Raw genomic sequence first — 57,671 nt, forward strand, 5'->3', positions numbered from 1 at the left:
CCGTCTCCATCATGCTGCCAATAACCTGTTTGTTGTGAAATCCCATGTATTCGCAATGCAGCTCCAGGTTTTCCCTTGCGGAAAGCTTGTCGTAGAAAACAGGATATTCGATGATGCTGCCCATACGTTTGAGAACTTCATACGAAGATGGGGTCAACTTTTCCCCGAACAGTTCGATTTCGCCGCCCGTCGGTTTCACGAGATTGGTCAACATTTTCATCAGTGTTGTTTTGCCTGCCCCGTTCGGACCCAGCAGCCCGTAAATTTCGCCCTGTTTGATATTCAGGCTGACATTGGTTACGGCCTCTGATCCTTCATAAGCTTTGGTCACGCTAATCGTGCGCGCAATATATGTCATCGTTCTCGCATTCTCCTTTGGTACAGTCCCCGGCGGGTCGTTATATCTGTATTATAAAGAGAGAAACCGTCATTTCTATTACTCGAAACTTACAAAAATCTTAAGCTCGGCATCATATCTCCCTAACAAAAACCCCGCGGGGCATCTAACCGCCCTGCAAGCAAACGGAAAATACGGTTTCCTCATACGGAACGCTGTGCAAACCGATGCTTCCGCCCATGCGCTCCACAAGCCGTTTGGTGATGGTCAAGCCGAGACCGCTTCCCTGATAGAGCCGGTTTCGGGAATCTTCCAGCGTGTACATTCGCTCAAATACGTGATCGTGCTCCCGTTCGGGAATGCCTCTTCCCTGATCGCGGACGCTGATAACGACCGTTCCGTTTTCCTGCTTATCGACCGACAGACCGAGCACTTTGCCGTCTGCCCCGTATTTCATGGCATTGGTCACGAGATTATCGAGCACACGTTCAAGGGCCTCTTCGTTGGCTCTGACGAACACGTCCTCATCGGGAATGGACAGCTCGACCTGTATTTCCAAGTTCGTCAACAACTCGTAAAACGAAAGCACCTTCAATCGGCACAGCTCGCTGGCATTGACCCGGTCCATAGTCAACTCCACATCCCCCGACTCCAGCTTGGCCAGGTTAAAAAAGGAAAGAATCAGGCGCAGCACCTCTTGCGTTTTGTCATGCAGCTTGGCGGTCATCGCCGCCCGTTCGGCTTCGGTAAGCTCCGTACGGTGAAGCAGCGTTTCGCTGTAACCGAGCACAACGGTAAGAGGCGTTTTCAAATCATGCGAAATGTTGGAGAGCATATGGCGTATTTCCTTTTCCTGATTGGCATAACGCGCGCCTGTCCGGTGTGCGTGGTCCAGCAGCAAGTTGACGTCGGTCAGAATTTGCCTGATCTGAGGGTCGCTGCTGAACAGCAGCACCCTCTCGTAACTGCCTTCGTTAAGAATGGATGCCACTTTGTCGTGGATGTAGGTTAACTGCCGAGATCGTTGATGAAGTTTGGTCGCCAAGATCGCAACGACCAGAACCAGAACGGCGCTGAAGCCGCATACCACCCAGATCACCCCTGCCCCACCTCCAGTTTGTATCCGATGCCCCACAGCGTTTTAATATATTGGGGCTCAGACGGGTCGGCCTCTACCTTCTCCCGCAAACGGCGCATGTGCACATTGATGATATTTTCATCGCCATAGTACATGTCCTCCCACACCGAAGCGTAGATTTGAGCCTTTGTATACACTTTGCCCGGATGGGCAGCGAGCAGTTTCAAAATGCCGAATTCCTTGGATGTCAGCTTTACAGGTATGCCGTCGCGTTCTACTTCATACGTTTCCAGATCAATGACAAGCCCGCCGATGGAAATGCGTTCCGATTTTGATTTTTCGGTTGCGGCCGGCGCCTGCGCTCCGGCATAGTTGGCCCGGCGAATCGCCGCTTTGATCCGGGCAGTCAGTTCGATAAGCGAAAACGGCTTCGCCACATAATCGTCAGCGCCGAATCCCAAACCAAGCGCCTTGTCCACGTCTCCATCCTTGGCAGATAAAATCAACACGGGTACCAAACTAACGGCGCGGATGGCCTGAAGAACATCCATCCCGTTTTGATGCGGCAGCATGAGGTCAAGAATGACCAGATCGAAATCCTTCTGCCGATCCATAAACAACTTCTCCGCCTCCAGTCCGTCATATGCATAGTGCACCTCATAGCCCTCATTTTCCAAATAAGGTCCCACCATCTCGCTAATCGAGCGATCATCCTCTACTAGCAGCAATCGATAAGCCGGCACAAAATCCCCCCAACAAACGTTTTCTCTAATTACCGCACAGTTTGCGAAAATTGGCAATGAACGGCTGCATCACAACATCAGCATATCGATTCTGCTCTCCAGAATAAAGACGCAAAAACCCGGGGCACGCTTGTCGGGAAGCGATTCACCGGGTTTAAATCGGATACTTCATATCGTTAATCTTTATGCACTATGCCTTTTCGCTGCGAATCCAGCACATGCCGATGGTTCCCGCACCTGCATGGATGCCTACAACGGAGATGAACGGCATGATCTCGGTTTTCAGTTTGGGCAGAAGGGACGCGATCTGCTGTTTGATGGACAGTGCTTCCTCGTGATTATCGGCATGCATGATGCAAACATGCTTTATTTTCTCCATATCCAGTTTGAGCACGTCCAGAATGCGCTGCTTGGCGCGTTTGAATGTACGGATTTTATCGTTGACCACCACTTTGCCTTCCTCAAAGCGCAGCAGCAGATGAATCTTGAGCAGCTGGCTGAGGAGCAATTGCGTTCCGGATACCCTTCCGCTTCGATGAAGCTGTTGCAGGCTGGCCGGAATGATATAAAAAGACATTTGTTCGATCATGCCTTCGATGTGCGATTTGATCTCGGAGGCGGTGCAGCCTTTTTTCTGCAATTCCAGTCCGGCCAAAATCATTTCCCGAAGAGGGTACGCCCCTGCCATGGAGTCAATTGCAGTCACCTCCACTTCCGCAATTTCCGCCGCTTGCATCGATGTGTTCAGCGTTCCGCTAAGGCCGGTTGAGCAATGTATGGCGATGATTTCGTCATACTCCCCCTTTAACGATTCATATAAGGCAACGAATTCGCCTATGGGCGGCTGTGACGTGCTAGCCCGGGAAGCTCCGGCGAGCTTTTCGTAAAACTGCTCCGGCGATAGTTCCTCCGTCTCGCGGAAACATTCTTCTCCAAATACGATGCGCAGCGGCACAATATACACGTGGTTTTGCCGTGCGAAAGCGGGTTCGAGCGTGCTTGTGCTGTCGGTGACCCATGCAATTTTCTTCATGACATCCTTCTCTCTTGCCGGATTGGTGATCCTGCATTTTTTCTCCAATGACATGCCCGGCTTGTTATTTTTGGGGGTTAATCATTCATGGTGTAAACGATTACGGCCATACCCTTCCAGTATATAAGAACAGACCTGCCGCTGTCTTGCCGGCCATCGCGGAAGCGCTTCATAAATACCGTATTTTTCTAAAAAAATGTCTTGCTCGTGAAGGAATAAATTGGTATGATATTGTCCTTCTCTCTTTTTCGCCTTGACTGAAGTGAACGGAAACGCCGTTCAATACACTTATCGGAGGTGTCACATGCTTTATCTTACGTTGGCTTCCAAAGCCTACGCCCGAAATTTGCAATACCGCGGGGCCCACATGGTTCACAACCTGGCAAGCGCCATGTTTGGGTACATGTATGCCTGCCTCTGGATCGGGATCGGGGCCGATCATTCACTCGGGGAATACGGGACACAGGGGATGGTCAGTTACATTGCGTTTACGCAAGCTTCCCTCTGGATCTCGGGTTTCATGACTCAAGGCCTCGGCATACCGGCTGCGGTCAGGACAGGCCAGATTGCGCTCGACCTGATGCGACCGGTTCACCTGTTCACCCAATTGGTGGCTCGGGAATGGGGCCAAATCGCCTACCAGTTTTTGTACAAAAGCATCCCCATCTACCTGCTCTTCACCATTGTTTTCTCCCTGTCATGGCCTTCACAGGCCGAAACCCTGTTTACTGCAGCAATGGCTCTCGCCGGTGCGTCCTACCTGTCGATCTGCATGAATTACCTGATCGGGGCCACCGCGTTGTGGACGACCGAATCATCGTGGCTGCAATGGGGCAACCATGCCATGATCAATCTGCTGGCCGGATTTTTCATCCCGCTGGAATGGCTGCCGGACTGGCTGGAACGTGTTGCATGGCTGTCGCCTTATCCTTATTTGTTATATGTACCCACCCGAATCTATCTGGGCTATGAAACCGGCTCCCTGCTCTGGGGAACCTTGTTTTGGTGCGTACTTATGACCGGGTCCTGTCTGCTTGCCACCCATTTGCTGCGGCGCAAGGTGGAGGTGCAAGGCGGATGAAAAAGACATCCTGGTTTTCGTTATATACCATGCTCATTCGGGCAAGCATCCGCAGCCGGATGCAGTACAAATTCAACTTCATCCTCGCTTCTGTCCTGGCCGCGCTGATTCAAATCTGCGAATTTCTCATGGTCGCCCTTGTCCTGCACAAATTCGGTGCTATTCGCGGCTGGTCGCTGCATGAAATCGGATATCTGTTCGCCATGATGACGCTGTCCAAAACGCTCTACCGCTCCTTCGCAAACGAAGTGCATCACCTGGAAAAATACCTGGTCGGCGGCGAATTAGACCAGCTGTTAACCCGGCCCATGCCCGTTCTCCTGGCGCTGCTTCCGCAAAACTTTCGCATTATGGCCGGCGAGGTGCTGCAGGGCGGTTTCATTCTGTGCTGGTCGCTCGCCGGCATGATGCAAAACGGACAGATTGGATGGACGGCCATCCCGCTATCTTTGCTCATGATCGTTACCGGGGCCGTGATCCTGTTTTCCATCGGTCTGGCGACCGCCACCCTTGGATTCTGGACGACACGCATCGAGGAACTGCAAACGATTACCGAGGATGCCGCACGTACGGCGGCGCAATACCCGCTGACGTTGTATCCCAAATGGATGTCAGGCTTCCTGCTGACGGTCATTCCCGTCGGTTTCGTCAATTACATTCCTTCGCTCTATCTGTTGCGGGGACAAGGAGGAGCGTGGGTATTGGCCGCTGTCGCTGCCGTTGCCGCAATCTGTCTGGCTGCCAGCCTCCGCTTCTGGAAATTCGGCATGACCAAATACCAAAGCACGGGAAGTTAAAGGAGGACATCTGCCATGAACATGATTACGGCAAACCAGTTGCAAAAGGAGTTTCGAACGCCAGTCGTGAGCGAAGGCCGCTTCTCCGGCTTGCGCACCCTGTTTTCAAGACAGTATCGCACCAAAGAGGCTGTCCGGGATATCAGCTTTGAGATCGCCCAAGGCGAATTTGTAGGGTATATCGGGCCCAACGGTGCAGGCAAATCCACCACAATCAAAATGCTGACAGGCATTCTTCACCCCACATCGGGGGAAGTTTTGCTGGCAGGCATGAACCCTCATCGCGAGCGCCGCAAAAGCGTGCGTCGCCTCGGCGTTGTATTCGGTCAGCGCAGCCAGCTCTGGTGGGACCTGCCGGTGAAGGATTCATACGACATTTTGGCTGAAATGTACGGGGTTCGTGCTTCCGACAAAAAACGGCGGCTGGACCAGTTCGCGGATCTGCTGGATCTGGAATCTTTCTGGGCTACGCCGGTCCGCAAGCTATCACTCGGACAACGCATGCGGGCCGATCTGGCCGCCTCCATGCTGCATGATCCGGAGCTGCTGTTTCTCGATGAACCCACCATTGGGCTCGACGTCAACGCCAAACGAAATATCCGTCAGTTTCTGAAAACATTGAATGAAGAATTCGGCAAAACAATACTGCTCACCACCCACGATATGGATGATATTGAGCAGCTGTGCAGCCGTGTCATGGTCATCAACCACGGCCAGCTTACGTATGACGGCAGCATTCCGGCACTGCGTGACACGATTGGCCTGCCTACGCTGATTCAAGTCACCTATCGCAATGGGTTCCGCAGGCCGCATACGTTACCTGCTTCGATTCACATCGCCAATGTGGAGGAACGGGTTGTCACGGTGGAAGTCAATCGGAAGGAATGGCGCACGATGGATATTCTGAAACAGCTGGAGCAATGGGGAGAGATTGAGGACGTCGAGATGAAGGAACCCGACTTCGAAGACGTAATCCATCGCGTGTACTGAGCTATATCACAAGCGTTGTTCGGCGGAAGCCCGATCTGGTCAAATTAGGCTTCTGCCTGTTCATTTGCCGTTTCGAACATGGGGGACATGACGTACTGTAGTAGTGGAGGTGAAGCGTCATGTTGGTCACAAAACATAGACTTGCGGCATCTACCCCCTATGCCACTCCCTACTATATGGTTAGAGCAGCCAGGCCGGGGCCGGTCATGATGATTACTGCAGGCATTCATGGAAATGAAACGGCGAGCATGACGGCCGCGCAGAAACTGGTAAACGATTGCGATACGGAAAGCGATTACATTCGGCGCGGGTTGTTGATTGTCGTTCCACGGGTGAACCAACAGGCATACAGTCGCAAAATCCGCGGCAAACCGGACATGAATCGCACCTTTCCGCGAAAAAAATCAGGCAAAGCGACTCATCCACTCGCTTCAGCGCTATTCAAGCTTGCTTTGAAACATCACCCGGACTGGTGGCTTGACCTGCATGAAGCGAATGGATTATCCCAATTAAGCCGAAACGTGCTTGGACAGACACTCATCACCAATCCAGGAAGCAGCGCAATTCCTGCCTGCAGAAGGGCGATTCAGCGAATAAACCGGACCATTCCCAGACGTGATCTGCATTTCAACTTAAAGCAGCACGAATTGCCGGGGTCTGCCCGTACCGCAGCAAACCTGGTCCTTCAGGCACGTTCCGTGACCGTTGAAACGTGCTGGAGTCTGAAACGTTCGGATCGTATCCAATATCAGTCGGAAATGCTGCATCACTTCCTTAAGGAAGCTCGCATGATTTAAATCTAAGCATGGCGAAACCGCTGCGCTTTAGCGTAACGTTTGTTCAACGATAAAACCACCGTCTCCATAACTATGGAAAGCGGTGGTTTTTTGAATACATGCGATACCTATTTAGATATTGAACTCCAGATTCCATTTGCAAAGCTCTATTTGCATGCAGGGTCCGACCGAGAAAGCCGAGATGCCTGTGGCATCCGGACCAGGATAGATGCGCGCCGTCATCACCTGCTCTCCCCCCTGAATAAATACTTCAACCGAAGAGACGTCCACAAAAATTCGCAATTCCAATCGCCCCTGCTGCAATTCAACCTGCGTTGCCCGTTCTCCACCTGGGCCGCTTCCAGCTCGATCCCGATTAAGGGAAAGCCTCTGCCGTTCCACATCATACGAAATAACCGTTTCCTGTCCGTGGCCTGTGCGCAGCTTTAATCCAAACTGCTCGGCTTGCCCGGCTTCAAACACAGCATGCAGTTCGTAACAATTCCCATGCATGCCTGGATCACATGTCCCATCCAGCGAGGTACGGTACTGCTCCATGCCTTCTGCACGATAACGCGTAAGCTCCGCGACGGGCATAAAATGCAATCGATCGCCCTTCAAGACAAGCTCGCGCGGCAAGGTCATTGCTCCAGCCCATCCGTGCCCTTGCTGCGTGGGTATATCCGTCTCCCAAGTTTCCATCCAAGCCATCATAATCCGGCGTCCTTGCTCATCCACCATCGTTTGGGGGGCGTAGAAATCAAACCCGCAATCCAGCGGATGGTATTGTTCATAGTCAAGCACGCCTCGTTCCACATCGAGGGAACCAACCATATATACTGTGGAATGCAAATTCCGATAGTTGTCCATCTGGGCCGGCATCCGCTGAGGTGACATGATTAGGACGTCCTTGCCACCAAGGGAAAACAGGTCGGGACATTCCCAATTGTCCCCAAGCGTTCCATCACTTTGCGCCAAAACGTTCACATAGCTCCATGTCTCGAGATCGTCAGAACGGTACAGCAGAATGACTCCCTGCCCTGCCCCATCATTCGAGCCCAATACGCAATAATAGCTGGCATCGCGCATAAACACCTTCGGGTCCCGGAAATCCTTGGAGCTGGTATGCTGCGGAATTTGATCCACACGGATGACCGGGTTCAGCGGGCTTTTGACGAAATCAATGCCATTGTCCGATACAGCCAGATTTTGCGTTTGGATATAATCGTTCTCTTTGTCGGGTCCAGTTACGACATGTCCGGTATACAGGAGCACCAAATTCCCATCCTTCACAATGGCGCTTCCAGAGAAGCACCCTCCGCTGTCGTATGTCTGATCCGGAGCGAGCGCAATCGGCAGATAGGACCACTTCACCAGATCCTTACTTACGGCATGTCCCCAATGCATCGGCCCCCATACTGGCGAATATGGGTAATGCTGATAGAAAACATGATAGAACCCGTTGTAATAGATCATCCCGTTAGGATCGTTCATCCACCCTGCTTCGGGCATCAAATGATAATTGAGCCGGTATGTTGGGTCGATATGGCTGCGCTGGTCCGCAATATATCCATCGGCTTTCTCCCGCGTGTACCTCGGTTGTTCGTTCGCCTGCAATGGGCCAGCCCACGCTTTCTTTTCAGATGATTCCTGATTCATTAGCCTTCCACTCCTGTCTCTCTATGTGTATCAACAGATCATCGTTATTTGATGGAGCCTTGCATTACTCCTTGAATGATATACTTTTGGGCAAACATATACACGAGCAGCACGGGCAGCAGCGTCAGCACCAAACCAGCCATCAGTGGCCCGTAATCGACCGTGTAGGTGCCATAGAAGTAAAACGTAGACAACGGCAGCGTCCGCTGCTCGGATGAAGTCAGCACCAGGGACGGAAGCAAAAAGTCATTCCATATCCATAACACATTCAGCACCGTAATCGTCACGCTCGTTGGTAAAAGCACCGGCAGTACGATTTTGAAAAACGTTTGAATCCTGCCGCAGCCATCCATTAACGCCGCCTCTTCCAATTCGAGAGGGATGCTTTTGATGAAACCGTGATAGATGAAAACCGCCAGCGGGCTGCCAAAACCGATATACATGTAAATGAGGGACCATTTGTTATCCAGCAGGTTAAGCGAACCGTAAATTTTCACCAAGGGGATCATAATCGCCTGGAAAGGGATAATCATCGCAGAAACCATCAGAAAAAAAAGGTACTGGTTAAGCCGGCTTTTATGCCGAACGAAGTAATGCGCCGTCATTGCCGCGAGCAGGGCAATCAGCACCACTGCGGTTATCGTGATCAGCAGCGAGTTCCCGAATGCGGATACATAACCCATTTTAGTGAAAGCACTTACATAGTTATCCCATCGAAAGGCGGACGGCAATCCCAGCGGATCGGACGTAATGACCTGGTTTTCCTTGAACGAATTGATGATCAGCAGCAAAAAAGGAAACACAAACAGAACAACGGCGATCACTAATACTAGAAATTTGCTCCAGGAGATGATGCGTGATTGTCCTGCCATTATGCCTCAACCTCCAGTTTTTTGCTAAAGTAGACCTGAAGCAGCGTAACGGTGGCAACAAGTATAAACAGCACAAATGCCTCCGCCTGGCCCAACCCGTAATCACGCGCCAGAAAAGCCTGTTCATAAACGTGCATCGAAACCATTTCCGTGCTTTTGAAGGGGCCTCCGCTCGTCAGTGAAACGTTAAGGTCGTACACCATGAAACCTCGTTGAAGGGAAAGAAACACACATACGATAAAAGAGGGAACCATCAACGGCAATACGATGCGCATTAACATTCTGCGGCTGCCAGCGCCGTCAATGCTCGCTGCTTCCATCACGTCCTTGGGCACATTCATGAGCCCCGCAATATAGATCACCATCATGTACCCTGCATACTGCCACACCGTAACAATCACGAGTGCCCAAAAGGCTTTGTCAGGGTCCGCGAGCCAGGAAGCGCCAAACAGCGCGATGTTCAGCTTTTGTCCGGCGAACACCAGCACCTGATTGAAGATAAATTGCCATATGAATCCCAACACAATGCCGCCGACCAGATTTGGAAGGAAAAATCCCGCCCGGAACCAGCCTTGTCCCCGCATTCCCCGAGTAACGGCATAGGCCAGCAAAAACGCGACGGCGTTGGTCAGCAATACGGTGATGAACACATATTCCAGCGTCATGGCAAACGAAGTCCAGAACACCTTATCCTTGAATACGCCAACGTAATTCGCCCAGCCGACAAAACTTTGCTCCACGGCGATGCCGTCCCAGTTGGTAAACGTCAAATAAATACCGTATAAAAAAGGAACAATCATCACAGTAGCAAAGGCCAGCAGCGTGGGGCCCGTAAAAACAAGTCGTGTGCGCAAGCGCGCCCACATTCCTTTTTCGGTCAGCATGGTCATCCTCCATCCACTTCCGGTTTTGAATGCCGTTTTTTCGGCCGGAGGCCCAAACAGGTTTGGATCATCATTCTTTCCCTGGGGCACTCCGGCTTAACGGCTGTATGTTTAGCCATGCGTCAGAGTCAGTGCAGTTCAAGTGCCTCGTCTCACCACAACTTTTCCCTGTTACGATTATTTCACGTTTGTCCAGTAGGACTGGATTTCCTTCGCAAGTTCGCCCCGATCAATGACATCCGCCAAATACTTCTGCATGGATGCCCCTAATTTGGACCAATGATCTGCCGGCAGCGTACTGACGGATTCCTCGATCTTGCCTGCTTTGATGTATTCGCTAATCGACTTGCCCAGCGGATCATTGGGTTCAAGGGTGATGTTTTTGAACGCCGGAATTACGCTCGCTTGATTGACCAGAAAATCCTGTCCTTTGTCCTGATAAACGATCCAATCAAGGAACTTCTTGGCGGCGTCCTGCTGCGCCGGAGTGCTCTTCTCTTTATCAATCAAAATGCGCTTGGACACGGCTGCGGAAATTTGTGTGTTGCCGAAATCCTCTGGATTGTTGCTTACAGGAACAGGAAGGAAACCGTATTTTCCATCCGCGGTATCGAAGCTGTGGATTTGCGGCCAAGCCCAGTTTCCTTGGAACCAGAGGCCCACTTCGCCTTTCCCTAAAACTTCGGGTCCGCGTTCATATGTGCCCGAAAGCGGAGACGCTTTGTCGATATTGTAGGTTTTCATCAAATCAAACGTATCCATAAGTCCGTTAAAAACCGCATTCGAAGCAAGATCGACCTGTCCTGCCTTGAGATTGGCGATGAATTGCTGTACCTGAGCCTGATCCGGCGATTGGCCTCCGTAGGCCAGGCCGAGATAATGCGCTCCAAGCGACCAGTCCATTGGCGAAATGATAAGCGGCGATTTCCCGGAAGCCGCGATCTTTTGAAACAGATCATCAAGCTGTGCCGTTGTCTGGATCGTTTGCGGATCGAATGTTCCGCCTACCGCCTGATCAAGCACGTTCTGGTTGTAAATAAAACCGTATCCTTCGATGGAGAACGGAAAAGCATAATTTTTGCCATCGAATGTCGTCGTTCCCGTGCTATTTTCCACAGCATCCTTCATCCACGTTTCATTCGTTAAGTCAAGGACGCGATCCTTGAATTTCTCGACATCCCCGGTGTCCAGCATCATCATCGTAGTCGGGTTGCCTGAAGCATACAGTGCCGAAGCCTTCTCAAAAGGGGATTGGCCGTTTCCTACAGGCACGATTTCCAACGTAATCTCCGGATGATCTGCATGAAAATCCTTTGCAGCCTGCTCCAATTGGCTGTTGATTTCAGCTTTGGAATTCAACAGGGTAATTTTGACAGCGCTATCAGAAGAAGCACCATCGTTGCTTTCAGTTCCTGTCTGCCCACCGCCGCAAGCTGATAGCAAAATCACCATAATTAATGATAAAACCGATAACTTCATCCATGTCCGCTGTGTTTTCATCTGTCTTTTGCCCCCGTTCGTCGAATTAAAAAGGAACCGCTTACAAAACCGATTATAGTGTCAAAGGTTTGACATGTCAATCGTTTGACATAAATAAAAAAAGAAAAACAACCTCGTCTCAGGTTGTCTCTCGTTCTACCATAGTCACAGGCAGGATATGTTCCATTTCTATCTCTTCCTCAGCCAATTGCTGCTGGATCAATTGAACCGCAAGCTCCGCCATGCTCTCGATCGGCTGCCTTACTGTCGTAATCGCCGGGACGACATACTCCGCTGCCCGAATATTATCGTAACCCACGATGGCAATGTCCTCAGGAACTTTTCGCCCATGATGCATGATCTGTTTCAATGCATGAATAGCCATCAGGTCACTGGTAAAAAATAGCCCATCGACCTCCGGATGGCCGACAAGAAGCTCTTCGACAAGCTTTGTGTATTGCTGCTGGCTAAACACGTTGAGATCGGTTTGATGAATCATGGTTGGGTTGATCCCATGGGCCTTCAAGGTATCCAGAAATCCCGTCGTTCGTCGATTGGATAGCATCTGCAGCTCCAGATTGCCGCAAATGTGGGCCAAATGCCGTCTGCCTTTAGAGATCAGCAGTTCGGCAGCCATCACACCTCCCTGGTAGTTATCCGAGGAAATGAAGGGGATATGCGCTCCGATTTGCCGGTCAAAGGTAACGATGGGCGAATGAAGATTCATATACTCGTCCACCTCAAGCGTATGGCTTCCCATAATAATGCCGTCAACGCGGTTTCCTTTGAGCATTTCCACGTACTCACGCTCTTTGGCAGGGTCCATGTGGGAGTTGCACAACATAATCTTGAAGCCGTTCTGGTAGGCGTGGTACTCAATAAAGCTTGCGAGTTCGCCAAAAAACGGATGCGAGACGTCTGGAATGATCAAACCTATGACGTTGGACTGCTTGCGCAGCAGCGAGCGGGCAATCTCGTTCGGACGGTAATTCAACTCGTCCATGCACTGATACACCTTGTCGCGTGTCTTCTGACTGATATAGCCCCGATTGTTCAATACACGGGAAACCGTCGTTACGGAAACCCCTGCCTTGAGCGCAACGTCATGAATTGTTGCCATAAAAACCTCTTTTCTACTGCAATTTCATAATGTAATTATACAACCATCCTCGCACACAAACCCAATCTTCGTCCTATTCGCTGTACATCGTCATTCGACGATAATCTTTTTCTTCGGCATGCTGTGCATGGCGCCATGCGTGACATGAACCTGTACGATATACGTCCCCGGCTCTTCGAATGTATGCTGGATTTCATATAAGCCCTTGTCCACTTCCATAGCATCCAGAGCCCCCAGTTCTTTCAGGTCCTCCGCAGTCATCAAGGCTTGCTCGGGAGCACCGTCAAGCTCGTTCCACACCTGGAACTGGACGTGATCCGCCGCCTCAACAGGCTGCCCGCCCTGCGTCAGTTTAATTTGCAGCGCCACGGGCTCTTGCACGGTTGCTTTCTCAGGCACCACAAACTGGACCTTGATCATTTCCGGCATCTCGTTCGTCGCCGCATTTTCCGAACCGGTACACCCCGTAACCAATGCGATTAGTATCGTGAGAACAGGTACTACCCATTTGACTTGTCCGAACATCCATGATCCGTCCTTTCCCGAATTAAGCGGATTTCGATGTTTTGCCGATGCCCCACAGCATCACGGTGATGATCATAAACGCAATGAGTGCCAGCAGCGGAATCGTGATAAATCCGAACCAGTTCAAATAGTCGGTATAACAAGGAATTTGTCCGCAAGCCACGGCGCTGCCTGTAGCCGAGTACACTCGCTGAATCACGACATGGTACAAGGAGATGCATCCTCCTATAATGCTTAGTGGCAGCACGTATTTGCCGATTTTGAAATCGTCCTTGAAGTAGGCAATGCCCAGCACAATCGTTAGCGGGTACATAAAAATACGCTGGAACCAGCATAGATCACATGGAATAAATCCTTTGATTTCACTGAAATACAGGCTGCCTCCTGTCGCAATGACCGAAACGGCCCAAGCCAAAAACAAACGTTTGTCCGCATGTTTCGCAGAGTGCCCGGTTGCGGATGGTGTACTCATCCCATCTGTCCTCCCCCAAAAATGTGCTCTTATCGGATAATCATACAATAATCACGGCGTTCATGGCTATTCTTGGCATGTCCATCCCGGCACACGCATGATTAGTATACCAAACATTTGAATATTTTGGATATGAATCTTACATCCCATGCCATCCTGGGGTACAATCATATCAAGGCCTCACGCCTTGGCAGAATACGTTCTTCAATGGAGGTTGTGCCATGACGATGCTTCCCTATATTTTGATCGTAACCATCGCCCTGTTCGGTGGAATTGCCACGCTGATGATCGGAAATTCCAAAGCCAATCAGAAGAGCAATCCCGAATATGGTCGCAGAACCAGGCAAAACTTAAGTCGACTGACGTATGTATATATAGGTGCCGTGGTCTTTGGCATAGGCGGGCTGGTGCTGTATCTCGTTAACGGATGATTCCGCGTTGGTAATCTCATCAAGGTATTTTCACACCAATAGCGATTTATACTCCTCCAATATGTTCAACTGCCGTTCAATGTAGGAAACGTTAGGGGCACTCATCCCCTGCTCCATTACAAGCGCAAGCATTCCGCGCAGCAGCCATAGGTGCAACTGCTCAAATAAACGTCGGTTGTCCCACACCCCGTGCTCCTGCGCGTATCCTCGTTCGAAAAGAGAGAGTGACTTCTCCATCTCTGTTCTTGAAGCGGTTAAAGGGATGCTCGAAGTAATCACCGCTGCCAAATCAAAATGGCGATCCCCCATCCTTGCTTCCGCCATATCAATAATGAAAACATGCCGCTCAGTAAATAATAAATTCCATATTCCCAAATCACCGTGGATCACTGTCTCTCTATTAACGGAAAGCTTCTAATTGCTTCAATACATCCGGTTGAGCAACCACATTATTCCCTCATTTCCTCATTCACGTATCCTTGATGATTTGTTGAGATGTACAAAATGATGCCGCGTCGCCGGCATCATAAACAATCCGGCTACGGTCAGATTGCCCCAATAATCCAATAACCAGTTGTTTTCCGGCAGTACGTCCCCCATTTCCGACAATTGGCTCAAATGTGCAGAAGACACTTTTCGTCTAAAGTCTGCTGCCGACAATTCCATCACAATCTCGCGCGTACGTTTGCCGACAGCAGCTCGGTACGCGCGCAAAGAGGGTATATCCACTACGGAACTCAGGTGCACAAGCTGTTCAAGCGACATTCCATTTCCGGTATCGCGGACGTTCAAATGCATGGATTGCATCCACAAGTCACTATCGATAACCTGCTTCATCTGGGCCACCAGCACATTCATGGTCATGTCTTCGATCCGGGTCGAATGATAAATATGCCATGCGACCGAGTTGGCTCCAGAAGCCGGGACATGTCGAAACCGGTTTTCAGTCATATGATCCAGTACTTCATCTTCAAAAGACCACGCAGCCCCATCTCTGCTTCGAGCCGAATGGACAGCCCCGTGCTGCAAAAGCAACCATTCCCGCGCATTCTCGTACTGTGCGGGCTTCGCCAACATGGACTTAAGCTCTTTTTGCCGCTGATTCCATAACTTCCGATCTTCAAGCACATGGATTCCCCCATCTTTATGACATTCCTTTCCAGGGATCATTATACACCTTGGCATTCTGCGGATGGATGATGAAGTTTACAAGTTGGATATAATTCAGAATTATTCTGGATATCTTCCGTGAGTAATATATAGCCATAAGGGACAGCGAGCCCGGACATCATAATCCACTACATCCATAAAGGAGCGTTATATCATGAACAAAAACATAAAAAAATCCGCAGCAGCCGTCATGGTGCTTGGCATGACATTAACCGGGGCGGCAGGCGTATTCGCAGGCACGCAATTGGAAAAAATCTCGGCATACCTCAACCACGGCATCAGCTTCAACGTAAACGGCTCGGCCTACACGCCAACGGACGGCAGCGGCAACAAACTGGCACCGATCACCTACAACAATTCCACCTACCTGCCTGTTCGCGCGCTTGCCGATGCACTGCATGTACCTGTATCTTACGATAGCAAAAAAGGTCAGGTTATCATCGGCGAAGCTGCGAATGCGGAATTGACCTCCGTTTCTTACAGCGCAGCACAAAAACAAGCCATTCAAAAAGCATTTGCACAATTCGCCGGATTCGAAACGGCCTATGCTCCTGAGCAAATGATTGCCGGCGATACATTCAAAAGCGTTGGCGCAGGCGGAGACGGCGTGAACTTTGTGTTCGCACACATGAATGTTTCCATCTCTCCCAAAGATTACTCTTTCGATTACGAGGGCAAAACGGTTACATTGGCAAACGGCGTATCCGCCAAATGGTACACGCCTTCGGATACAGGCATGCTGACATTCAAACTGGATGATCGGTATGTGACGCTCAGCTCGCCGGATCACAAATTGACCCAAGCCCAACTGGAGCAGGTTGCCGTGAACGTCAACAAATTGGGCAGTAACAGCAATAATGGTTCCGACCAGGGTATCGCCGCTTATGCTGATGTAAACTACAACAAGTCCCAAGTCTCCGCGATTCAAAAAGCATTTGCGAAATTCCAAGGTTTCGAGACGGCTTATGCTCCGAAGCATATGGTTGCAGGTGACCAATTCAAAAGCGTCGCCGCTGGCGGGGACGGTGTAAGCTTTGTGTTTAACCACATGAAAGTGGATGTTTCGCCGAGAGATTACGCTTTCGACTATGACGGCAAAACCGTCAAACTGCCCAACGGCGTATCCGCCAAATGGTACACTCCCGACAAAACGGACATGCTGACGTTCCAATTGGATGACCGGTATGTAACACTCAGCTCGCCGGACCATTCCCTGACCCACGCCCAATTGGAGCAAATGGCCGCAGCCGTTCAAAAACTGAAATAATTGGCACGAAAACTCTGAAAATGAGCATGGGTAATATACCTGTTTTCGATAGAACAGGGGTATTACCTATTTTATTTTCTCAGAAGGTAGGCGGAGGAGAAGTCAACTTATGAAAGACGGATCACTCGCCGATAATACATGCCATCGATGAGTTCCTCCCATTCCAGTTCGCCGATGTTGGCATCCCGATAATATACGACCGTAGCGGGCAAAAAACCGGCCACAGGACCAAGCCCCCCGCAGATCAAAGAGCCGCCGTCCCCACCTTTGGGCATAAGCTCTCCAGTCTGACTAAGCGTAAGCTCGCAACGATAGGGATCGCCTTCGAACCGGATGCCGAAGAAATTGGGCAGCTCCAGATCGTAAGCACGGCCGTCGTCCTCAAACATAGAAGGGTCCGGGTCCTGCTCCGCGTCTTCGTCCACAATGTCTGAGATACTCCTGCCGAAATGCTTCAGCTTCATCGTGTAGTCAAAGCTATCTCCCCACGGAAACAGCGTACGGCAACCCCCGCCGTAAAGGTACTCCCACTCCTCTTCCGTCAGCAAGGAAAACCCTGTTTTCTCGGTTTCTTCCTTCAACCGCTCCAGCGTCAGGTCTTCGTTGAACCAAAAGATTCGTATACCTCCTTCATGGCGCACCAAACGAAAATGCTGGTAACGTTCGTACTCGCTGATGTCAGATTGTTTGAATTTCTCCCATTCTTTCGCGAGTTCCCCATCATCCCAAGCCATAGCTTCTTCTTCGCTCACTTCAAACCAACCCAGGGAACGGGCCTGACATTCGACCAGCATCGGAGAAATGTGGACTTCTCTCACCGGAGACGAAAATTCGCGAAGATAAGCATCGATATCGTGTACGCCGTACTCACTGAAGGTTTCCCGAATATCGATGGCCGTCTCCTCGTTCATGCCTTCGTGCCAACCGTCCCACCCCAACGTCACGAGATCACCTGGAACAAATACGAAGTCCCGTTGTTCATAGGAGAACACACCTGTCTCCGTGCACCGACCGTACCGTTCAAATTTCCGCAAGCCTTCGTACGCCATGCCTTCCGGAAGTTCTGTCAGCTCCTGCAAATATTGTTCCTTTTCAACTGATGAAAGAGCAGCCCACGCTGTACGGTTCAAATGTTGTAATTCCATATCCCCCGCCCTCTCCCTGAATTGTACTCTCGTCACTTGCCCGCTGCATGCAGCAATGCCTGCAGAAGCTCCTTACGCCGGCCTTCGGCCTTTCGTGCCAAACCAGCCAGTTTCTCTACCTTTCCCCATATCGGATACAACACGCGCTGGACCTCATAAGCCTCTAATCCTTGCACCTTTTCTACCCATAAAGCCAGCTTGTCCTCATCTTCCAGCACAGGCTGAAGAGCTTTCAGCTTCAAACCATCGGTGGAACGCCTCAAACATGCGATGAGTGGCGGGAGCGATTGCTGCGTCAGTCCGTGTTGTTCGACAAAGGCTGCCGTGAACTTGTCCTGCACCATCTGATGCTCGTCATCCACCAGACCCATGTATGTCTCCACCAGAGGGAAATAACGCTCGTCCGCAAGGCCAAGTCCGAAGGTGGCGTAGGAACCAGGCATGCAATTTTTCTCTCCCTCCGTGTCCTCATACCATTCGAACTCCTCCATCACTTCGCGTGCGTATTCCTCCAACAGCGGATGCAATTCGGGATAACCCAGCGCATTCGCAAAAAAACGGTGGGTATCCGATTTCGCCAGTCCTTTGACCGGCAAGTAGTGCTTGGCTTTCGATTTCAGCTTGATTTTGTAGCTTTTGGGAAAACCCTGCTTCAGCAGACGGATGATGTATCCAAGCGCCTGTTCGTAAGCTTTCGCCGCTTCCTCGCGAACTACAATGGTGATGGTCGAAAAGACGTCATTGGCCGTGCATTCCACCTGTTCATTCCGCATTTGAATGTCTTCCTTGGCGAAGGTGCCGCTGCCCTCTTCCATCATGCGCGCGGCCTGACTGCTTCCAAGCTGCTCGGCAAGCTCAAGGAAGGTTACCCCCGTCGATTTGCTGTAATTGGGCTCATACCTTAAAATCATTACGGCTCCATATAACAGCAGCCTGACGGGATGATGATCAGCATCGTGTTCACCCAGAGACGCTCCTGGTTTAAGCGTATACTCATTGGATCTGTAAGCCGAGCGCTGGACGTCAAAATACAAGGGCAAAAACTGATTCTCCGCCCAGTTCCTCAAGCTTTGAGTAATATTTCTCCGATGCTCCGAGAGCGCTTCCTGGCGCCCCTTGTTCAACGCCTGAATGCGATCGTATTGCGCGATGATCCATGGCACGTCCAACTCCGGGAACAACACGGGATCGAGCAAATGCCGGACTAAAAAGAACGTTTCCAGCGGTTTCGTTGGATAAGACCCATTGGTCAGCTTCCGATCGACATAAGCATGTATCTGTTCAAGCAGCAACCGCTTTTTTTCCTCATTGACTGATTCAAACAGCGTGATCCGCAGAGAACCTTCGTCCGTCGGGAACTTGCCCCGAAAAGTAAATCGATAGTCAATCAGCGGCGTATCTGCCAAACGTTCCAGTCTCTCCTGAATCACCTGTGCCAAACGAGGACGGATTTCAGTCTGAACCTGCTCCACCGTAAAAACATCGTTCTTTCCGGGCCTCAATCCTTCTTCATCCATACCGAGATCCAGGCTGTCCACGGTTGTTCTTCCCGGCCGATAATCCAGCAGCACATCATCATAGATGCCTGATTGCAGCTTCGTTCGTTTCACTGTTGACTCGGCATCGTCCCGTTTCTCCGTTTGGTCGAACCATTGATGGATCTCCGCGATCATCTCCTCCACGGCCTCTTCTACAATGATGCTCATTGATCCGTCTCCTCCTTATATGGACATGTTCCCCTTAAAATGCACCACTACTTCTATCACAAATATGCGCATCTACGTTCGTATCCTGCCTATTATTGTACTATCGCTTGCCAGGCCTAAACAATAAGTCTCACGTACGGTTGTCCGCCGTCCTGCCCGCTTCGACGATCAACTCCAGATCGCTCATTAAACTCCCCCGGCAGAATAAAAAACACCGAAATCAAGGCCTGTTCCAGCCCGATTCCGGTGCAATTGCGAAAATGATTATTGATTGTAATCCTTTAGTACGACTTCTTTCAAACCACTTAATTTACGGTTTTGAACCATTCGTTCACTTCGACCGTAATGTCATCGCCGCCCATCGATTTCCATTTTTCCACGAATGCGTCGAACTCATCGATGCCGACTTGGCCGTAGATGATTTTGCTGAACGTGTCCTTCTCCAGCTTGTCGAGAGCATCCTTTTTCATTTTCATCGTATCGGTCGGCGCACCGGTGAACTTGTTCTTGATCGCATCGTCTTTGTGTGCCACGACCACCTCTGCAGCGGCGAACACTTCCGGTTTGTTGGCCATGCTCGTGTTTTTCTCGAACGGCGTTTCGGGCTCCTTGCCGGTGGCCAGTTCCGCGAGCGTATCCATCATCAAGTTCGGAATGCGCGCGCCGTCATACGTAATGGTGTACTTGAGCGGCGATACGCCATCCTTGAGATCGGCTTCGCCGACGACTTTGCCGTCCACGATATCGAAGTCGTACCCCTGGGCAAAGCCGTGCTCGAATTCGCCGCCCACTTCCGGGTTCGCAAAATGATCGAACAAGTAATTTTGATACGTGAAGAAAATTTCGGGATTCGCTATGTCCTTGTTGATCAATACTACGCCATTGCTTGCGCCGGAACCATGGTGGTGGCTTTCGCCAGTCGGGCCTGTCGGCAGCGCAATGGCTTTGTAGGCAGCGCCCTCCACGTTTTTCTTCACATCGTCGATCGGCCAGTTCGGCATCCAGTGCGGCCCGACGATGATGCCGGCTTTGCCTGCGGTAAACAGCTCGGCAGCTTTGATTTCATCGTAAACGCCGGCTTCCTTCGGCAGGTAGCCTTTGTCCAGCCACTCTTTCATCGTAGCGAGCCCTTGCTTCACGCCAGGCTGGATCGAGCCGTATTCAAGCGTGCCGTCCGCGGCTTCGTTCCATTGTCCGGGCATCGTGCCGTACATGCCGAAGATCCAGCCGGATTCCGTCATCCACGTATTCAGCGCGTTCTTCATGCCGACGGTCAAGCCGTACGTATCCTTTTTGCCATTGCCGTCCGGGTCCTGGTTCGTGAATGCGTCCATGACGGCCACCAGTTCGTCGATCGTTTTCGGCTCTTCCAGCCCAAGCTTTTTCAGCCAATCCTCGCGAATGAACATGACCGGATCGCCGTTATAGGCATAATCGAAAATCGGAATGCCGTACCTTTTACCTTCGTACATGTACGGGTACCACTCTTCCGGCGCGGAGGCGGCCGCCTCTTTCCACGTATCCGAAGCGTATTTGTCGAACAGCTCGCCAGCATCGGCGAACTTGCCGGACTCGATCAACTCCCGGACCAGATTATAATCGCCCCGGATCGAAACGATGTCCGGCAGCTCCTCGTTGGCCGACAACGACAGACGCAGCTTGGTATAGAACGCATCGTTGGTCACCGATACCGCCCATGGCGTGCTCAGCTCGATGCCTAACCGTTCCTTGGCCCACTTGGTGTGCACGTTGCTCTGGGCGGTTTCACCGTTTTTGAACCGGGTATCGTCGTTCCAGGCACGCAAGTAGCTCATCTGCACCGCCGGCTCATATTTCCCGTCCTTCAGGGCAAGCGGTGCCGCCGCTTCCGGCGCGGCTTCTTCCTTGGCTCCCGAGCTGCATGCAGTCACGACGACCATCGTCAGCGCGAGCAGCGCCGTCATCATTTTTCTATACATGAAAACCCCTCCTCAGTGACTGTGTATCCCCTTACATGAAAAGGATAGTTCAGCCGGGAAAGCAAACAAATATCACAATTTCAATGTTCATATCGATTTGTTAACCGTTCCGGAAATCCTGCGGCGTCAGCCCATAGTGCTTGCGGAACACTTGAATGAAATAAGGGGTGTTGTTGTAACCCACCTCCTGGCCGACCTCATAGATCTTCATCGAGGTATGCTTCAACAGGTGTACCGCCCGGTCCATCCGGGAACGCATAATGTAATCGCTGATGCCTTCGCCGGTGGATTGTTTGTACAGTTTGGACAAATACACCGGGTGCAGATGCACCTCACCGGCAATGACCTGCAGGGACAAGTCCTCGGACAGATGGCGGTCGATCCATTGCTGCACCTGGCGAATCAATGGCGGAACGTTGTCCTGGCGATCTTCCTGCGCGCTTGTCTCCCACTGAAGCATCACTTTCTTCGTCCATGCATCGAGGCTGCGCAGCGATACGCCGTATCCGTCCTTCAGCAGCTGCTGATACTCTTCGCCGAGCACCTCGGACAACTGCCTCCCTTCCCGATGCGCCATATAGGAGAACGCGGCCGCCAAATAGTGAAAAGCGACATACACATGCTCCGGAAATACGCTGCCTGACAGCTCCGCAAAGATGCCGTCGATTTTACGCTGTGCCTCATCCACTCTTCCCGCCTCCAACAGCGTGGTGAGTGCAGGCGGTTCATAGAGCGACGACAACGATTTCAGCGCCGTTCCCCGAGGTTCGGCGGTCGCTTGAAGATGCAGCCCCTTTCCGGCATCCGCTTGTTTGCGAAGGGCGCTGACGGCCTGCAGGTACAGCTGGGGGACATGTTCGGGAAAACGCCCCATTCGGCTCGAAGACACCGAAATGCTTGCATTCAGGTACTGCCTCACGCTGTGGATCAGCCGATCCCCCAGCCTGCCGAGCAGCAGCTCGGCATCGTCCCCCTCCTGCTTCGGGCTGACCATGAATACAAGGTCATCGTAAGCATCTTCGGTATGGCACAGATGATAGCTGCCGCCGAAGATTTCCTCGACCACGTTGGAGATGGCGTATTTCATCAGGCGGAACGCTTGGTGCGCCTCTTGCGCGTCATCGTAGCGAACGATAAGCACCTGCATTTTATCCTGCGGGCGAAAGCCGATCTCGAGCTGCTCCAGCTTCGCCGTCAATTCCCCATCGGCAAATCGCCGTCCCAACAATACGTCTTTCATCAGTTCCGCCCGCTTCGCCGGCAGATGCTCCCTCACCGAATACATGGCGCGCTGATGCATCATGCGTTTCTCCCCTTCAAGCCTGATCTGCACGGAAGCCTGCTGCACCGCTTCAATAAGTTCTTCGTCCCTTACGGGTTTGAGCAAATAGCTGACCGTGCCGTGCTTGAGCGCCTGTTTGGCATAGTCGAAAGAGGCGTGGCCGGACAAAATAATGCACTTGACCTGCTCCCACCGCTGCCTGACATGGCCGACCAGATCAAGGCCCGACAAGCCCGGCATGCGAATATCCGTGATGATGATATGAACGCTGTGCTCGGCCATCGTCTGCAAAGCCTCCTTTACGGAATAGGCTTTGAATACCCGGCCAATGCCGTGCTCCCTCCACGGAATGGATGCAGCAATCGATTCCACCGCCGAATGTTCGTCATCCACGACCATCAAATTCATCATGGGAAAGTTCCTCCTTAAACCATCGTATTTCAACGCTAAGCCCTCCCTGCGGAATCTCCGCAAAATGAAGCCCTGATGACAACCCGTATCGCGTAACCAAGCGCTGATGAACATTCCACGTCCCCGTGCCGATCTCTTCGCCCATCGGTTCGTGCAATTCCCGTTCGAGCCGATCGATCGCCTGCGGCGTCAGCGCGACGCCATCGTTGTCCACGAACAAGCTATAACGCGCATAGGTTTTGCCGTCGATCTGCTCGCGTGTAACCATGCCTGTCACCACGATATGGCCGCTGCCTTCCATCGGCTCAATGCCGTGGATGACCGCATTCTCCACGATCGGCTGAATGAGCAAGCGGGGAATGCGCTGCTGCATCAGTTCTCCGGGAACATCGATTTCATAGGAGAGCCGATTCGTACGCATCTGCTGGATGGACAAATAATTGTTCAGCAGCTCCACTTCCCGTTCGACGGTAGTCATGTCGTTCTGGTCCTTCGTGATGTAACGGTAATAATCGCCAAGACTGAGCGCCATGGCTACGACCGCTTCGCGATTGCCGAGCTGGGTCATGTTTTTGATGTAAGACAGGCAATTGTACAGAAAATGAGGGTTGATCTGGGACTGCAGATGCTTCAGCGTCGCTTCCCGCGAACGAATGCGTTCCTCGTACACCTTCTCGATCAGCTCCTGAATTTGCTCCGCCATATGGTTGAAGCTTTGGGTCAAATAAGTGAATTCGTCCCGTGAATGGTCGACCGCAATCCGGGTGGAAAGCTGTCCCTTGCGAATCTGCTGCAACCCTCTCATCAGGCGGTAGATCGGGATCTGTACCTTGCGGTAGAGCAGCAGGGCCGCCCCGATGCTAAGTACAAGCAGCAGCAGGATGGACGTCACGAACATGTTCCGGCTCTTGTCCATCGGATTCAGCAGGTCGTCCAGCACGACCGGGTTGACATATATCGCATCCAGCTGTTTGGAGCGGACGTAGCTGACGAGATATTGCTTGCCGCCCGCTTCGAGCTGCCAATTCCCGGCGTCCTGCCCCAGTGCATCCAGCGGCATACCGCGCCGAATGGCTTCCACCAGTTCCGGCTCCGCGCTGCGATTGACGAACGGGTCGCTATTCGGGACGAGCAGGAACGGATCGCCGCCCTGCGTCTCCTTGAAATCGTCGAGCATGGCCACAATGTTCATCGGGTCGAAGCTGATTTCCATGACCGTCCGCACACCCGTTTCAGCCGGTTTGTCGCTCCATTCATAATGGTCGGTGAAAAAATACGTAAAGCTCCCTTCGTTCAGCTTCCACGCACCCGGCTCCGGATACCTAAGCATGCTTTCTTTAAACACCGTAAGATTCGCCTTTGTGGATAGAACAAGCTCCGCCTGCGGCAGCACAATCGTGATGTCGTTTTTCCACTGGCTGGTGGACTGGTACAACGACAATTTGTCGAGAATGTCGAGATAAATGCTGTTTTTTTCGTATTGGCTCGTTGCATCGTTCATGTAGCGATAATGCAGTATGCTCGGATCGCGCAGCAAGGTCAAAGCGTATAACGAGAGCTGCTCTATGTTTTTGTCCACCTGTGAACTGAAATAACTGAACTGGTTCAGGCTGGACTGCTGCTTCTCCTCCACGACCATATCCACGTTCGCCTGATTCGCATAACTGTAGAGCAGCAAAATCGGTACCAGCAGGCACACCAGCAGCACGACCGTTTTGGCGAACACCGTCAATCTCATGACTCCACCCTGCTTCCGGTTAAGAATAGGAAAACACCGAAGTCCTATTTTATATTGAAACCCCTTACATATCCATATTGAATTTTGGTTAACAAATCAACATCCGTCTTGAAAAGTTGCTCTATAGCCGGCCTGTTTCCATTGCTATAATTCAGTTGCTCCACCCGTGCAGAGGCGATTCTGCCTTGATTTCTGGCACGGCTGGACGATCAAAGGAGGGACCTGATGGCTATGGAACAACCGATAACAAGCCCTGCTCCGGCAAGCCGGATAAACGGGCATCCGCGCAAGCGCACCCGCTGGAATTGGAAACGGACCTGGCCGCTGCACCTGATGCTGCTGCCTGCCGTATTGCTTACTTTGCTGTTCGCCTATGTCCCCATGGGCGGCATCGTGATCGCTTTCCAGGATTTCAAACCTTGGCTCGGCTTGACCGGGTCCAAGTGGGTCGGCTGGGAAAACTTCCGTTTCATGTTCGAATATCCCGACAGCGTGCAGGTCATCTGGAACACCGTGCTGATCGCTTCGATGAAAATCGTGGCCGGACTGGTCGCTCCGGTCGTCTTCGCGATTTTGCTGAACGAAGTCCGCCATTCCGCGTTTAAACGTTTCTCGCAAACGCTCGTATACCTGCCGCACTTCCTGTCTTGGGTCGTGTTGGGCGGTATCTTGCTCGACATGCTGTCCCCCGAAGGCGGACTTGTGAACCGGGTGCTGGCGGCGGCCGGCATCGAACCGATCTTTTTTCTGGGCGACGGCGACTGGTTCCGCGTAACGGTGGTGATCAGTGATGTGTGGAAAGAGTTCGGATTCGGGACGATTGTATTCCTCGCTGCACTGGCGGGCATCAATCCCGCGCTTTACGAGGCTTCCGAGGTGGATGGGGCTTCGAGGCTCAAGCAGACGCTGCACATTACGCTGCCTGCGCTGGTTCCAATGATTATCGTAGTAGGTACACTGTCGCTGGGCAACATCCTGAATGCAGGCTTCGACCAGATTTTCAATCTGTACAACCCGCTGGTCTATGAAAAAGGGGACATTATCGATACGTTCGTGTACCGTATGGGGATTTTGAGCGGGAAGATGAGCTTTGCGACCGCCGTCGGATTATTTAAATCCTTCGTGGCGATGTTCCTGATCATTACGGCCTACCGGATGGCTTACAAAATCGCCAATTACCGCATTTTCTAAGGAGGAATCAAGGTGTACCACAAAACGACCGGCTACCGTATCTTCAACGGATTCAACTTGTTCTTCATCGCGGTGCTCTCGCTCCTGTGCGTGCTGCCGCTCATCCATATTCTGGCGGTGTCCTTCAGCGGCAAAGCGGCGGCATCCGCCAACCTGGTCACGTTCTGGCCCATCGACTTCACGGTCGATGCCTATGCCAAAACGTTCGGCAACAGCAACTTCCTGAATGCGCTCTGGATTTCGGTTCAGCGGACCGTGCTCGGCACACTGCTCAGCATGGTGCTGGTCATCCTGACCGCCTACCCGTTGTCCAAAGAAAGCCTGCATTTCAAGGGCCGCTCGCTGTACGCATGGTTTTTCATCTTCACGATGCTGTTCAGCGGCGGACTCATTCCTTCCTACATTCTGATTCAGAAGCTGGGGCTGACGAACACGCTATGGGCACTTATTCTGCCCGGAGCGGTCGCGGTATGGAATCTGATTCTCATGATGAACTTTTTTCGCAACGTGCCGAAGGAACTGGAGGAAGCTGCGTTTATCGACGGAGCCAACCATATTACTACCCTGTTTCGCGTTTACTTGCCGGTATCCATGCCGGCCATCGCCACGATCTCGCTGTTCACGATGGTGGGACAGTGGAATTCCTGGTTCGACGGACTGATCTATATGAACGATGCGTCCAAATATCCGCTCGCCACGTTGATGCAAACCATTATCGTGCAGCAGGACTTTTCCAATATGAATGTGGACGCCACCCAGCTTCAGAACATGTCACAACGAACGGTCAATGCTGCCCAGATCTTCATTGGTGCGCTGCCGATCCTGCTCGTTTATCCGTTCCTGCAGCGTTTCTTCGTGAAAGGGATCGTTCTCGGAGCGGTCAAAGAGTAAGACCTTATTCGCCTAAATCAGCCTCATGGCAAAACCAAGGCACCCCCGGAAAGTGCAGGCAGTTGCCCGGTTCACTTGCTGCGGGATGCCTTTTTTCGGTACATCATCTCGTTGTATTCATTGATCAACTCATCCAGAAGCATCGACTGGCGAATGACATCCGGATGCCATAATTCGGCATGGGCGCTGGCGATCTGATGCAGCTTCCGTCTCGCTTTTTCAATGCATTCCTGAATGGTTTCCGGATTCTTCACCATACTCCCGCCCCCTGTTGACATTCCGATATTTCATCCAAAAAAGACCATCTAATATAATATTCGGAACAAAGAGGGCCAATAATTACCCCAAAATTAAATTTATCATTGAAAGCGAGAAGACTCCCTCCTCAAAAGCGTCAGTTTTGGTGGGGGATGAATCGCCATTTTTTTCTATTCGAAACCGAACATATGTGCTATAACAACTGCAAGGAACGGAGGTGTATGGCATGCTCTTCCATAAAGCATACAAGTATCGGATCTACCCCAATCGTACACAGCAGCAGCTAATCCATCAGATGTTTGGATGTTGTCGTTTTGTGTTCAACTATTTTCTGGGACAATGGAAGGATACGTTTGCCGCCACGGGTAAGGGCTTGTCGTACCATGCTTGTGCCACGCAGCTTCCAGATCTAAAGCAAGAACATCCTTGGATGAAAACAACGGATAGTATTGCCCTACAATCGGCTGTTCGGCATGTAGCCGATAGCTTTGATCGTTTTTTCAAGAAGCAGACGCAGGCTCCGCGTTTCAAAACCCGTAAACATCCGGTGCAAAGCTACACCACCCGATATACGAATGGAAATATCGCTGTGAATGGGAGGAAGCTGAAGCTACCCAAGCTGGGGTGGCTGCGGTTTGCAAACTCTCGTCCCTGTGAAGGACGCATTCTTTCGGCGACGGTACGGCGAAATGCCGCAGGTAAGTATTTTGTTTCGCTCGTCTGTGAAGTCGAGATGGAGCCCTTACCGCATAACGATAAGTCGGTAGGGATCGATCTGGGACTTAAAACGTGTGCGGTATCCTCCGAGGGGATGCGGGATACTCATCCGAAAGCCTGGAGCCGGTATGAAAAGAAGTTGGCAAGCTGGCAGCGGAGGCTGGCCCGGCGTACGAAAGACGGATTCAATTGGCAAAAAGCCAAACGGAAGATCGCCCTGATCCACGAGAGAATGGTGAATATCCGCCATGACTTTTTGCACAAGCTGTCCACCAAGCTGATTCGTGAAAACCAAACGATCAGTACCCTCGGACTTAAAGGTGTCTAACATGCTCAAGAATCACAAGCTGGCCAAATCGATTGCCGATGCGTCCTGGAGTGAGTTTAGAAGGCAGCTCACGTATAAAGCGGAATGGTATGGGCGCACCCTCAAGATTGCGAATACGTTTGCTCCGACAAGTCAAACCTGCCATGTATGCGGAGCGCTGCACCGAGAAGTGAAAGATCTTTCGGTACGGCAATGGGTGTGTCCCTCCTGCGAGACCCTCCATGATCGGGATGTCAATGCAGCCCGAAACATTAAGGATGTTGCCATATCGATCGTCATAGCGGCCGAGAACTGTGGGGACCACAGGGATCGCTTGGTCCACTTCGAACCAAGAGGTTCGATTACCCAAGAATCCCCCACTTCAAGCAAAGGCTAAGTGGTGGGAGTGTTCAAATGGAAAATGCAAAAAAAAATACCGTCAGAGCTTTGCGCCTTTAACGGTATTTCCCAACCTGTTTGCAGCAGGACATGCTGCCATCGCTTTCGCTTACCTGAGTCCGATATCGCCGAAACGGTTGCCGATCGTCTCTGCAAACGCCTCCCGGATTGCATCAACCGCTTTTTGTTCGGTCTCCGCTGCTCTTCGGAGTAATACGCTGACCTTTCGAACGAGAGATTTATTCTTATCCTGCCAAGCCGCCGTCGAGTCTTTCATGGCCTCCTCGATTTCCGAATGAATAGTGGCCAGCCGTTCATATTCCTGAATGACATAAGGCATCCGTTCCGACAGATGCTCCAGTTCGGCGGCATATCTGGCCATATCCTGCCGCGACCCGGCATAATAACGCAACGTCAGAGCAGCCTCTTCCGGTGCGTAATTCCCCGTTTCCAGCGCCTCCACCATGGCGGCATAAGCCGCGGAACCGCAGAAGTAGTCTTCCGGGGGCAGCATCGGATCATGCACCTCCCATTTGAACACGGCCTGAATGAGCGATTCCTTGCACACCTCCCACATATCCACCGTTTCTCGGGATTCGAGCACCTGATAGTACCAGTACGGCGTGCCGTTCTCCCCGAATGCGTCATAAGGCAAACCGCGGTATTCATCCCCGTCGCTGTCGCAGATCCACAATGTTTGCTCTTCATCGTCGTATCCGGTTACGATCACGAAAGGATTGTGCCATAGAATCGCCCCCGTGCCGCGATCAATCGATGCCTTGATATCGAGCAGAGCCTGTGCGCGATAAAGCGGGAACGTAGGCTCGAACGTAAATCCGGCCGACTGGCTTGCCGTAATTCCGATCAAGTCTGCCGCGACGAATTGTTCTGCCATCCAGTTGTACGCCGTGGTCGATTCCACGCTCATACGCCGATCCGTGACAAGCCGAAAGGCGCTCGCCGTCATGCCGGCGATCATATGTCGTGGAAACGATGTCCACCCTCGATGGACTAAGAGTCGATGCAATTCAGCCGAGTACGTTCCCCTCGTTTGCGATTCCGGGCCATCCCGTATGACGGGAGGCAGGTCAAGCTTTCTTTTGCCCATGGTCCTTCCTCCTATCTTGCCGAATGCGTGCCCCAACGCGGTACGGTAGAACGTTTGCGGTCCGGGTGGCGCGCAGAGATCTGACGGAAAATGCATACGGCCCGTTCTTCAAGCTCTTGCGCCTGCGGAAGCAAATGCGCGAGATGGTGGGCCATCTCCCGTGGTATGCTCTTGGTCTGTTGTTCGCGAGAGAGGCAGCTCTTCATTTCGGACATCTGCTCCTCAAGCTGCTCGTAACACGCAAGCGCTTCGTCCAACCCGTTGCAAACAGGCCGTGCGTCACGCAAATAATGCTGAATTTCCATCCGGGAATGGCAGTAAGAATCTAGAATATAGGCCGCGCCCGCCTCATCGTATTCTCCGCCAAGCAATGCTTTACTCCAGACTTCGTACGCCTTCCTGCCAGAAGCAATCGTCTTATCCGGCAGCAGACGATAAGGTGTATCCCAGTCCTCAATCGCCAGCCTCAACGATTCAAGTATCTGTTGATCTTCGGCAATCTGAACCCGATCACCGAAGATTTGGCAGTACCAGAACCCCGTAGGATTCAGTCCAAAGTTATCGTACAACACGACCTGGGACTCTTCGCTCCACCCATCCTGCACGTAGAATACGCGATCCGTATCGTCATACCCGTAAATCACTCCGAATTCGGGAATCCAATAAATGATGCCTTTCCCCTCGTCCAAGCTCTTTCTAACCCAATTCACCGCATCTTGTTGATAATGTTCAAAAGTGGAATGCCTTGTTCGCCCGGCGTCCCACACCGTAAATATGCCCAAATTATCCATGCCTGGCTTATGGGAATCGCCCCACTGGCCATATGCCGTCACAGACATCGGCAGCAGTCGTTCATGGATGGATAACTTGAATGCCATGCCTGTATAACCAGATAATGCATACTTTGGCCCACGGAACAATTCCGCATGGGTCAATACGGCATGCAAACTGTCCGTGTAGGATTTGGATTCCCGCTTCATGCTCAGGCCTTGTAATATAACATCTGCCAATGCGAGCTCCCCTCACTTTCACTACGGATTCAACTTCCGTTCGTCCTGTCCAATCTGGCCGCCATACGTGCAATATGGTTCTGAAGCCGCTGCCTGAGCCATTTTGGGGCAAGCAGTTCTTCCCATTCGCTTGTGAACAGATGCTCTTCGAATGTATCGGCATCATAAAATTCAATGGTATGAACCCGATCCTTTCGTTCCCGAATACGGTATCCCATCCACATATCCGCGTCGCAGATTTCGAGCAGAAGGATTTCAGCCAGGAACGGTTTGCGGACGGGCAGCGGCCTTTCCCAGATGGACTGATTCGCTGCTGCATCGCAGACAAATCGTTCATCAGATAATCGGATGCGGCGCACCCCTTCCAGTCGCAGCAGCATGTTTTGAAGTGGATCCGTTTCGTAACCCGCCACATAGTCCGCATTAAACCTTGAAACAAATCCAAGCGGGCAAAACGGAAATTGGCGCTCTCCCTCATGATCCTGGTAGTGCATGTGCACTACGCGGGATTCTTTGATCGCATGTGATAACAGCTCCCTATATTGCAACTGCCTTGGAGCGGCCGAAAATGAAGGGAACGCCTCCTGGATGCCCTCACTTTCCGAATCCTCTTCGGTAAAACGCTCCAACAAATGGGCTACGCGCTTCACCGCATCAGAGCGATCATAATCGTAGTGGCGGTATCGATGCGCCAAATATTTCAGGACACGCTGTTCTTCTTCCGTCATATATAACTGGGGTAACCGATAAGTTTGATCCTCGTAACAGTACCCCCGGTATTTCGCCATGTAGACCAAGGGGGCACGGAGGGTGGCTGCCATATATTCAATGTCGCGTTGAGCCTGACGCCTGGAAATTTCGAATTCCCGGGCAAGCAGGCTGCTGTTTGGATAACGGCCGCTCCGAATCTGTTCGTCGAACCAGTGAATTCGGTGCATGTTGCTCATGGTTCTTCCCTCCCTGGTCATTGATGTGTTCTATTATAGTCTTCAGACGGTAAGGAAAACAGCGTGCTTTGCTGCCTTTCCCAGCGCTGCAGAAACCATGCAATGACCTTGGTTGTACGCATAGATGGTTTCTTTCCCCCTACTCCCTGCATCCGGTCATCGTTAAGCCTGATCGACTCTGGACTGCGCGGCCTTTGAGCATTTTTTGCAGACTTTCAGGCTCGTTCCATCCGTCTTCGTCTGCGTGTACAACAGTTTGATGCGCGTGCTTCCGCACACGGGACATGTTCCCCTTCCCCTGGAAGGAAGGTTCCACAATACGCGTCCTCTTTTCGTTTTTGCCAATGCTGGTGCCCCTTTTCTAAATTGGTTTGTCGTTCACCGTTATTATAAAGGCCATGGTACGACATAGAATGTCGCAGCAGTCGGCGTGAAACACTGGCTGACGCATAAAAAAATGCCCTTCTTCGGCTGAAGAAAGGACATCGTTCAAGATTGCTTTTCCACCGACTCGGCCGCCGCCCGCAGCAAAGGCTGCAGCAGCCCGGGAAAACGCGCCTCCAAATCCTCGGATCGCAGTGTAATGAAATGCTGCGTCCCTTGAACGCGAACCCGAATGACCCCCGCTTCACGCAGTGTCCGCATATGGTGCGACAGCGTCGATTTCACAACAGGCGCCTGGAAATAGCTGCATGGCTGTTCCCCGATGCGTGACGCTTCAACGACGATGCCAAGCCTCACAGGATCGCTCAGTGCGTGCAGGACCGTGGACAATTCAATATCTTCAGCCTGTGGATGATGTAAAATTTTCATGCAAAGGTCTCCTTTTTTACATGAGATCCATTGTATTTTAGCACAATTCCATGATATATTTCTAATGTTCGATACCAATCGAACTTAAATCGATGAAGCTTTCCCTGATTGCCAGAATCGGTTTCATTGCGATTGCACGTTTTTGCAAACATTACATCCCGTTTCTGAAACGTTCATTATTTTGCATTATTTAATATTCAACTATTTATGGATCAGGAGGTTACTTATGAGCAATACCGCAAATGCAACATCGGCAGGAAGGCCCGTCGGGATTCAGGAAGGGTTAATCGTAGGGCTGCTGGGCTTCACGGTTGTGCTCGTCGTGATGAACACGATGATGTTCAATCTAGCCTTGCCCCGGATTTCGGTTGATTTCCGTCTGTCGTCCGTCGCCTCATCCTGGATCGTTACCGGGTATTCCATCGTGTTTGCCATTTCGTCCATTACGTTTTCGCGCCTGTCCGACTTCGTGCCAATCCGCACGCTCTTTACGATCGGCCTGACCCTGCTTGGCGGTGCATCGATCCTTGGCTTTTTCAGCGATCATTTCGTTGTCCTGCTCTGCGCACGGCTGATTCAGGCTGCGGGCGCCGCATCCGTTCCCGGGCTGGCCATCGTATTGATTACGCGTTACATCCCCAGCGACCGCCGCGGCAAATCGATGGCCGTCATCATGTCAGCCAGTTCGCTTGGCCTCGGGCTTGGCCCCGTCATCGGAGGCAGCATCACCGAGTTCCTCGGTTGGCATGACCTGTTCATCGTTACTGGCTTGACCCTTGTTTTGATTCCGGTATTTTTCCGGCTGTTGCCGGGCGAAATGCCGCAAAAAGGTTCTTTTGACGTATGGGGCGCCTTGCTGCTGGCGATCGGAACGACAGGCATTCTGTTGTTCCTCACCACCCGCAGCTGGATCACGATCGTGATCGGTGCTGCTTCGCTGGTCCTGTTCTGGATCCGCATTCGCCGGGCAGCAGACCCGTTCGTGCAGCCAACGCTGTTCAAAAACAAAAAATACATGATGCTCAGCTCGCTCGGCATCGTGTCCTACATCAACAACTTTGCGACGTTATTCCTGCTGCCGCAGGTTCTGGCACATCTGTATGAATTGACGCCTGCCCAATCGGGCCTGGTTATTTTCCCGGGTGCCCTGGTGTCCATGCTGATGTCCAACCGGATCGGACGTATGATCGATCGCCACGGCAACACGCTGCTGCTCAAATTCGCGCCATGGCTGTTGCTGGCCGCCGCCGGACTTTTTGCCCTTTTCGCCGGCAGCAGTCTCTACGCGATCATGGCCGTTTACGTGCTGCTTAGTGTCGGCTTCTCCGCCTTGACCACGAGCGTGTCCAACGAGCTGTCCAACAGCCTCACGCAAGATGAGGTCGGAGCAGGCATGGGTCTGTTCCAATTGAGCCAGTTCTTCAGCGGAGCCTTCAGCGTCGCTGTGACCGGCGTGGCACTGACGGCCATGCAGCAGCTTTCGTTGTCCTCCGCGTACGCCTGGATTTTCTGGGGCATGACAATCATCGCTTTGGGCGCCGTCGTCTTCTCATGGGCTTATCTGCAGATGCAGAACCGCAAAACAGCAGCATCCAAAGCTTAAACTCAATGAACTGTACATTGCCGTCGCACAGTCCCGGCATTGCTCGGATGCAAAGTTGGGAAACGCGGCGCCTTTTCCCTAACACGAATACCCCAAGCGTGTTTCACGCATGGGGTGTTTTTTGCTTTGTCTTATTCAATCCTATTCGACCAGATCGAAACGAAGGCGTTTCAAGCTGGTGTACTTGATGACCCATTGTCCGTCGATGTTCACGTATGTTTCATGATAATGTCCGTATCCGTGAAACGATTTGTTCTCGTTTCCTTCAGGGAACGTCACCAGATCCTCCATAGGCGAGATGACTTTTGCCTCCGTGTCGGAGATGAATTCCACTTCCGCGCCGTGCACGTGATGCACGGTAACAGCCGGATCAACCAGATCCTTAAATACCTGCACGATCGTTTCGCGACCCGTCAACAACGGGATCGGATTGCCTTCCGTGCTGAAATCGGCCACGGCGTCCGGAGCGAACACTTCACCCAGTGCATCCCACTGCTTGGTATCAATCAGTCGGCAATAACGCGCCTTGGTGTTGCGTATATTTTCCAGTGCAAGCAGTTGTTCCAGTCCCGTGATGGTTGATTGGCTCATGTGTTGTCCCTCCAGCGATGTAGATATTTGTTGGAATATGTATTTAAAATTGCCCCTCCTTATTGTACCACCCTGCTTGTCATGGGTACAATGTCGTATTCTCTTTCCTCCCTGTCAATCTGAGAAGCGTTGTCCACATTTCGTAAAGCACAAAAAATCCTTTCCTACAGAGGACGAAAAGGATTTTTCATTATGACATATGCCGATTGTATTGGATTCAATGCATTGTCCCTTGGGAGCCCGCTTTCCAGTCTTTCATCTGAGAGGCGATTTCGGACATTTTGCGATTGCCCAAATAACTTTCCATCTGCTCTTCGGCGCGAACCATCACCTGCTGAATCAGACAGTTCTCGTTATGGTCCTGAGAGCATTCGAACAGGGATGCCTGTCCTTCGATCGCTTGAATAATGTCGAGAAAGGACGGGTCCGGGTTCCTCCGGCTGAGGCGATACCCCCCGTTGGCCCCCGAGGTCGACTCGATCATGCCTGCTTTGACCAGCTTGGTCAAAATTTTGGACAAGTAGGTTGGCGATACCTTTTGCAGCTCTGCAAGCTGATGGACGCTGATCAATTCCTCCGGCTCCGTCGCCACGAGATGGAGGATCGTATGCAGGGCATAGTTCGTTGCTTTGGAATATTTCATGAGACCACCTCATTGTTACGGACTTTATGCATCCATAATAGTCCTGATCAAACATGCTGTCAAACGCCTCTGTTCCCTATCCTGGCTGCATAACCCGAAATAAAGACTAATTATGGTACAATCCCCGGTACTCCGTCGGTGTCATGCCTTCATGTGCCATGAATTGGCGATTGAAATAACTCGCATTCGGATAACCGGCCTCCTCGGCAATCTGTCCGATATTGGCGGTAGGTCGTTCCAACAACCACTGTTTCGCCATTTGCAGACGGGACCGCGTGATGAATTCCATCGGCGTCATTTCAACGGCGCTTTTGAACAGCTTGCAGAAATAATACGTGCTCACGCCCGCCAGATCCGCCCAATCCTGCAGAAGGAACGGCTGGCAAGCCTCCTGCTGCATTCTTGGCAGCAGTGCAAGAATACGGCCTTCCGGATTGCCCGTACGCATGCTTTTAAGCGGTACCGCATGCTGGATGAATTCAGCCAGCACGGCATACGTCAACGTGGACAGCTGCGCCGGGCGCAGCATCCGGTTCTCCTCCGCCTCCGCGAGCAATGCCAAGTGTGCTTCCTCCCATGAATCCCGCTGCCGCAAGGTCCACAATCGGTTGCGATGCAAGCCCCTCTCGATCATGTAATCATGAAGCCGTTCGCCATAGAAATGCAGCCAGCGCACATCCCAAGGATCGTCCTCGCTGCTGTAGTAATGCTGGCGCTGCTGCGGAAAATAGAGCACTGCCTGGCCTGCCCTGAGCTCATGGACGACGCCGTCTTCCTCCACGTATCCTTTGCCGCTGGCCACATAGTGAATATTGAAGTTGCCCAGCGCTCCTATCTCGCGCAGAACGCTGTGCTGAGGATGTTCCGTGTAATGTCCCACCGACTCGGGATAACAGAAATACGGAATATCCTGCAGCGTCAGCAACACGGTTTGTCTCATCATGACGTTATCCCCCTAACCAACAATATCGTGTTAACAAATCTCAATATATTATCATTTTCATTCAATCATCTATTTCATATAATCACAATATACATTTATCCAAAGGAGGATACCCACGATGAATTCCAATCGCAAATTACGCTGGGGCATTCTTGGCGCCGCCAATATCGCCGTAGGCTCCGTCATTCCCGGCCTGCAGCAATCCGAATTGAATGAAGTCGCCGCCATTGCCAGCCGGGACGAAGAGAAAGCCAAGGAAACTGCCGATCGCCTCGGAATTCCGCAAGCCTATGGCAGCTACGAAGCGCTGCTGGCGGATGATTCCATCGATGCCGTATATATCCCGCTTCCCAACCATCTGCACCGGGAGTGGACGATTCGCGCCGCAGAAGCGGGCAAACATATTTTGTGCGAGAAACCATTGGCACTAAACGAACAGGAAGCAAGCGAAATGGTTCAAGCTTGCGAACAAGCCGGCGTACATTTGGCCGAAGCCTTCATGTATCGCCACCATCCGCGATACGATCAAATTCGCAGCATCATCGAAAGCGGCGAGATCGGTACGATCCGCGGCATTCACAGCACCTTTTCGTTCAACAATTCCGGTTCGTCCGGCAACGTTCGTTTCCGCAAAGAATGGGGTGGCGGCGCGTTGTATGACATCGGCTGTTATTCCATCAGCGCGGCACGGCTATTGCTGGGAAAAGAACCCACCGCGGTAACGGTCGTCGGCCTGTTCTCCCCGGAACATGATCACGTCGATATGATGGCTTCCGGTCTGATGGAATTTGGCGACAATGTCGGCGTAACGTTCGACAGCAGCATGTGGGCCGCCTTCCGCAATACGCTTGAAGTGCTCGGTTCGGACGGGATCATTGAAGTACCATCCGCTTATATCAGCCGTCTGGACAACACCTCCAATTTTTACGTCACGAAAGACGGTGAACGCACGGAAATCGAGGTGCCGAAGGTCAACCATTATTCCCTGCAAGGGGACGACATGGCAAGGGCCGTGCTGCAAGGCAAGCGGCTGCGTTTTGCGCCGTCGGATGCCGTAGCCAACATGAGAGTGCTCGATGCCTGCCTTCGCTCGGCAGAGCAGCGTCAACGAATCACACTTTAAGGAGGACTGAACGCTCATGGAATACATTAACATTGCAGGTACGGATAAACGCATCTCCAGGTTGATCAAAGGTTCCGATTATTTTGTTCACGATGCCTACGAAAAGGCTTCTGCCAACATGGATGCCTTTCTCGCGATCGGCGGAAATACTGTGGATACGGCTCATATCTACTGCGGCGGACAGAGCGAGGAAGTGCTGGGCCGCTACATGCAGGATAAGGGAAACCGCGACCAAATTGTTATCCTCACCAAAGGAGCCCATCACGACAGCCAAGGCCCTCGCGTAAATGCCGAGGCGATCCGCAGCGATCTGCTGACAAGCCTGGAGAGGCTCCAGACGGATCACGTCGAGTTGTATGCCCTGCACAGAGACGACCCAAACATGCCGGTCGGCGCCATTCTGGAAGCGCTTAACGAGCATGTGGGAAGCGGAAAAATCGGTGCTATCGGCGCTTCCAACTGGACGTGGCAGCGGCTTGAAGAAGCGAATGAATATGCCGCCTCCCATGGATTGAAGGGCTTCACCTTCAGCAGTCCCAACCTGAGCCTCGCCAAAGCCAATGAACCATTCTGGGCCGGCTGCGTATCGGCAGACGCCGAAACGCTGGCGTGGCATGAACGGACGCAGCTTCCGCTGCTCTCCTGGTCTTCGCAAGCACGGGGATTCTTTACTGGCCGCTTCACGCCCGAAGTCCGCGACAATGCCGACCTCGTGCGCGTATTCTACAGCGATGGGAACTGGGAAAGGCTGCGCCGTGCCGGAGAATTGGCCGAGACAAAGCATACGACGGCGATTCAGATTGCGCTGGCTTATGTATTGAACCAGTCCTTCCCGACCTGTGCGCTGATCGGTGCGCAGAATCGCGAAGAGCTGCTGTCCTGTGATGAAGGCTCCCGCTTGACCCTGTCAGCGGATGAAATCGCCTGGCTTGATCTTGCGAGCGATGTCAAACCTGGCGTTTAATCCGGTTCTGGAAGGGCGAAGCAATCCATATCAACCGTATCAACCGCCATATTACCACGGTCTACCATGCTTTCAAGCAGGTGGGCCGTCTTCCTTTTCAGCCGTTTACCCACATCCCTGTATAAGCGTCTTTAGTGAGAAAGAACATAAAGAGGGCACCAGCCAGAGAAACGCTGGAGGTACCCTCAAGAGAACATATATAAGCGATCTGGATAATTCCGTCTTACAGCTTAACGATTTGGCCTGTTTTCTCGGATTCGAATGCGGCCAGAATGACCTTCAGCGAAGCCAGTCCTTCTTCTCCGGAGATCGAAGGCGGTGTTTGCGTAACGATCGATTCCACGAAAGCGTCGATGACGCCGCTCGGTACTTGCTTCTCGTTCGTCGCCATGGCACCGACTTTGTACGTTTCTACCGTACCGTTCGTCAATTCAACGATAACTTCGTCGCCGTCAACCGTACCGATCTTCATCACGCCGTTCTCGCACCACAGCACAGTGCTGTTGTCGCCGGCTCTGTATTGCGTCCAGCTGGCTACCAGCGTGCCGATGGCACCGCTCTTCATGCGTACGATGCATGTAGCGTTGTCGTCGACTTTGGTATCCTTTTTGTCCAACGTGCTGATGAATCCAGCCACTTCAGCGACTTCATCACCCAGCAAATAACGGATGAAATCCGATTTGTGCACGCCCAGATCGCCCATGGCGCCCATAATGGCTTCTTCTTGACGGAAGAACCAGCTTCCCGCACCGTCCACGCTCCACGCTTCCGGTCCCGGGTGACCGAACGACGTACGGAAGTTCAGCACTCTGCCCAGCTTGCCGGAATCCAAAATTTCTTTGGCTTTCACGTGAGGAGGCATGAGGCGTTGGTTGTGTCCAACCATCAGGTATACGTTGTTTTTCTTTGCTGCCGCGATCATTTGCTCCGCTTCTTCGGCTGTGCTGGCCATCGGCTTTTCAACCAATACGTGTTTGCCGGCGTTCGCGGCGGCAATCGTCATCGGGGCGTGCAGGTAGTTCGGCGTGCATACGCTCACTGCATCCACGTTTTCTTTGGCAAGCAATTCTTCGTAACTGGAATAGGCCGTTCCACCATACGTTTTGGCCATTTCTTCCGCACGCTCCACGATCGGATCGGCAAAAGCGACAAGCTCCACGTTTTCGTTGGCAGCATACTCCGGAATGTGTCTGCGTTGGGCGATCGCGCCGCAACCAAATACGGCAACCTTGATTTTGCTCATATGTTTGAAGTCTCCTTTTGGCAATGGATTAGAATTGGTTCAAATAGTTTTGCTTCAGCCAGTTGTAGCTGTTGGTCACGCTTTCAAGAGGTGGATTCTGACATACGTCCTGTTCCACGATCAGCCACTCCACGCCTGCATTCGTAGACGCTTCGATAACTCCCTTCAGGTCGACAACGCCTTGTCCAAGCTCGAGCGTTTTCATCTGGCCTTGTTCGTCTTTGCTGAAATCCTTAAGGTGAAGCAGCGGCAGACGGCCCGCATATTTCTGAATATACTCGATCGGATTTTGTCCCGCAAACTGTACCCAGCATACGTCCATTTCCACTTGTACGGCCTCTGGCGCAGTCTCGGCGAACATCGCGTCGAATGCGTTTTCGCTGCCGACCTGGCCGTGGAATTCGAAGTCATGGTTATGATATCCGAAGATCAGTCCCTGTTTGGCTGCTTCCGCACCATATTGCTGCAGTTCGGCAAACAGTTTGCTCCAGCCTTCCGCCGTCTCCGGGCGATCTTCAGGCATCAAGTAAGGGCAGATCATATATTTTGCGCCAATCGTTTTGAGGTAGTCGATTTCTTTTTGCAAATTTTCGCGCATGGCATGCAGCGATACGTGGCTGCTGAACCCTTTCAAGCCAAGCTCATCGAGAAGCGCTTTCATTTCCTCTGCCGGAATGTCTCCGTAACCGGCGAATTCAACGCCTTCATAGCCCAATTCGGCTACTTTGCGCAGGGTTCCAGGGAAATCTGCCGCTGTCTCGTTGCGGAGCGTAAACAATTGCAAACCGATGTTAAGTTTTTTCATGAACTGTACACCTCTGCTATTCAATTTGTTGGGATTGCTCTATCTGGTACCATCCTACCTCAAAACAGGCTAGAATGAACATATACAATATCGTCAAACCATGAACTATCTGGTCATTTTTTAAAGCGAAAGGTTGGATTATTTTGGAGACGGCCGTATTGATCTGCGATTACTCCTATCATTATAAAGCGTTTAACCATAATATGAGGGGCGGCTTGCAGTCCTACCTGTTCCGTTTGCAAACAGAAGGTTCTTGCAAGGTATACGCCCGGAATGAGGAGTTCGTATTGTCGGGAGGGGATCTCCTGCTGCTCAAACCCGGGGACGACTATCATTTGGTCGTGGAAGATCCTCACAAAGAAGGGCGGTTGTCGAGCGGCGATTATTATCTGTTCTGCGAAGGCGCCTGGATCGACGAATGGTGGAAAAGGCTCAAACGCCCGCCGGTCAACCGAATCGGGTTGGATGACAAACTGATTGGCCTGTGGCGCAACATGCTGCTGGAGAAACGCCGCGGCCCGCTGGAGGAGGATGCAGAGTTGAAAGATGCCCTGCTCCGGGGATTGTGCCTGTACATTGACCGGGCGATCAAGGAGAACCTGCAAACCGATCGTAAAATTTCCGCCACGCTCAAGCTGAAGCGGTACATCGAAGAGCATGCCACCATTACGTTCAAGCTCGAAGAGGCCGCCCGTTACGCGGGGCTAAGCTTGTCGCGCGCCGTGCGGCTGTTCAAGGAGCAATACGGCAAAACGATGATCCAGTATGCGATCGAAATCCGGCTGAACGCCGCGCTGGAACGCATCAAATACAGCGAAATGACGCTGGAGCACATCGCCGAAACATGCGGCTTCGCGAGTTACTCCTATTTTCACCGGGTATTTCGTGCACACTTCGGCATCTCCCCGGCGGAATACAGGGAAACGGAACAGGCCTCCCTTCCTTAACAACAAACGGGCAACAATTTCTCTATGACTCTCTTCGCATTCCCATGTATAGTAATATTAGATTTTCCATGAATTGGAGCGAAAACCATGCATGATGCACGAAAAGTGTTAATGATCGAAGACGAGCAGGATATCGCCCGCATTGTAAGGGACTATCTGAACAAAAACCGATATGAGACCGCCATCGCAGGCACGGCGGAAGAAGGGCTGCAGATGATGGAGCTGCTGCAGCCGGATTACATCATTTTGGATATCATGCTTCCCGACCGGGATGGCATCGAGGTATGCCGTGAAATCCGGCGCAGGAACAATATCCCCATTTTGATGCTCAGCGCGCGTGGGAGCGATACGGACAAAGTGCTCGGCCTTGGATTTGGCGCGGATGATTATATGACCAAACCGTTCTCGCTAAGCGAGCTGCTGGCCCGGATCAATGCCCATTTCCGCCGCTATGACCGCCTAATAGCCGAACGAACTGAAGGGCATGTGCTTCGGTTCGGCGACTTAACGATCGACAAAAAAGCGTACCAGGTCACGCGGAACGGCTTGGAGATTCCTCTTTCCGCGAAGGAATTCGAAGTGCTTCATGTTTTGGCAAGCCATAAAAACCAGGTCTTTTCCAAAGCCCAAATTCTCGATGCCGTTTGGGGATATGCCTCCTATGGCGACGAGAATACAGTTACGGTGTACATCCGAAGATTAAGGGAAAAAATCGAAACAGACCCCTCTCACCCCCAACTGCTGAAAACCGTCTGGGGTGTAGGCTATAAATTCAACGTGGATTAAACCCCGGATTGGAGTCAAAGCACATGTCTCTGAACGCCTGGTCCAAACGATGGCTCATCGGCGCATTGCTTACTTTATTGCTGCTCGCCGCATGCAGCCTGCCGTTGGCGCTAAAAACGAATTCGCTCAACGAAGCAGGCGGGACGGAACCGTACGTCAAGCAGCTTCGATTGCTTGCCAATCCACTGCTGCTTGAATTGGAAAACCGACAGCACCAGCTTAAAAATCCGGCCTTCCGGGAGAAGCTTCGTTCCTTGGCCCGCGAAATCGGGATAACGTTGACCTATGCTGCACTGGATGGCGAAATCCTGCTGGATTCGAATCCCTCTGCGGAAGGCAAACATCTCAATCTGCGAACGCTGCTGTACGGAGAAAGTGATGATTTTCCCCTCCTGCCAACGAACGAAGGAAATTCGTTTACCGTTGCGTTTCCCGTAATGGACGATCCCTCCGGGATCCGTCAGGTCGGCCATGCCTTAATTTCCGTCCCTGTATCGTTGCTTTCTTCCGCCCATTCCGCACCGATTCCTTATACGTTCATGCTCAGCGGCGTATTCATCCTCTTGCTGGCCATGATGCTGATCATCATGAGAATAAAGGTAAAGAAACGCTTGATTTCCCCCATCAGGGAACTGCGGCAGCACGCGGAGTCGATCCTGAAAGGGAACTATGCCGAGCAAGTCCGGTATTCTCGCCCGGATGAAATCGGTGATTTATATGCCATGTTTGACCTGATGCGCACGGAAATTGAACACCTGCACCACCGGCGCAACCGGCAAGAACAAGCGCAAAAAGAACTGATCACGAATATATCCCACGACCTTCGCACGCCCATTACAACCTTGAAAACATATATCGAGGCCATTATGGACGGCATAAGCCCTGATCACGACACGCTTATGGAATACATGCAAGTCATGCGTACAAATGCGGATAAAACGGCAAGTCTCGTCGAAGATTTGCTTCTGCATGCCCTTCAGGAGCTCGGCCACATTTCCGTGGAAAAACGCGAGACTTACAGCCGTCCGGTCTTTGAAGCCATGCTCGCCCCCATCGGGCATATGGTGCATTTGAAAGGCCTTCACTACGAGGGGCCTGCCCGCATTCCCAACGTGCTGATCCGCATGGACCCGACAAGGATGGAGCAGGTCATCTCCAATATCGTTGCAAACGCGCTTAAACACACGGAAGCCGGAGACACTCTGCGGATCAGTACAGAGCTCGAATCGGGGCGTTTCATAATAGCGATCGAAGATACCGGCAAAGGCATTCGTCCCCAAGACATGCCGTTTGTGTTTGAACGTTACTTCAAGGGGCAAGCATCGCCGGCAGCCGGTCACGTTCATGAAGGTACGGGACTGGGATTGTCTATATGCAAAAACATTATCGAGGCGCATGACGGGCACATCTCTTTCTCCAGCCAAGAGGGCAAAGGCACCCGCTTTCGGATCGACCTGCCCATCGTGTAATACTTTATTCATATTTCGATAAGTCTTTCTCAATATCCCCTGCCTACAATGAAGGCATAACTTACGAACCGGGAGTGATCGGCTTGTCCAAAGAAATGAAAGTTCCCCTCATCCGGGCACGCAATCTCTGCAGAACCTACGGCACCGGGACGGAACAATTCCATGCGATCCGAAACATCGATCTCGATATTTATGAAGGGGATTTTACCGTCATTATGGGCAACTCCGGCTCCGGCAAATCCACGCTGCTGTATCTGCTCAGCGGCCTTGACCGCGTGACGGCGGGAGAAGTCCATTTCCGCGACGAACAGATCGACAGGTATTCCGAGCGCAAAATGTCCGAGTTTCGTGCCCGCAGGATCGGCTACATTTATCAAAGCAGCAATCTCGTCCCGGACCTGCCTATTCGGGAAAACATTTCGCTGCCCGGTTATATCGCGGGCCGAAAAAAAAGCGAAGTCCGCGCCAAGGCCGATCAACTTATGGATCGCATGGATATCGCCGGCCAGCGCAACCGTCTCCCTTCCGAAACGTCGGGTGGGCAGCAGCAAAGGGCAGCCATCGCCCGGGCGCTGATCAATTCGCCGGACGTCGTTTTTGCCGACGAACCGACGGGCAGCCTGAATTTCGAGCATGGTCAGGCCGTACTGGACATTCTGACGGAAATAAACCAGGCAGGTCAATCCGTCGTGATGGTTACGCATGACATGAAGGCGGCATGCAGGGCGGACCGGCTCATTTTTATCCAGGACGGCAAGGTCGGCGGCATCCTCGAATTCGACAAATATGACGGAACGCGCCTTCCGGAGCGCGAATCCATCATTTTTGCTTTTGTATCGGGGAGGGAATAGACATGCTGGCCGTGCTGAAACTGAGTTTCTCCCGTCTGCGCAAAAGCAAGCTTCAAAATGTTTTCATTGCCCTGCTCATCCTGCTCTCAACCCTGCTTGTATCCACAGCTTTCATCGTATTGGCCAACACGGGCAACCAGTTCGAAGAAATGCATGCCCGCACCAACGGCTCGCATCAGGTGCTGACCTTTGAAAAAGGCTTGAACGATCCCCAGGCCGACCACGACTGGTGGACCTCCCAAAAAGGCGTCGACGTCTCTCCACTGCTCAGATATCGGACGTTGTCGGGAATCACCTTCAATGGTGAGCAATTCCCCAACATATACCTATATATGATCGATACGCCGGAGCAGCCTTGGGCCGTTGATAAACCCATTTTTGCGAATGGTACGCCTTCTGATGCCCCCACGCGGGGCACGATCTGGATTCCAACCTCCATGTCGAACGCATACGACATATCCTTAGGCGATACTGTCAGCTTTAACGCAGACGCAGCAACCATCGATTTGGTCGTCAGCGGCATTCGGATTGACGTGCCTTATGGCGCCCCGTTCACCAATACCGCCCGGATCTGGATGAACGAAGCGGATTACGGCAACGTATTCTCCGGAAGCGGCAAAGATTATTCCATGATAGGCCTCCATTTCGATGACTACGAGACGAGTCCAAGGTACTGGGATCGCTATGCCGACGAAAACGGAATCCCCTTCCTCGAAACGAAGATGGAATTCGAGAGCATCGCTTCCTTTTATCTGATCATCCATCAAATCGTCGGTTTTATCATGATTTTTCTAGGCATTGTCATGTTGATTATTGCACTGATGACCATCGGGTTCACGATTTCGGATTCGATTCTGGCGAACTATAGAACGATCGGAATTTTGAAGTCCCTCGGCTTCACATCCCTTTCGACCATCGGCACTTATGCGATTCAATACGCCCTGCTCGCTTTCGCTGCCATCCTTCCCGGAACTGCGCTGAGCCTCATCATGTCCAGGTTCATCATCGGCATTTCCACGTCATCCCTTCGTGCAGGCAATGAAGATTTGGCGATTCGGGGAACAGGCTTGGTACTGATGTTGGCCGTGCTGCTTTTCCTGCTTGTCATCCTGTTCGTCATCGTATATGCCTCAAAAGCAGGCCGCATCCAGCCTGTACAGGCCATCCGGTACGGCATGTCGGAAACGGACCATGCCCGCGCAGCGCGAAGAATGAATTTATCGCTGACGCGCTGGATGAGTTTTGCCACGATACCTGTTGGCGCTGCGGTCGGCATGCGAAACATCATGAAATACGGAAAAAGTTCACTTCTATTGCTGCTGCTTACCACCATGGCCTCCTCCGTGCTGGTCTTCGGGTATGCGTTAATGACAAGCATCACGGAGATTCATCAAACTGCCGCCAAGTGGGGTTATGATCAGGCGGATATTGCGGCAGTCATCGTGGACAAAGGCGCCTTTCCGCGCGCCGAAATGGAACGGGCCTTGGAAGAGGAAGCACAGATCGAGAACGTGGCGTGGCAAGGGAATGTCACTGGAATTACGGTACCCGAACCGAATCATGCCAATCAGCACGATTCGGTTAGCCTGGCGCTCAGCGTGCTGGACGGAAACTATCGGGAGCTTGGATTCGAAACGCTGCACGGCAATGACCCTGTGCGGAAAAATGAGATTTCGATCGGCGTAGGGGTTAGCCGCATGTTAAACAAAGATGTAGGGGACCTCATCGAGCTGTATATCGAAGGCCAAAAACGTACGTTCATCATCACCGGCACGTATCAGGCCATTGCCAACATGTCCATATCCGGGCGCATCACGGCCGAGGCCATGCGAACCGTCGATCCGGATTACAGCGATGCCGACGTCGCGTTCATTCAAGTCCGAGACAAAACAGATGCCGCTGCGGTCGCCAAACGGTTGAACGAGCCATTCCAGGGATCGGTTTCGGTAGTCACCCAGAAAGTACTGCTTGATTCCGTCTATACCGAGGCCGCCAACGTGCTGATCTATCCGATGTGCCTGATCGGAATGCTGTTCCTTGCCGTTACGTTCATCATCATTTTCAGCACTTGCCGAATCAACATTCGCAAAGAATCGCGGACGTATGGCATCTACAAATCCTTGGGCATGACGTCGCGTCAGCTCCGCCTGTCGATTGCCGCCGCAACTGCGGGCGTTGCGTTGGTCGGTTCCCTTTTCGGAATAGCGGTAGGCGTATATTTGCTGCCGTTTCTGCTTGAAACGGTCCTCTCAGGATACGGCATTGTCGATCTGCCCCTTATTTTGAACGGATCCGGCATCCTGATGTTTTCCAGCTTGAGCATACCGGCTGCCGCGCTTGGATCGTGGGCATCTTCACGAGTGATCAGGGAAGCCTCTCCACGGGATCTGGTCGTTGAATGAACAGTTATACGCAAATGAAAGCAGGCTGTCCTTCTTATCTGGAAGATCAGCCTGCTTTCATGCCTTCATGCGTTCATTCGTTATTGCGTCGACGATCCCGGGTTGGTGATGTTTACTTTCACGTCATACGTAATGGGCACTGTGCTGAAAACTTCGTCCCAATCCTTTTTTACCTTTTTCCAAACCTTTGGATAATGAATGCGCAGGCTCTCCCCGAAATCGCCTACATCCACTTTATGGGTATGCTGCATCTTGTACAGGACCTGTTTGATCTGCTGTTCGGCCAATTCGGCAAAGTCCTTTTCCAGTTCCTTCAGGTACTTGCCCTTTTCTTCCTTCTCTGGCGCGGTCCAATCTTCCATCATCCATCCTTCCGATTTCACGTCCACATGAAACGAAATTTCGTTGCCGCGGACATGCGGAATGACCTTCGTTTTTTTCTTTTTCATCTCGTAAACGATGGTAAAGCCGTTCTTTCTATAGCTTTTCAACACTCCCCCGCCGGATCTGTCCGTGATCCATGCTAACCCTTCCAGGTCGGTTTGGCTAAGCTCTCCGATGAATTTGGTCGTTTTGCCATCGATAATGCTCGCCCCCGAAAACTTGTCCTCTCCATCGTAGGAAAGCACGTTCTGCAGCAGAAAGCTGGAACCGGCCTGCATTTTGGCATCCACCATGGCGAGCGTCACCGGTTCCATAATTTTCGTCGTCATATAGGCATTGCGGGTTGTGTTGGTCAGGTAGAATGCAGGGATGCGGGTAGGATCTTGGGAAGTCAACACTTCCCTGGCGCTGCGATGGCTGATGATCACCAGCGTGTTAGGCCGAATGTCATTATCCCGCAGCACGAAATCAAGCAGTTGGTCCATCCTGTATTTTTTCAAAACGTCTTTGGATATGACGATCACCTTCAAATGATGCCCGATTAACGGACGATCCCGCCGAAGGGCAAATTGGCGAAAGATTTGCAGCAGCGAATCCCCGCTGAGCTGTTCGTTGGAATACGATGTTTTTCCGGACGAAGGAGAGCCCGATCCTCCGCCCTGTTGTTGTTTGGAAAATCCCGGCGCAATTTGGACCGTCGCTGTCACGTTATTTTCCTTCGAGTAGTTGCCCCCTTGGGAAGCGATGTTTTTTTCGAATGCCGTCTCCTCGCCGACGTCGAGGCCGAGGCCCACGTAAACGCTCAATTCCTCGATCTCCCTGCTGCTCCAGCAACCCGATATAATCAGCAGTGCAGCAAGTGCAGCCATGATGCGCAACAAGGAACGCACTTGATTCATGCCTGTTTTCCTCCTTTCTTGCGAATCATGCTGAGAAGCAAAAGAAGCAGCGGCAGAACGGCAAACAGGGCTATCGAGATCGTTCCCAGCATGTCGCCTAAAGCAAAGGTTTCATCCAAATTTTTCGGCATCAGCGCAGCGATATAAATGACGGGAAGCAGCAGGTACATGATGAAATGGGTCTTCTTGGACCGAAACAACTCGCGAATGCCGATCGAAGCACAATAATGCGTAATGGTACACGTGGAGAACATTTGCATAATCCAGAGAACCAAAAGCAGGGATTCAAAACGTTCGAAAACAAGTCCCTTGATTTCAAAGCTTCGGACCAAATCCAGAGTCGGCCACGTTCGGGTCTGGATGCCATCCAGCGAAAGACTGCCTACAACCATAACCACCGTAATCAAATAAATGATGGTGGAAATGCTGACTCCCCAAGCAACCGCCCTATTGCTCGTTTTTGGATTTTTCATGTACGCGGTCAGAATAAACATCGCTTCATACCCTGTAAATGACAGGAGCGAGGGCTGTAATCCCTTGAAGACCGGCATGATTCCTTCGCCAAGCACAGGACGCAGATTGCTGATTTCAAACAACTGCATCCCCAGCAAAATTTGCACGACGAAAATCACCAACGTCAGGGGCAAAATGATCTCGAGCACCCGAATGATGACCTGGAGTCCTCCCGTGATCAGATAAATACCGATCCACATAAATACCATGACCATGGCCCAGGTAGGGGTCCTTTCCAACAAATACATGCCCGTCACATCCGCCATGATGCGAATTTCGAACGCGGAGATCACGATAAAGTAAACAATCATCGCGAATCCCAAGATGAAGGCAATCCATGTGCCGGTTATTTCTCCCATGAATTCGAAGACCGTCTTTCCCGGAAATCTCTTGCACAAGGTGACCAGAATGAGACCGACGCCCGTGATGACCAAGCCGGACAACAGGATCGAAATCCATACGTCGGGTGTCCCGACTGCTTTGCTCGTCGTGCGGGGCAGTGTCAATATGCCCGCACCAAGCATGTAGTTTACGATGACCACGACAGCCTGAGCCGTACTAATCTTTTGCTGGGAGCCGTCCATTCTGTCTCACCTCCATGCCTCATTGTTTATTTGTGCGGTCTTCGTCCTCCGGATTGGCCAATTTCGGCCGCAATCTCATCATTCGGATAGGAGCGCGAATGATGAAGTCTTTCCAGTCCCGCAGACTGTAAGGAACGGCCGGAGCCACGTAAGGCGCACCGAAGCTCGACAAACGGGCCAAATGCGTGCAAATCAACAGGAAAAACATGACCACGCCGAACAGCCCAAGCACCGCCGCGCTGAACATGGCTGCAAAACGCAATATCCGCAAGGTCAATCCCGCGCTGTATACCGGGATGGTAAACGAAGAAATGGCCGTCACGGCAACGACAATAACCAGGAACTGACTGATGATCCCTGCCTGCACGGCAGCCTGTCCGATAATCAAACCGCCAACGATGCCCATCGCAGGCCCGATCGGTTTGGGCAGCCGGATTCCGGCTTCGCGAAGGATCTCGATCGAAAGCTCCATGATGAGCACTTCGATAATCGACGGAAACGGCACCCCCGTCCTGGTTTCGATAATCGTTAGAACAAGCTTGGTCGGAATCAGTCCGGGGTGGAACGAGATAAACGAAATGTACAAGGCGGGGGCAAGCAGTGCCAACATCGCCGCCAGAAATCTCAGCATTCTCAAGAAAGTCCCCGGAATCCAGCGTTCGTAATAATCCTCGGGGGACTGAAGCAGCATGCTGAAGGTCACCGGAACGACGAGTACAAAAGGCGTGCCGTCCAGCAATATGGCCACCCTTCCTTCCAGAAGCGCACCCATAACCCGGTCAGGCCTTTCGGTGTTGAGTACTTGCTGAAAAGGACTGAACGTGTTGTCCTCGATCAGCTGCTCCACATATCCGGACTCCAGCATAATATCCATTTCCATCGCATTGATCCGTTCTCTGACTTCCTCGACCAATTTGGGGTCCGCAATATCCTGCATGTACGCAATCGCCAGATCTTTTTTGACCCGGGTGCCTACCTGATACTTCTCAATAAATAAGCTTTGATCGCTTCCATATCGACGCAATATGCCCGTGTTGTCGCTCAACTGCTCCGTGAATCCGATTCGCGGTCCACGGAGAAGCGCCTCTGATAAGGGTTCATCGATGCTGCGGGTCTTTCCCTGCGGTCCCCCGATAATGAAAGCTTTAGGCACGCCGTCCACAATCAAGCCCGTTTTACCCCCGAGGACGCCCAGAGCGAACTTCTGCAGCGATTGCGTCTCTTCGTATACACTCACCATAAGCAAGCGATTCAACAGAAACGATTCGAGGAGGCTGGATCCCTCGGCTTGGGAAAAGCGCTCGAGCTCTTCCTCAGGGATACCATCCGTCATAAGCGGTGCCATCAGGGACTGGTCGAAGAGACTGGGATCGATCAATCCTTCGGTAAATACGGCCGCAATTCGGATGTCGGTCCCCTTGATCGTCAGCTCCCGAATGTAAACGTCCGCATTCCGGGCCACCGTTTCCCTGATGCTAACGATGTCCGTGGAATATTTCCCGCTTATTTTGATGTTGGCATATCTCCCCGTTTCCGGATGCTGGTCTTGCTCCGATGCGCTCCCTGGAGAAGCTCCCCCCGCCCGCTCCAGATTTGAAGGTTTTGCCTTTTTGAAGCTGCCTCTCTTAATGGCATCATTCAACCAACGGGAAACGTACAGTATGACGACGGGAACGATGACCAATACGATGGCTTGAAACCATACGGAACCTTCCGGTATATAACTGAGCAGCTTAGACCACATCTTCCTCCCCCCAATACCATGGCTTCTCATAGCTACTGACTTCCTTGCCTCTGAAAGAAAATCCCGCAGTTGTTACAAAAGGCATGATTTAAATGCAAGGCATCGCCATAAGCTTTTGAGTTTTCCAAAGTATTGTGTCCCCGTCGGCTCACAATAATTCCCGTTTTTGCAAGCTTTTCGCACGTTGCCTTGCATCGGCAACGGCAAAAGGGCAGATTCCGTATTCGGGAATCTGCCTGTATTTTTAAATCAGCAATCGACCATCTCCTGGTTCATACCATTTTGGATACGTGCCCTGCCTTGATGTCGAGCAGCTGCGCGGATTCCGCCGTGTTCGTAAAGTCCCGTAGCGTAACCTCGATCTGTTTTTCGCTTTGTTCTACATACTGTCTTACCTGCTCGGTGCCTTTGGAAATGTTGTGAATTTCCTGGGTGATCCCTTGCACGCTGTCGCGGATTTCGTTGATGGAGTTTTCAACCATGGCGGACAGCTTTTTCACTTCCTTCGCCACGATATCGAAGCCTCTTCCATACTCCCCGGCATGCGCCGCCTCAATGGCAGCATTCAGCGCCAATAGTTGCGTTTGCGAGGCAATGTCCCGGACCGTTTTGACTACGCCCTGAATGTCAGCCGCCTGCTGCTGCAGATGGGCAAGCGTGGATTGGTTGTTAGCAGCCACCTGGGAGATCAGTGCTATGCTGGAGAGCAGTTCTTTGCTTCGCGCCGTTCCCTCTTCCGCCTGCTCGTTCAATCCGTGGGATAACGTTTTCAATTCATTAACAACGGTGGCGATGCTGTTCTGTCGCTTCGTAATATTCGTGGCTATTTTGGAAACCCCTAGAATGCGTTCGTTCTTTTTATCATAAATCGGCATGTAGGTCGCTTCCAGCCAGACAGAACTCCCCTGTGCATGTTTGCGTTCAATCTTGTCCTGGAAGCTGTTCCCGTTTAAAATGCTCTTCCAGAACGCTTCGTACTCGGGTCGGTTTACAAATTCGTCAAAACATAGCTGCCTATGGCTCATGCCAATCATCTCTTCCTTGGTATAACCCATAGTGGATGCAAATACATCATTGACATACACTACCTGACGATTCAAATCAAAACGAATGATGGCCAAACTTCTCTCGATGGCCTTAACAACCAAATCATCAGTGACCGCATCTTCCTTCAGCGCCTCTAACACAGTAATGGATCCCTCCGCCTAAATACTGTAATGCAGCGATCATACACATTCGGATCATTTATTCTATGACCTTATGTGACAATATTTGCAACTAAACGACAAAAAAGCCGCGCAACGCACGCGACTTATGTCGATGCAAACATAAACATCTTTAATAGAGGCCCCGTTATCCTCTGGGCAACCTGTCCGCATAACGGCTGCGCAGTTCGCCAAGCCGCTCCAACTGGGCTAACGCCTGTTCTTTCTGTTTCAATCCGACAGCGAGCACCATCTGTTCCATCAATAATAGCGGCGTGACCATGGAATGGAACTCCCCAAGCTCTCCCCGGCTGACATAGAACGAAATCGATGCCCCCATCCCGTATAACAAATCTTCCCTGTCTGTCACCAAAACGGCCTGGCTGCCCGTATTGATGGCGTAATCGAGAATCACCTCGGCTTCCGGAAGCAAGCGGGTAAAGCAGAGCAGCAGCACCACATCCTCCTTCTGCATATGCATCAGCGTTTCCAGCAATTCATGTCCGCCTCCTGCCAATCGGACAACGGTCATCCCGAATCTGGACAAACGGAAGGACAGCAGCTCAGCCAATCCTGCCGAAGGTCCTGGGGCATAGACATATACCCTTCTCGCTTCCGAGAAAAGAACGGCGGCCTGCTCCAGATCTCCGCTCTTCATGTGAGAGAGCGTTTCCTGCAAATGCGCGACGGATGCCTCCAACAATTGAACGGGCAGGCTGTCGGTGTCCATGCGGGATATCGTTTTATTCAGTTTGAGGGCGGGAGTGGTATCCTCCGAAGTCCGTAGACGGATCTTGAATGCTTTGGCATTGTCGTAGCCGACGGCACGCCAAAAACGGGATACCGTGGCGATGCTGGTTCCAAGCCTGTCCGCGATTTCCTGCTCGGTCATGAATAACATGTCCTCCGGGTGGCGCTCAATGAAATCGGCGATTTTTTGATGTCCTGGCGATAGCTGATCTTTATGGGCAAACAAGTTCATATCCCTTGCACTCCTTTGAGGTCTCTGCAACCAGTATACCAGCAGCACGAAACGAAAGCGGTTTGTTTCTGTAATATTTTTTTCATTAATTATGTAATGTTGTAATAAAAATTACGTTTGATTTACAAATCTCTTCTCCCCCGTTAATATTCCGGCTCTAGACTGTGGCTATGATCCACTGATCGATAAACTTTTCGGGAGGTATGACCAATGAAGAAGATGACTGAGCGTTATACGCTGACGTCTTCGCAGAAAATGATGGTGTTTGTGCTGTCCATGTCGCTGTACGGTTTGTCCAACATGTTCACCGAGTTGATTCCGAAATTGCAGCTGGGCCCCATCGAATTATCCGTAGAATATTTTGCGTTCATTCCGCTTACGCTGTGCATTTTGTTCCATCCGATGATTGCGGCCGTTGGCGCAGCCATGGGTGAGGTCATCTTTGGAGAATTAATGCTGGGGCAATTCGGGGGACTGGGCGAGCTGGAGAAGTTTATCACGTTCTCGTTTGCCATGTACGTCGCAGGCCGCATGGTGAGTGATCCCCGTAACCGCAGACAGGTTGGCGTCGCAGCGATGACGGGTGTCATCATACACCAGTTTCTCAGCTCGTTGGTCGATATCGGAAAGGTATGGATCGGCGTGGAACAGCTTGAAGCCGTTCCCGGGCTCGCCGAGAGCATCGTTGTTATTGAAGGCGTCGGGTTTCTGAATGACGTGTTGTTTTCGGGCATCCTGTTTGCCCTGCTGCCAACGCTCTACCTCGTTCCGATGCTGTATGGCAAAATCGAACCGCTGCTGGGCATCAAACCCCGCAATCCCGGCATGAAGTACGAAGGACTGGGCCTGTTCCGTCCAAAGCTTCTGTTGATCGGGCTGCTGCTGTTCCTGTTTGCCTTCGGGGCCGAGTCGCTATCCGAGATGGACATCAACTTCGCGGTATGGGAGACGGATTACGCGGACGAGTATGGCTCGGCCTCCATCTGGATCAGCATTGGCGCTGCAGCCGTCATCGCGCTGATTACCCTGCTGTTCATGCGGGCCAGACGCGGGAAAAGCAAAGTCGCGCCAGGGACGGAGAATCGTCCTTATGCGTAAATTCATGTCATTCTGGAGCACAAAGAAACCCGGTGAGTGCTTGGAGGAGCTTCACTTCAAAACGGGGCCCCTTTCTGGCCAAAACATCCATACCGACATCGAAAGGACTGCCCCGCGGAACGAGCCAAGCGAGTTTCTGGATGAAGGGGAGGTGCACTCTCACGAGGATATCCTTCCCTCCAGTGCCGTGGACGTTCGGAACGTAACCTTTACCTATCCCGGCTCTGCGGAGGCTGTCCTGAACGGACTGACACTTGAACTGGCACGGGGCAGCTTCACGGCTATCATCGGAGGCAACGGATGCGGCAAATCCACCATGTGCAAGCTGTTCAACGGTCTGATTCCCCAATTCTATACGGGGGATTTCTCAGGAGAAGTCCATGTGCTTGGCATGCCGGTCGAAGGGCGGAACGTGGCCGAACTTTCCCGCAGCATCGGTTACGTTTATCAGGATTTCGATAATCAACTCGTACGTCCGACCGTAATGGATGAAGCCTGTTTTGCGCCGCTCAATTACGGTTTGCGCAACTACCGCGAACTCGGCGAACGCGCTCTCGCGATGTGCGGGCTCGAAGGAATCCAAGACCGTTACATCTGGGAACTGAGCGGCGGGCAAAAGCATCTGCTCGCTCTCGCTGGTGCACTTTCGATGGACCCGGAAATCCTGATCGTGGATGAACCGGTTTCCCAACTGGACCCGCAGCATGCCAAACAGATCTACGAGTGCCTGAAACGGCTGAACACCGATTATGGCAAAACGCTGATCGTTATTGAACATCATACCGAGTTTATCGCGGATTTTTGCCATGATGTCGTGTTGATGGATCAGGGGCGTGCCTTATGGAAGCTGCCTGTTCAGAAGGGCCTTAACCGCGTAAGCGATTTGGAGCGGCTGGGGATTCAGCCGCCGGATGTTACCCGGGCAGCTATGGCTGCCGCCAAAGTTGGCTTGACCGTAGAACCCGTTGGGACACCAGCGTGTGCCACCGTCGGTACGATACCAACTTCCTACTGGCAGAATGGAACGGCGCCGTTCCCTGTCACCGTGGAGGAGGCAGCCATTTACTTTGCCGAGCGGTACATACTGGAAGCCCGTGCTTCACGAACAACGCCGGACGAGGCGACCGCTTCCGACTTGTCCGGGCAGGCCAACCATCCCAAGGCGGATCGTGAAGGGTATGATGCGTCCATAGCTCCACTGGTTCGCTTTAACGACACGCGTTTGCGATACAGGGGCCTTGGCAAACAGGAGCATGAGGTGCTTCGCGGCATAAATATTTCATTGCATGAAGGAGAACGGGTCGCGCTCATCGGCAACAACGGTGCAGGGAAATCCTCTCTCCTGAAATTGATTGCGGGTATTCATCTGCCCCAGGAAGGCAGCGTGACTGTGCTGGGGGAAAAGACGAATCGCTCTTCCATGGAACATCTAGCGGGAAAAGTGGCTTACATCTTCCAACAGTCGGCCGAGATGTTCATTCAGGACAGCGTCCGCAAGGAGGTCGGCTACTACTTGAAGGCTCGCGGCATGAAAGATGCCGATTCACGTATTGCCCATATGCTCGATCGGTTTCGACTGATTGATCTGCAGGATCGCGATGCGCGCCTGCTTAGCGGCGGACAGCAGCGCCGCGTCACCTTGGCCATCGGTGCAGCGATGCACCCCCGCCTGATGCTGCTGGACGAACCCACCGCCAATTTGGACATGGCTACACGCGAGGAACTGATTGGGGTGCTCGCCGAGCTGGATGAGCATGTGCGAACCACGGTCATCGCCACGCATGACATGCAGCTGGTCACCCAATGGGCCAGCCGCGTCATTGTGCTGCACAATGGACGAGTCGAAGCGGATGGAACGCCTGCCGACATTTTCTCCGATGCAGCGCTGCTTCGCCGGGCCGGTCTGGCGCTTACCCAAATTATGGAGCTGTCGCACCGCCTGAACATGCCTGGGCTTTGTCCAACGGCAGAGGCTTTTGCTGCCCGGCTGCTGCCATTGAACCATGCTGAACCGCTGAAAAAGGAGGCACATCATGCAGCTTGTCCGCAACTGGCTTGATAAAATTTCAATCGAACGCATTCAACTGGAGTTAATGAATACCGTATATGGAAGCGGGCATGCGAGCCTTTCGCGGCTTGACCCGCGGGTAATGCTGATCTGGTACCTTTTCTTTGCCATCGCGCCCTGGTTCATCCATAACGGAACGGTGCTGCTCGGATTGTTCCTGTTGATGGTCACCACGACCATTCTGTCTAGGGCAGCCATCTTTATCATCATCATTCTATGTCTTGGCCTGATTGGTCAGGTCGGCTGGATGTTCGTCATTTCACTGTTCTTTGGCGGGAGCCTGGAATCGGCGCTTCCTTTATTGCTGTTGACGCTGAAATTGTCCATCGTTTCGCTCGCCAGCATTACGGTGTTCTCGGGTATGGACCCCGAACGCATCGGGGACGGGCTGCTCGCGCTGGGCATGCCGGCCGCGTTTTCCTTCAGCATGTCGTACGCCTATCGCATCCTGCCTGTATTGTTCGGGGAGTTCCGCAACATCATGTTGTCCTACAAGCTGCGCGGCCTGGCGCCACCGAAACATGGCTGGTTTTATTGGAGATCGGTCGTTTATTACATGAAACTGCTGATGTTCTCCTTTTTCCCATTAATGCTGGCCACCGCCAAACGTTCGCGCACTACCGTTGAAGCATTGGAAACGCGCGGTTTCTCCTACGGGATGAACAACCCCGCGTCCAAACGGCTGAAGCTGGCCCACCTGCACATCGCCCCCCGCGATATTGCGTTCCTGACCGGGTCGGCGCTGTATGTGGCGCTGCTCTTCTGGGCTGGCAGACAGTATAACATTTTATAATTGTTTATAGAAACCGTTAATCAATCACACTAGGTCACTGCGAGTGCAGTACCATTTTTCCGATCGCTCTTATCCCCAGATTTTTCGATTCCCCTTTTTGTAGGGGAAAATCCGGTGATAAGCCTATGCTTCCGATGCAGCCTTCTTTCAGAAAGCTTTTAGCGCACGCTTCGCTTCTACAGATCGGTTCTGCCTCTCCGTTAACGTGTGCATATTTTTGCGGCTTCTAAAAAATCAGAAAATTCATTACATCAATCATTCACGGTATGAAAGGAAGTGCCTTGCCTCATGCGCATTGACCTGCACACTCACGGCAAATTATCCAAAAACTCTGATTTCTCCGTCGATTATTTCACGGAAATGGTTCATGAAGCCAGAACGAACGGACTTGACGCGCTCGCGCTGACCGAGCATTTCAATACCCGCCATTTCTATG

54 protein-coding genes and 1 pseudogene (2 of these 55 cut by a window edge) are annotated in these 57,671 nt (G+C 52.0%); 21 read left to right on the plus strand and 34 right to left on the minus strand.

The window, feature by feature from the left end; all coding sequences use genetic code 11:
• From MKY59_RS27150 to MKY59_RS27165, 4 genes are all read right to left on the minus strand, one after another.
• Positions 1-358, minus strand: the beginning of a protein-coding gene (locus tag MKY59_RS27150; RefSeq protein ID WP_339274712.1) for an ATP-binding cassette domain-containing protein. It extends 566 nt beyond the left edge of the window; the window shows 358 of its 924 coding nt (coding positions 1-358); its start codon is at positions 356-358; its stop codon lies off the left edge, out of view.
• A gap of 145 nt (positions 359-503) precedes the next feature.
• Complete coding sequence (locus MKY59_RS27155) at positions 504-1,436, minus strand: sensor histidine kinase (RefSeq protein ID WP_339274713.1); 933 nt, start codon at positions 1,434-1,436, stop codon at positions 504-506.
• Entirely contained in the window at positions 1,433-2,158 is a 726-nt protein-coding gene (locus MKY59_RS27160; RefSeq protein ID WP_290371492.1) for a response regulator transcription factor, read from the minus strand. The genes MKY59_RS27155 and MKY59_RS27160 overlap by 4 nt, the downstream gene beginning before the upstream one ends.
• Before the next feature lie 190 nt (positions 2,159-2,348).
• Entirely contained in the window at positions 2,349-3,191 is an 843-nt protein-coding gene (locus MKY59_RS27165; RefSeq protein ID WP_236420480.1) for a DegV family protein, read from the minus strand.
• Between the two features lie 304 nt (positions 3,192-3,495).
• Between MKY59_RS27165 and MKY59_RS27170 the strand changes: the two genes are divergently transcribed.
• The 4 genes from MKY59_RS27170 to MKY59_RS27185 all read left to right on the plus strand — a co-directional run bounded on the left by MKY59_RS27170 (position 3,496) and on the right by MKY59_RS27185 (position 6,856).
• Positions 3,496-4,272 (plus strand): ABC-2 family transporter protein, encoded by a 777-nt coding sequence (locus tag MKY59_RS27170; protein WP_339274715.1) that lies wholly within the window; start codon positions 3,496-3,498, stop codon positions 4,270-4,272.
• A complete protein-coding gene (locus MKY59_RS27175) occupies positions 4,269-5,069 on the plus strand; it encodes an ABC-2 family transporter protein (RefSeq protein WP_236420478.1) in 801 nt (266 codons plus the stop codon). The genes MKY59_RS27170 and MKY59_RS27175 overlap by 4 nt, the downstream gene beginning before the upstream one ends.
• Before the next feature lie 21 nt (positions 5,070-5,090).
• Positions 5,091-6,059: an ATP-binding cassette domain-containing protein gene (locus tag MKY59_RS27180; protein WP_339278486.1), complete on the plus strand. Its 969-nt coding sequence runs from the start codon at positions 5,091-5,093 to the stop codon at positions 6,057-6,059.
• 119 nt (positions 6,060-6,178) lie between these two features.
• Positions 6,179-6,856, plus strand: a complete 678-nt coding sequence (locus MKY59_RS27185) for a succinylglutamate desuccinylase/aspartoacylase family protein (protein WP_339274717.1) — start codon at positions 6,179-6,181, stop codon at positions 6,854-6,856.
• Positions 6,857-6,967: 111 nt separating this feature from the next.
• On the opposite strand, the gene MKY59_RS27190 is transcribed toward MKY59_RS27185, so the two are convergent.
• The 7 genes from MKY59_RS27190 to MKY59_RS27220 form a co-directional block, all read right to left on the minus strand.
• Positions 6,968-8,494: a glycoside hydrolase family 32 protein gene (locus MKY59_RS27190; RefSeq protein ID WP_339274718.1), complete on the minus strand. Its 1,527-nt coding sequence runs from the start codon at positions 8,492-8,494 to the stop codon at positions 6,968-6,970.
• Between the two features lie 44 nt (positions 8,495-8,538).
• On the minus strand, positions 8,539-9,366 hold the full coding sequence (locus tag MKY59_RS27195) for a carbohydrate ABC transporter permease (RefSeq protein WP_339274720.1): 828 nt from the start codon (positions 9,364-9,366) through the stop codon (positions 8,539-8,541).
• The gene (locus MKY59_RS27200; protein ID WP_339274722.1) at positions 9,366-10,250 is read right to left on the minus strand and encodes a sugar ABC transporter permease; all 885 of its coding nucleotides are present in this window, start codon (positions 10,248-10,250) and stop codon (positions 9,366-9,368) included. Before MKY59_RS27200 ends, MKY59_RS27195 begins: the two co-directional genes overlap by 1 nt.
• Positions 10,251-10,427: 177 nt before the next feature.
• The gene (locus tag MKY59_RS27205) at positions 10,428-11,750 is read right to left on the minus strand and encodes an ABC transporter substrate-binding protein (RefSeq protein ID WP_339274724.1); all 1,323 of its coding nucleotides are present in this window, start codon (positions 11,748-11,750) and stop codon (positions 10,428-10,430) included.
• A 118-nt stretch (positions 11,751-11,868) separates the two neighbouring features.
• Positions 11,869-12,849, minus strand: coding sequence for a LacI family DNA-binding transcriptional regulator (locus MKY59_RS27210; protein ID WP_339274726.1), 981 nt, complete (start codon positions 12,847-12,849; stop codon positions 11,869-11,871).
• 90 nt (positions 12,850-12,939) lie between these two features.
• The gene (locus MKY59_RS27215) at positions 12,940-13,374 is read right to left on the minus strand and encodes a FixH family protein (protein WP_339274727.1); all 435 of its coding nucleotides are present in this window, start codon (positions 13,372-13,374) and stop codon (positions 12,940-12,942) included.
• Positions 13,375-13,396: 22 nt separating this feature from the next.
• Positions 13,397-13,846 carry a disulfide oxidoreductase gene (locus tag MKY59_RS27220; RefSeq protein ID WP_339274728.1) on the minus strand — a complete coding sequence of 150 codons (450 nt, stop codon included), beginning with the start codon at positions 13,844-13,846 and terminating at the stop codon, positions 13,397-13,399.
• A 221-nt stretch (positions 13,847-14,067) separates the two neighbouring features.
• On the opposite strand from MKY59_RS27220, the gene MKY59_RS27225 reads away from it, so the two are divergent.
• Positions 14,068-14,277, plus strand: coding sequence for a hypothetical protein (locus MKY59_RS27225; RefSeq protein ID WP_339274729.1), 210 nt, complete (start codon positions 14,068-14,070; stop codon positions 14,275-14,277).
• A 30-nt stretch (positions 14,278-14,307) separates the two neighbouring features.
• Here the strand turns inward: MKY59_RS27225 and MKY59_RS27230 are convergent, their stop codons facing one another.
• Together MKY59_RS27230 and MKY59_RS27235 are read right to left on the minus strand one after the other, a co-directional pair.
• Complete coding sequence (locus MKY59_RS27230) at positions 14,308-14,667, minus strand: phosphotransferase (protein ID WP_339274730.1); 360 nt, start codon at positions 14,665-14,667, stop codon at positions 14,308-14,310.
• A 75-nt stretch (positions 14,668-14,742) separates the two neighbouring features.
• Positions 14,743-15,405, minus strand: a complete 663-nt coding sequence (locus tag MKY59_RS27235; protein ID WP_339274731.1) for a DinB family protein — start codon at positions 15,403-15,405, stop codon at positions 14,743-14,745.
• A gap of 196 nt (positions 15,406-15,601) precedes the next feature.
• Between MKY59_RS27235 and MKY59_RS27240 the strand changes: the two genes are divergently transcribed.
• On the plus strand, positions 15,602-16,714 hold the full coding sequence (locus MKY59_RS27240; protein ID WP_339274733.1) for a hypothetical protein: 1,113 nt from the start codon (positions 15,602-15,604) through the stop codon (positions 16,712-16,714).
• A 107-nt stretch (positions 16,715-16,821) separates the two neighbouring features.
• Here the strand turns inward: MKY59_RS27240 and MKY59_RS27245 are convergent, their stop codons facing one another.
• The 5 genes from MKY59_RS27245 to MKY59_RS27265 all read right to left on the minus strand — a co-directional run bounded on the left by MKY59_RS27245 (position 16,822) and on the right by MKY59_RS27265 (position 24,954).
• Positions 16,822-17,859 (minus strand): hypothetical protein, encoded by a 1,038-nt coding sequence (locus tag MKY59_RS27245; protein WP_339274734.1) that lies wholly within the window; start codon positions 17,857-17,859, stop codon positions 16,822-16,824.
• 32 nt (positions 17,860-17,891) lie between these two features.
• Positions 17,892-19,565, minus strand: coding sequence for a DUF6138 family protein (locus MKY59_RS27250; RefSeq protein ID WP_339274735.1), 1,674 nt, complete (start codon positions 19,563-19,565; stop codon positions 17,892-17,894).
• A 305-nt stretch (positions 19,566-19,870) separates the two neighbouring features.
• Entirely contained in the window at positions 19,871-21,523 is a 1,653-nt protein-coding gene (locus MKY59_RS27255) for an extracellular solute-binding protein (protein ID WP_339274737.1), read from the minus strand.
• A 100-nt stretch (positions 21,524-21,623) separates the two neighbouring features.
• The gene (locus MKY59_RS27260) at positions 21,624-23,216 is read right to left on the minus strand and encodes a response regulator (RefSeq protein WP_236420459.1); all 1,593 of its coding nucleotides are present in this window, start codon (positions 23,214-23,216) and stop codon (positions 21,624-21,626) included.
• Complete coding sequence (locus tag MKY59_RS27265; RefSeq protein ID WP_339274739.1) at positions 23,191-24,954, minus strand: histidine kinase; 1,764 nt, start codon at positions 24,952-24,954, stop codon at positions 23,191-23,193. Before MKY59_RS27265 ends, MKY59_RS27260 begins: the two co-directional genes overlap by 26 nt.
• A gap of 225 nt (positions 24,955-25,179) precedes the next feature.
• Here MKY59_RS27265 and MKY59_RS27270 point away from each other — a divergent pair, with 225 nt between their 5' ends.
• Together MKY59_RS27270 and MKY59_RS27275 are read left to right on the plus strand one after the other, a co-directional pair.
• A complete protein-coding gene (locus tag MKY59_RS27270; RefSeq protein WP_339274740.1) occupies positions 25,180-26,145 on the plus strand; it encodes an ABC transporter permease subunit in 966 nt (321 codons plus the stop codon).
• Positions 26,146-26,157: 12 nt separating this feature from the next.
• The gene (locus MKY59_RS27275) at positions 26,158-27,036 is read left to right on the plus strand and encodes a carbohydrate ABC transporter permease (protein ID WP_236420456.1); all 879 of its coding nucleotides are present in this window, start codon (positions 26,158-26,160) and stop codon (positions 27,034-27,036) included.
• Positions 27,037-27,107: 71 nt separating this feature from the next.
• Here the strand turns inward: MKY59_RS27275 and MKY59_RS27280 are convergent, their stop codons facing one another.
• Complete coding sequence (locus tag MKY59_RS27280; protein ID WP_236420455.1) at positions 27,108-27,293, minus strand: aspartyl-phosphate phosphatase Spo0E family protein; 186 nt, start codon at positions 27,291-27,293, stop codon at positions 27,108-27,110.
• Between the two features lie 227 nt (positions 27,294-27,520).
• On the opposite strand from MKY59_RS27280, the pseudogene tnpB reads away from it, so the two are divergent.
• Positions 27,521-28,616 (plus strand): annotated as a pseudogene (gene tnpB, locus MKY59_RS27285) (IS200/IS605 family element RNA-guided endonuclease TnpB); the annotation flags it as partial.
• A 210-nt stretch (positions 28,617-28,826) separates the two neighbouring features.
• Here the strand turns inward: tnpB and MKY59_RS27290 are convergent.
• From MKY59_RS27290 to MKY59_RS27310, 5 genes are all read right to left on the minus strand, one after another.
• Positions 28,827-29,825: a hypothetical protein gene (locus tag MKY59_RS27290; RefSeq protein ID WP_339274742.1), complete on the minus strand. Its 999-nt coding sequence runs from the start codon at positions 29,823-29,825 to the stop codon at positions 28,827-28,829.
• 11 nt (positions 29,826-29,836) lie between these two features.
• Positions 29,837-30,835 carry a BtrH N-terminal domain-containing protein gene (locus tag MKY59_RS27295; protein ID WP_236420453.1) on the minus strand — a complete coding sequence of 333 codons (999 nt, stop codon included), beginning with the start codon at positions 30,833-30,835 and terminating at the stop codon, positions 29,837-29,839.
• 29 nt (positions 30,836-30,864) lie between these two features.
• A complete protein-coding gene (locus MKY59_RS27300) occupies positions 30,865-31,782 on the minus strand; it encodes a WYL domain-containing protein (RefSeq protein WP_339274743.1) in 918 nt (305 codons plus the stop codon).
• 162 nt (positions 31,783-31,944) lie between these two features.
• A complete protein-coding gene (locus MKY59_RS27305) occupies positions 31,945-32,127 on the minus strand; it encodes a hypothetical protein (protein WP_236420451.1) in 183 nt (60 codons plus the stop codon).
• Between the two features lie 144 nt (positions 32,128-32,271).
• Positions 32,272-32,595, minus strand: coding sequence for a transcriptional regulator (locus MKY59_RS27310; protein WP_339274745.1), 324 nt, complete (start codon positions 32,593-32,595; stop codon positions 32,272-32,274).
• Between the two features lie 226 nt (positions 32,596-32,821).
• Between MKY59_RS27310 and MKY59_RS27315 the strand changes: the two genes are divergently transcribed.
• Positions 32,822-34,198 carry an MFS transporter gene (locus MKY59_RS27315; RefSeq protein ID WP_339274747.1) on the plus strand — a complete coding sequence of 459 codons (1,377 nt, stop codon included), beginning with the start codon at positions 32,822-32,824 and terminating at the stop codon, positions 34,196-34,198.
• Between the two features lie 141 nt (positions 34,199-34,339).
• On the opposite strand, the gene MKY59_RS27320 is transcribed toward MKY59_RS27315, so the two are convergent.
• The 3 genes from MKY59_RS27320 to MKY59_RS27330 form a co-directional block, all read right to left on the minus strand.
• On the minus strand, positions 34,340-34,789 hold the full coding sequence (locus tag MKY59_RS27320) for a nuclear transport factor 2 family protein (protein ID WP_236420448.1): 450 nt from the start codon (positions 34,787-34,789) through the stop codon (positions 34,340-34,342).
• 217 nt (positions 34,790-35,006) lie between these two features.
• On the minus strand, positions 35,007-35,432 hold the full coding sequence (locus MKY59_RS27325) for an Rrf2 family transcriptional regulator (protein WP_236420447.1): 426 nt from the start codon (positions 35,430-35,432) through the stop codon (positions 35,007-35,009).
• Between the two features lie 106 nt (positions 35,433-35,538).
• Complete coding sequence (locus MKY59_RS27330; RefSeq protein WP_339274748.1) at positions 35,539-36,375, minus strand: AraC family transcriptional regulator; 837 nt, start codon at positions 36,373-36,375, stop codon at positions 35,539-35,541.
• Between the two features lie 118 nt (positions 36,376-36,493).
• Here MKY59_RS27330 and MKY59_RS27335 point away from each other — a divergent pair, with 118 nt between their 5' ends.
• Positions 36,494-37,498: a Gfo/Idh/MocA family oxidoreductase gene (locus tag MKY59_RS27335; protein ID WP_236420445.1), complete on the plus strand. Its 1,005-nt coding sequence runs from the start codon at positions 36,494-36,496 to the stop codon at positions 37,496-37,498.
• A gap of 16 nt (positions 37,499-37,514) precedes the next feature.
• A complete protein-coding gene (locus MKY59_RS27340) occupies positions 37,515-38,462 on the plus strand; it encodes an aldo/keto reductase (RefSeq protein ID WP_339274750.1) in 948 nt (315 codons plus the stop codon).
• A gap of 223 nt (positions 38,463-38,685) precedes the next feature.
• Here the strand turns inward: MKY59_RS27340 and MKY59_RS27345 are convergent, their stop codons facing one another.
• The gene (locus MKY59_RS27345; RefSeq protein ID WP_236420443.1) at positions 38,686-39,705 is read right to left on the minus strand and encodes a Gfo/Idh/MocA family oxidoreductase; all 1,020 of its coding nucleotides are present in this window, start codon (positions 39,703-39,705) and stop codon (positions 38,686-38,688) included.
• A gap of 28 nt (positions 39,706-39,733) precedes the next feature.
• Positions 39,734-40,510, minus strand: a complete 777-nt coding sequence (locus tag MKY59_RS27350) for a sugar phosphate isomerase/epimerase (RefSeq protein WP_236420442.1) — start codon at positions 40,508-40,510, stop codon at positions 39,734-39,736.
• 143 nt (positions 40,511-40,653) lie between these two features.
• On the opposite strand from MKY59_RS27350, the gene MKY59_RS27355 reads away from it, so the two are divergent.
• From MKY59_RS27355 to MKY59_RS27375, 5 genes are all read left to right on the plus strand, one after another.
• A complete protein-coding gene (locus MKY59_RS27355; protein ID WP_236420441.1) occupies positions 40,654-41,457 on the plus strand; it encodes an AraC family transcriptional regulator in 804 nt (267 codons plus the stop codon).
• Positions 41,458-41,544: 87 nt separating this feature from the next.
• Positions 41,545-42,243, plus strand: a complete 699-nt coding sequence (locus tag MKY59_RS27360) for a response regulator transcription factor (protein WP_339274752.1) — start codon at positions 41,545-41,547, stop codon at positions 42,241-42,243.
• Positions 42,244-42,266: 23 nt separating this feature from the next.
• Positions 42,267-43,712: a HAMP domain-containing sensor histidine kinase gene (locus MKY59_RS27365; RefSeq protein ID WP_339274753.1), complete on the plus strand. Its 1,446-nt coding sequence runs from the start codon at positions 42,267-42,269 to the stop codon at positions 43,710-43,712.
• A 95-nt stretch (positions 43,713-43,807) separates the two neighbouring features.
• Positions 43,808-44,563: an ABC transporter ATP-binding protein gene (locus MKY59_RS27370; protein WP_339278487.1), complete on the plus strand. Its 756-nt coding sequence runs from the start codon at positions 43,808-43,810 to the stop codon at positions 44,561-44,563.
• 2 nt (positions 44,564-44,565) lie between these two features.
• On the plus strand, positions 44,566-46,965 hold the full coding sequence (locus MKY59_RS27375) for an FtsX-like permease family protein (protein ID WP_339274755.1): 2,400 nt from the start codon (positions 44,566-44,568) through the stop codon (positions 46,963-46,965).
• Positions 46,966-47,045: 80 nt separating this feature from the next.
• On the opposite strand, the gene MKY59_RS27380 is transcribed toward MKY59_RS27375, so the two are convergent.
• The 5 genes from MKY59_RS27380 to MKY59_RS27400 form a co-directional block, all read right to left on the minus strand.
• The gene (locus tag MKY59_RS27380; protein WP_339274757.1) at positions 47,046-48,248 is read right to left on the minus strand and encodes a Ger(x)C family spore germination protein; all 1,203 of its coding nucleotides are present in this window, start codon (positions 48,246-48,248) and stop codon (positions 47,046-47,048) included.
• Entirely contained in the window at positions 48,245-49,345 is a 1,101-nt protein-coding gene (locus MKY59_RS27385) for a spore germination protein (protein WP_339274759.1), read from the minus strand. Before MKY59_RS27385 ends, MKY59_RS27380 begins: the two co-directional genes overlap by 4 nt.
• Before the next feature lie 19 nt (positions 49,346-49,364).
• Positions 49,365-51,089, minus strand: coding sequence for a spore germination protein (locus MKY59_RS27390; RefSeq protein WP_339274761.1), 1,725 nt, complete (start codon positions 51,087-51,089; stop codon positions 49,365-49,367).
• Positions 51,090-51,361: 272 nt separating this feature from the next.
• Positions 51,362-52,276: a methyl-accepting chemotaxis protein gene (locus tag MKY59_RS27395; protein ID WP_339274763.1), complete on the minus strand. Its 915-nt coding sequence runs from the start codon at positions 52,274-52,276 to the stop codon at positions 51,362-51,364.
• Between the two features lie 166 nt (positions 52,277-52,442).
• Entirely contained in the window at positions 52,443-53,276 is an 834-nt protein-coding gene (locus tag MKY59_RS27400) for a MurR/RpiR family transcriptional regulator (protein WP_339274765.1), read from the minus strand.
• A gap of 210 nt (positions 53,277-53,486) precedes the next feature.
• Here MKY59_RS27400 and MKY59_RS27405 point away from each other — a divergent pair, with 210 nt between their 5' ends.
• The 4 genes from MKY59_RS27405 to MKY59_RS27420 form a co-directional block, all read left to right on the plus strand.
• On the plus strand, positions 53,487-54,374 hold the full coding sequence (locus tag MKY59_RS27405; protein WP_236420433.1) for a cell division protein FtsQ: 888 nt from the start codon (positions 53,487-53,489) through the stop codon (positions 54,372-54,374).
• Entirely contained in the window at positions 54,367-56,433 is a 2,067-nt protein-coding gene (locus MKY59_RS27410; protein WP_339274767.1) for an ATP-binding cassette domain-containing protein, read from the plus strand. The genes MKY59_RS27405 and MKY59_RS27410 overlap by 8 nt, the downstream gene beginning before the upstream one ends.
• The gene (locus MKY59_RS27415; protein ID WP_339274769.1) at positions 56,408-57,235 is read left to right on the plus strand and encodes an energy-coupling factor transporter transmembrane component T; all 828 of its coding nucleotides are present in this window, start codon (positions 56,408-56,410) and stop codon (positions 57,233-57,235) included. Before MKY59_RS27410 ends, MKY59_RS27415 begins: the two co-directional genes overlap by 26 nt.
• A 288-nt stretch (positions 57,236-57,523) precedes the next feature.
• A protein-coding gene (locus MKY59_RS27420) for a PHP-associated domain-containing protein (RefSeq protein ID WP_339274771.1) crosses the window boundary here: on the plus strand, positions 57,524-57,671 show its 5' end (the start). Its footprint extends 632 nt past the window's final position; 148 of the gene's 780 nt are visible here — the first part of the coding sequence; the start codon lies at positions 57,524-57,526; its stop codon lies off the right edge, out of view.

Source organism: Paenibacillus sp. FSL W8-0426 (assembly GCF_037969725.1).
Lineage (GTDB): Bacteria > Bacillota > Bacilli > Paenibacillales > Paenibacillaceae > Paenibacillus > Paenibacillus hubeiensis.

Coding starts and splice junctions, on each gene's coding strand:
- MKY59_RS27165 (WP_236420480.1), bottom strand. CDS start 3,191: ATGAAGAAAATTGCATGGGTCACCGACAGCACAAGCACGCTCGAACCC.
- MKY59_RS27170 (WP_339274715.1), top strand. CDS start 3,496: ATGCTTTATCTTACGTTGGCTTCCAAAGCCTACGCCCGAAATTTGCAA.
- MKY59_RS27175 (WP_236420478.1), top strand. CDS start 4,269: ATGAAAAAGACATCCTGGTTTTCGTTATATACCATGCTCATTCGGGCA.
- MKY59_RS27180 (WP_339278486.1), top strand. CDS start 5,091: ATGATTACGGCAAACCAGTTGCAAAAGGAGTTTCGAACGCCAGTCGTG.
- MKY59_RS27185 (WP_339274717.1), top strand. CDS start 6,179: ATGTTGGTCACAAAACATAGACTTGCGGCATCTACCCCCTATGCCACT.
- MKY59_RS27190 (WP_339274718.1), bottom strand. CDS start 8,494: ATGAATCAGGAATCATCTGAAAAGAAAGCGTGGGCTGGCCCATTGCAG.
- MKY59_RS27195 (WP_339274720.1), bottom strand. CDS start 9,366: ATGGCAGGACAATCACGCATCATCTCCTGGAGCAAATTTCTAGTATTA.
- MKY59_RS27200 (WP_339274722.1), bottom strand. CDS start 10,250: ATGCTGACCGAAAAAGGAATGTGGGCGCGCTTGCGCACACGACTTGTT.
- MKY59_RS27205 (WP_339274724.1), bottom strand. CDS start 11,750: ATGAAAACACAGCGGACATGGATGAAGTTATCGGTTTTATCATTAATT.
- MKY59_RS27210 (WP_339274726.1), bottom strand. CDS start 12,849: ATGGCAACAATTCATGACGTTGCGCTCAAGGCAGGGGTTTCCGTAACG.
- MKY59_RS27215 (WP_339274727.1), bottom strand. CDS start 13,374: ATGTTCGGACAAGTCAAATGGGTAGTACCTGTTCTCACGATACTAATC.
- MKY59_RS27220 (WP_339274728.1), bottom strand. CDS start 13,846: ATGAGTACACCATCCGCAACCGGGCACTCTGCGAAACATGCGGACAAA.
- MKY59_RS27225 (WP_339274729.1), top strand. CDS start 14,068: ATGACGATGCTTCCCTATATTTTGATCGTAACCATCGCCCTGTTCGGT.
- MKY59_RS27240 (WP_339274733.1), top strand. CDS start 15,602: ATGAACAAAAACATAAAAAAATCCGCAGCAGCCGTCATGGTGCTTGGC.
- MKY59_RS27245 (WP_339274734.1), bottom strand. CDS start 17,859: ATGGAATTACAACATTTGAACCGTACAGCGTGGGCTGCTCTTTCATCA.
- MKY59_RS27250 (WP_339274735.1), bottom strand. CDS start 19,565: ATGAGCATCATTGTAGAAGAGGCCGTGGAGGAGATGATCGCGGAGATC.
- MKY59_RS27255 (WP_339274737.1), bottom strand. CDS start 21,523: ATGTATAGAAAAATGATGACGGCGCTGCTCGCGCTGACGATGGTCGTC.
- MKY59_RS27260 (WP_236420459.1), bottom strand. CDS start 23,216: ATGATGAATTTGATGGTCGTGGATGACGAACATTCGGCGGTGGAATCG.
- MKY59_RS27265 (WP_339274739.1), bottom strand. CDS start 24,954: ATGAGATTGACGGTGTTCGCCAAAACGGTCGTGCTGCTGGTGTGCCTG.
- MKY59_RS27270 (WP_339274740.1), top strand. CDS start 25,180: ATGGCTATGGAACAACCGATAACAAGCCCTGCTCCGGCAAGCCGGATA.
- MKY59_RS27280 (WP_236420455.1), bottom strand. CDS start 27,293: ATGGTGAAGAATCCGGAAACCATTCAGGAATGCATTGAAAAAGCGAGA.
- MKY59_RS27290 (WP_339274742.1), bottom strand. CDS start 29,825: ATGGGCAAAAGAAAGCTTGACCTGCCTCCCGTCATACGGGATGGCCCG.
- MKY59_RS27300 (WP_339274743.1), bottom strand. CDS start 31,782: ATGAGCAACATGCACCGAATTCACTGGTTCGACGAACAGATTCGGAGC.
- MKY59_RS27310 (WP_339274745.1), bottom strand. CDS start 32,595: ATGAAAATTTTACATCATCCACAGGCTGAAGATATTGAATTGTCCACG.
- MKY59_RS27315 (WP_339274747.1), top strand. CDS start 32,822: ATGAGCAATACCGCAAATGCAACATCGGCAGGAAGGCCCGTCGGGATT.
- MKY59_RS27320 (WP_236420448.1), bottom strand. CDS start 34,789: ATGAGCCAATCAACCATCACGGGACTGGAACAACTGCTTGCACTGGAA.
- MKY59_RS27325 (WP_236420447.1), bottom strand. CDS start 35,432: ATGAAATATTCCAAAGCAACGAACTATGCCCTGCATACGATCCTCCAT.
- MKY59_RS27330 (WP_339274748.1), bottom strand. CDS start 36,375: ATGATGAGACAAACCGTGTTGCTGACGCTGCAGGATATTCCGTATTTC.
- MKY59_RS27335 (WP_236420445.1), top strand. CDS start 36,494: ATGAATTCCAATCGCAAATTACGCTGGGGCATTCTTGGCGCCGCCAAT.
- MKY59_RS27340 (WP_339274750.1), top strand. CDS start 37,515: ATGGAATACATTAACATTGCAGGTACGGATAAACGCATCTCCAGGTTG.
- MKY59_RS27345 (WP_236420443.1), bottom strand. CDS start 39,705: ATGAGCAAAATCAAGGTTGCCGTATTTGGTTGCGGCGCGATCGCCCAA.
- MKY59_RS27350 (WP_236420442.1), bottom strand. CDS start 40,510: ATGAAAAAACTTAACATCGGTTTGCAATTGTTTACGCTCCGCAACGAG.
- MKY59_RS27360 (WP_339274752.1), top strand. CDS start 41,545: ATGCATGATGCACGAAAAGTGTTAATGATCGAAGACGAGCAGGATATC.
- MKY59_RS27365 (WP_339274753.1), top strand. CDS start 42,267: ATGTCTCTGAACGCCTGGTCCAAACGATGGCTCATCGGCGCATTGCTT.
- MKY59_RS27370 (WP_339278487.1), top strand. CDS start 43,808: ATGAAAGTTCCCCTCATCCGGGCACGCAATCTCTGCAGAACCTACGGC.
- MKY59_RS27375 (WP_339274755.1), top strand. CDS start 44,566: ATGCTGGCCGTGCTGAAACTGAGTTTCTCCCGTCTGCGCAAAAGCAAG.
- MKY59_RS27380 (WP_339274757.1), bottom strand. CDS start 48,248: ATGAATCAAGTGCGTTCCTTGTTGCGCATCATGGCTGCACTTGCTGCA.
- MKY59_RS27385 (WP_339274759.1), bottom strand. CDS start 49,345: ATGGACGGCTCCCAGCAAAAGATTAGTACGGCTCAGGCTGTCGTGGTC.
- MKY59_RS27390 (WP_339274761.1), bottom strand. CDS start 51,089: ATGTGGTCTAAGCTGCTCAGTTATATACCGGAAGGTTCCGTATGGTTT.
- MKY59_RS27400 (WP_339274765.1), bottom strand. CDS start 53,276: ATGAACTTGTTTGCCCATAAAGATCAGCTATCGCCAGGACATCAAAAA.
- MKY59_RS27405 (WP_236420433.1), top strand. CDS start 53,487: ATGAAGAAGATGACTGAGCGTTATACGCTGACGTCTTCGCAGAAAATG.
- MKY59_RS27410 (WP_339274767.1), top strand. CDS start 54,367: ATGCGTAAATTCATGTCATTCTGGAGCACAAAGAAACCCGGTGAGTGC.
- MKY59_RS27415 (WP_339274769.1), top strand. CDS start 56,408: ATGCAGCTTGTCCGCAACTGGCTTGATAAAATTTCAATCGAACGCATT.